The 57473-nt window shown below is 70.6% G+C and carries 54 protein-coding genes (2 of these 54 only partly in view); 47 read left to right on the top strand and 7 right to left on the bottom strand.

Annotation, left to right across the window (positions count from 1 at the left end):
- Positions 1-460, top strand: the end of a protein-coding gene (locus OG984_RS11620) for an FUSC family protein (protein WP_328531734.1). 581 nt of this gene lie to the left of the window's left edge; only the last 460 of its 1041 coding nucleotides appear in the window; its start codon lies off the left edge, out of view; the stop codon is at positions 458-460.
- An 85-nt stretch (positions 461-545) separates the two neighbouring features.
- On the opposite strand, the gene OG984_RS11615 is transcribed toward OG984_RS11620, so the two are convergent.
- Both OG984_RS11615 and OG984_RS11610 read right to left on the bottom strand, forming a co-directional pair.
- Positions 546-1592 carry a methyltransferase domain-containing protein gene (locus OG984_RS11615; protein WP_328531733.1) on the bottom strand — a complete coding sequence of 349 codons (1047 nt, stop codon included), beginning with the start codon at positions 1590-1592 and terminating at the stop codon, positions 546-548.
- A 22-nt stretch (positions 1593-1614) separates the two neighbouring features.
- Positions 1615-2607 (bottom strand): glycosyltransferase family 2 protein, encoded by a 993-nt coding sequence (locus tag OG984_RS11610; protein WP_328531732.1) that lies wholly within the window; start codon positions 2605-2607, stop codon positions 1615-1617.
- A gap of 172 nt (positions 2608-2779) precedes the next feature.
- Between OG984_RS11610 and OG984_RS11605 the strand changes: the two genes are divergently transcribed.
- From OG984_RS11605 to OG984_RS11515, 19 genes are all read left to right on the top strand, one after another.
- Positions 2780-3034, top strand: a complete 255-nt coding sequence (locus OG984_RS11605; RefSeq protein WP_328531731.1) for a hypothetical protein — start codon at positions 2780-2782, stop codon at positions 3032-3034.
- Positions 3035-3051: 17 nt separating this feature from the next.
- Positions 3052-4197 (top strand): signal recognition particle-docking protein FtsY, encoded by a 1146-nt coding sequence (gene ftsY / locus OG984_RS11600; protein ID WP_442940980.1) that lies wholly within the window; start codon positions 3052-3054, stop codon positions 4195-4197.
- A gap of 30 nt (positions 4198-4227) precedes the next feature.
- Positions 4228-5433 carry an ROK family transcriptional regulator gene (locus tag OG984_RS11595; RefSeq protein ID WP_328531730.1) on the top strand — a complete coding sequence of 402 codons (1206 nt, stop codon included), beginning with the start codon at positions 4228-4230 and terminating at the stop codon, positions 5431-5433.
- Between the two features lie 157 nt (positions 5434-5590).
- Positions 5591-7720, top strand: coding sequence for a PQQ-dependent sugar dehydrogenase (locus OG984_RS11590; protein ID WP_328531729.1), 2130 nt, complete (start codon positions 5591-5593; stop codon positions 7718-7720).
- Between the two features lie 230 nt (positions 7721-7950).
- Entirely contained in the window at positions 7951-9231 is a 1281-nt protein-coding gene (locus OG984_RS11585; protein ID WP_328531728.1) for an ROK family transcriptional regulator, read from the top strand.
- Entirely contained in the window at positions 9228-10787 is a 1560-nt protein-coding gene (locus tag OG984_RS11580; protein WP_328531727.1) for a sugar ABC transporter ATP-binding protein, read from the top strand. Before OG984_RS11585 ends, OG984_RS11580 begins: the two co-directional genes overlap by 4 nt.
- Positions 10784-11839 carry an ABC transporter permease gene (locus tag OG984_RS11575; protein ID WP_328531726.1) on the top strand — a complete coding sequence of 352 codons (1056 nt, stop codon included), beginning with the start codon at positions 10784-10786 and terminating at the stop codon, positions 11837-11839. The genes OG984_RS11580 and OG984_RS11575 overlap by 4 nt, the downstream gene beginning before the upstream one ends.
- Positions 11840-11921: 82 nt before the next feature.
- Positions 11922-13001 carry a substrate-binding domain-containing protein gene (locus OG984_RS11570; protein ID WP_328531725.1) on the top strand — a complete coding sequence of 360 codons (1080 nt, stop codon included), beginning with the start codon at positions 11922-11924 and terminating at the stop codon, positions 12999-13001.
- Positions 13002-13080: 79 nt separating this feature from the next.
- The gene (locus tag OG984_RS11565; protein ID WP_328531724.1) at positions 13081-14256 is read left to right on the top strand and encodes a Gfo/Idh/MocA family protein; all 1176 of its coding nucleotides are present in this window, start codon (positions 13081-13083) and stop codon (positions 14254-14256) included.
- A gap of 63 nt (positions 14257-14319) precedes the next feature.
- Entirely contained in the window at positions 14320-15138 is an 819-nt protein-coding gene (locus OG984_RS11560; RefSeq protein WP_328531723.1) for a ThuA domain-containing protein, read from the top strand.
- Complete coding sequence (locus OG984_RS11555) at positions 15138-16292, top strand: inositol-3-phosphate synthase (RefSeq protein WP_328531722.1); 1155 nt, start codon at positions 15138-15140, stop codon at positions 16290-16292. Before OG984_RS11560 ends, OG984_RS11555 begins: the two co-directional genes overlap by 1 nt.
- Positions 16289-17137, top strand: a complete 849-nt coding sequence (locus OG984_RS11550) for an SCO3242 family prenyltransferase (protein WP_328531721.1) — start codon at positions 16289-16291, stop codon at positions 17135-17137. Before OG984_RS11555 ends, OG984_RS11550 begins: the two co-directional genes overlap by 4 nt.
- Positions 17134-18012, top strand: a complete 879-nt coding sequence (locus OG984_RS11545) for a sugar phosphate isomerase/epimerase family protein (RefSeq protein WP_328531720.1) — start codon at positions 17134-17136, stop codon at positions 18010-18012. Before OG984_RS11550 ends, OG984_RS11545 begins: the two co-directional genes overlap by 4 nt.
- Positions 18009-18608 carry an EboA domain-containing protein gene (locus OG984_RS11540; RefSeq protein WP_328531719.1) on the top strand — a complete coding sequence of 200 codons (600 nt, stop codon included), beginning with the start codon at positions 18009-18011 and terminating at the stop codon, positions 18606-18608. The genes OG984_RS11545 and OG984_RS11540 overlap by 4 nt, the downstream gene beginning before the upstream one ends.
- On the top strand, positions 18608-19465 hold the full coding sequence (locus OG984_RS11535) for a TatD family hydrolase (protein ID WP_328531718.1): 858 nt from the start codon (positions 18608-18610) through the stop codon (positions 19463-19465). The genes OG984_RS11540 and OG984_RS11535 overlap by 1 nt, the downstream gene beginning before the upstream one ends.
- Entirely contained in the window at positions 19462-20646 is a 1185-nt protein-coding gene (eboE, locus tag OG984_RS11530; RefSeq protein WP_328531717.1) for a metabolite traffic protein EboE, read from the top strand. Before OG984_RS11535 ends, eboE begins: the two co-directional genes overlap by 4 nt.
- On the top strand, positions 20643-22016 hold the full coding sequence (locus tag OG984_RS11525) for an alkaline phosphatase family protein (protein WP_328531716.1): 1374 nt from the start codon (positions 20643-20645) through the stop codon (positions 22014-22016). Before eboE ends, OG984_RS11525 begins: the two co-directional genes overlap by 4 nt.
- Before the next feature lie 26 nt (positions 22017-22042).
- Positions 22043-23050 carry a sugar phosphate isomerase/epimerase family protein gene (locus tag OG984_RS11520; RefSeq protein ID WP_328531715.1) on the top strand — a complete coding sequence of 336 codons (1008 nt, stop codon included), beginning with the start codon at positions 22043-22045 and terminating at the stop codon, positions 23048-23050.
- Positions 23051-23091: 41 nt separating this feature from the next.
- Positions 23092-24057: a sugar phosphate isomerase/epimerase family protein gene (locus OG984_RS11515; RefSeq protein ID WP_328531714.1), complete on the top strand. Its 966-nt coding sequence runs from the start codon at positions 23092-23094 to the stop codon at positions 24055-24057.
- A gap of 6 nt (positions 24058-24063) precedes the next feature.
- Here OG984_RS11515 and OG984_RS11510 read toward each other — a convergent pair whose 3' ends face one another.
- Positions 24064-25950 (bottom strand): rhamnan synthesis F family protein, encoded by a 1887-nt coding sequence (locus OG984_RS11510; protein WP_328531713.1) that lies wholly within the window; start codon positions 25948-25950, stop codon positions 24064-24066.
- 102 nt (positions 25951-26052) lie between these two features.
- Here OG984_RS11510 and OG984_RS11505 point away from each other — a divergent pair, with 102 nt between their 5' ends.
- Positions 26053-27621 (top strand): glycosyltransferase, encoded by a 1569-nt coding sequence (locus OG984_RS11505; protein ID WP_328531712.1) that lies wholly within the window; start codon positions 26053-26055, stop codon positions 27619-27621.
- Positions 27622-27655: 34 nt separating this feature from the next.
- Here OG984_RS11505 and OG984_RS11500 read toward each other — a convergent pair whose 3' ends face one another.
- On the bottom strand, positions 27656-28702 hold the full coding sequence (locus OG984_RS11500; RefSeq protein WP_328531711.1) for a class I SAM-dependent methyltransferase: 1047 nt from the start codon (positions 28700-28702) through the stop codon (positions 27656-27658).
- 196 nt (positions 28703-28898) lie between these two features.
- On the opposite strand from OG984_RS11500, the gene OG984_RS11495 reads away from it, so the two are divergent.
- The 8 genes from OG984_RS11495 to OG984_RS11460 all read left to right on the top strand — a co-directional run bounded on the left by OG984_RS11495 (position 28899) and on the right by OG984_RS11460 (position 38982).
- Entirely contained in the window at positions 28899-29237 is a 339-nt protein-coding gene (locus OG984_RS11495; RefSeq protein ID WP_328531710.1) for a P-II family nitrogen regulator, read from the top strand.
- A gap of 49 nt (positions 29238-29286) precedes the next feature.
- Positions 29287-29625, top strand: coding sequence for a P-II family nitrogen regulator (locus tag OG984_RS11490; RefSeq protein WP_008363338.1), 339 nt, complete (start codon positions 29287-29289; stop codon positions 29623-29625).
- A gap of 20 nt (positions 29626-29645) precedes the next feature.
- Positions 29646-31856 (top strand): [protein-PII] uridylyltransferase, encoded by a 2211-nt coding sequence (locus OG984_RS11485; RefSeq protein ID WP_328531709.1) that lies wholly within the window; start codon positions 29646-29648, stop codon positions 31854-31856.
- Positions 31857-32025: 169 nt separating this feature from the next.
- On the top strand, positions 32026-33588 hold the full coding sequence (gene ffh, locus OG984_RS11480; RefSeq protein WP_328531708.1) for a signal recognition particle protein: 1563 nt from the start codon (positions 32026-32028) through the stop codon (positions 33586-33588).
- Positions 33589-33951, top strand: a complete 363-nt coding sequence (locus OG984_RS11475) for a hypothetical protein (RefSeq protein WP_328531707.1) — start codon at positions 33589-33591, stop codon at positions 33949-33951. It abuts the gene before it with no gap.
- Positions 33952-34081: 130 nt separating this feature from the next.
- The gene (locus tag OG984_RS11470; RefSeq protein WP_328531706.1) at positions 34082-36085 is read left to right on the top strand and encodes a glycoside hydrolase family 3 protein; all 2004 of its coding nucleotides are present in this window, start codon (positions 34082-34084) and stop codon (positions 36083-36085) included.
- Positions 36086-36164: 79 nt separating this feature from the next.
- Positions 36165-37880: an FHA domain-containing protein gene (locus tag OG984_RS11465; RefSeq protein WP_328531705.1), complete on the top strand. Its 1716-nt coding sequence runs from the start codon at positions 36165-36167 to the stop codon at positions 37878-37880.
- Positions 37881-37911: 31 nt separating this feature from the next.
- Positions 37912-38982, top strand: a complete 1071-nt coding sequence (locus OG984_RS11460) for an amidohydrolase family protein (protein ID WP_328531704.1) — start codon at positions 37912-37914, stop codon at positions 38980-38982.
- Here OG984_RS11460 and OG984_RS11455 read toward each other — a convergent pair.
- The gene (locus OG984_RS11455) at positions 38979-39632 is read right to left on the bottom strand and encodes a hypothetical protein (protein WP_328531703.1); all 654 of its coding nucleotides are present in this window, start codon (positions 39630-39632) and stop codon (positions 38979-38981) included. The genes OG984_RS11460 and OG984_RS11455 overlap by 4 nt on opposite strands.
- Before the next feature lie 254 nt (positions 39633-39886).
- On the opposite strand from OG984_RS11455, the gene rpsP reads away from it, so the two are divergent.
- The 5 genes from rpsP (at position 39887) to OG984_RS11430 (ending at position 43946) form a co-directional block, all read left to right on the top strand.
- Positions 39887-40369, top strand: a complete 483-nt coding sequence (gene rpsP / locus OG984_RS11450) for a 30S ribosomal protein S16 (protein WP_328531702.1) — start codon at positions 39887-39889, stop codon at positions 40367-40369.
- A 5-nt stretch (positions 40370-40374) separates the two neighbouring features.
- The gene (locus OG984_RS11445; RefSeq protein ID WP_008363327.1) at positions 40375-40617 is read left to right on the top strand and encodes an RNA-binding protein; all 243 of its coding nucleotides are present in this window, start codon (positions 40375-40377) and stop codon (positions 40615-40617) included.
- A gap of 212 nt (positions 40618-40829) precedes the next feature.
- Entirely contained in the window at positions 40830-41399 is a 570-nt protein-coding gene (gene rimM, locus OG984_RS11440; RefSeq protein WP_328531701.1) for a ribosome maturation factor RimM, read from the top strand.
- Positions 41396-42553 (top strand): tRNA (guanosine(37)-N1)-methyltransferase TrmD, encoded by a 1158-nt coding sequence (gene trmD, locus OG984_RS11435; protein WP_328531700.1) that lies wholly within the window; start codon positions 41396-41398, stop codon positions 42551-42553. Before rimM ends, trmD begins: the two co-directional genes overlap by 4 nt.
- Before the next feature lie 133 nt (positions 42554-42686).
- Entirely contained in the window at positions 42687-43946 is a 1260-nt protein-coding gene (locus OG984_RS11430) for an ammonium transporter (RefSeq protein WP_328531699.1), read from the top strand.
- 157 nt (positions 43947-44103) lie between these two features.
- Here the strand turns inward: OG984_RS11430 and OG984_RS11425 are convergent, their stop codons facing one another.
- The gene (locus tag OG984_RS11425; RefSeq protein ID WP_328531698.1) at positions 44104-45315 is read right to left on the bottom strand and encodes a Fic family protein; all 1212 of its coding nucleotides are present in this window, start codon (positions 45313-45315) and stop codon (positions 44104-44106) included.
- Positions 45316-45603: 288 nt separating this feature from the next.
- Here OG984_RS11425 and rplS point away from each other — a divergent pair, with 288 nt between their 5' ends.
- The 8 genes from rplS (at position 45604) to OG984_RS11385 (ending at position 52209) form a co-directional block, all read left to right on the top strand.
- A complete protein-coding gene (rplS, locus tag OG984_RS11420) occupies positions 45604-45954 on the top strand; it encodes a 50S ribosomal protein L19 (protein WP_008363321.1) in 351 nt (116 codons plus the stop codon).
- A gap of 77 nt (positions 45955-46031) precedes the next feature.
- Complete coding sequence (gene lepB, locus OG984_RS11415) at positions 46032-46958, top strand: signal peptidase I (protein ID WP_328531697.1); 927 nt, start codon at positions 46032-46034, stop codon at positions 46956-46958.
- Positions 46955-47647, top strand: a complete 693-nt coding sequence (locus OG984_RS11410) for a ribonuclease HII (RefSeq protein ID WP_328531696.1) — start codon at positions 46955-46957, stop codon at positions 47645-47647. The genes lepB and OG984_RS11410 overlap by 4 nt, the downstream gene beginning before the upstream one ends.
- A gap of 3 nt (positions 47648-47650) precedes the next feature.
- On the top strand, positions 47651-47959 hold the full coding sequence (locus OG984_RS11405; protein WP_045550889.1) for a DUF2469 domain-containing protein: 309 nt from the start codon (positions 47651-47653) through the stop codon (positions 47957-47959).
- 140 nt (positions 47960-48099) lie between these two features.
- Complete coding sequence (locus OG984_RS11400) at positions 48100-48465, top strand: YraN family protein (RefSeq protein WP_328531695.1); 366 nt, start codon at positions 48100-48102, stop codon at positions 48463-48465.
- A complete protein-coding gene (locus tag OG984_RS11395) occupies positions 48465-50048 on the top strand; it encodes a YifB family Mg chelatase-like AAA ATPase (RefSeq protein ID WP_328531694.1) in 1584 nt (527 codons plus the stop codon). The genes OG984_RS11400 and OG984_RS11395 overlap by 1 nt, the downstream gene beginning before the upstream one ends.
- Positions 50045-51217: a DNA-processing protein DprA gene (gene dprA, locus OG984_RS11390; protein ID WP_328531693.1), complete on the top strand. Its 1173-nt coding sequence runs from the start codon at positions 50045-50047 to the stop codon at positions 51215-51217. Before OG984_RS11395 ends, dprA begins: the two co-directional genes overlap by 4 nt.
- A 29-nt stretch (positions 51218-51246) precedes the next feature.
- Entirely contained in the window at positions 51247-52209 is a 963-nt protein-coding gene (locus OG984_RS11385; RefSeq protein ID WP_328531692.1) for a tyrosine recombinase XerC, read from the top strand.
- A gap of 152 nt (positions 52210-52361) precedes the next feature.
- Here OG984_RS11385 and OG984_RS11380 read toward each other — a convergent pair whose 3' ends face one another.
- On the bottom strand, positions 52362-52985 hold the full coding sequence (locus OG984_RS11380) for a murein hydrolase activator EnvC family protein (protein WP_328531691.1): 624 nt from the start codon (positions 52983-52985) through the stop codon (positions 52362-52364).
- Between the two features lie 421 nt (positions 52986-53406).
- Here OG984_RS11380 and rpsB point away from each other — a divergent pair, with 421 nt between their 5' ends.
- The 5 genes from rpsB to OG984_RS11355 all read left to right on the top strand — a co-directional run.
- Positions 53407-54270, top strand: a complete 864-nt coding sequence (rpsB, locus tag OG984_RS11375; RefSeq protein ID WP_328531690.1) for a 30S ribosomal protein S2 — start codon at positions 53407-53409, stop codon at positions 54268-54270.
- Positions 54271-54319: 49 nt separating this feature from the next.
- Positions 54320-55129: a translation elongation factor Ts gene (gene tsf, locus OG984_RS11370; RefSeq protein ID WP_328531689.1), complete on the top strand. Its 810-nt coding sequence runs from the start codon at positions 54320-54322 to the stop codon at positions 55127-55129.
- Between the two features lie 167 nt (positions 55130-55296).
- Positions 55297-56010, top strand: a complete 714-nt coding sequence (gene pyrH / locus OG984_RS11365; protein ID WP_328531688.1) for a UMP kinase — start codon at positions 55297-55299, stop codon at positions 56008-56010.
- A gap of 62 nt (positions 56011-56072) precedes the next feature.
- Positions 56073-56627 (top strand): ribosome recycling factor, encoded by a 555-nt coding sequence (gene frr / locus OG984_RS11360; protein WP_196876463.1) that lies wholly within the window; start codon positions 56073-56075, stop codon positions 56625-56627.
- A gap of 156 nt (positions 56628-56783) precedes the next feature.
- On the top strand, positions 56784-57473 hold the 5' portion of the coding sequence (locus OG984_RS11355) for a phosphatidate cytidylyltransferase (protein ID WP_328531687.1). Its footprint extends 219 nt past the window's final position; the window shows 690 of its 909 coding nt (coding positions 1-690); it begins with the start codon at positions 56784-56786; its stop codon lies beyond the right edge, outside the window.

Genomic DNA, 57473 nt, shown 5'->3' with positions numbered 1-57473 from the left:
CGAGGTCCGGATGGACCACGCCACGGCGGTCGTCGTCGCGGTCGTGCTCGCCGGCACCGTCTCGACCGCGCTCGGGCTCAGCCACACCTACTGGGCCATGGTGGCCGCGGCGGTGCCGTTCGGCGTCACCGGACTGATGGCCCAGACGACCCGCGGACTGCAGCGGGTGGTCGGCACCGTGGTCGGGCTGGTCCTGGCGGCCGTGCTGCTCTCGGTCTCCCTGCCGGCCCTCGTCGTCGCGGCGGTCGTCGCCGCTCTGCAGGCGGTCACAGAGTTGCTCGTCGGGCGCCACTACGGCCTCGCCCTCGTCGTCATCACTCCGCTCTCGCTGCTGATGGTGCAGCTCGGCCACCCACAGCCCGTCGACGAGTTGCTGTGGTCACGTTTCGCCGAGACGCTTCTCGGTGTCGTCGTGGGTCTCGCGGCAGCGTTCGCTCTGCGCGAGGTTCGGCGTCGCTGATGTAGGGGATTTCGCGCCGAGTCGGCGCAACCGCGCGCCTCGCTCGCTTCGCTTCGCTCCAAGGCGCGCAGTTGCGCCGACTCGGCTACATCTTCTCGAAGACCGCCTGGTCGAGCACTCGCCGCTCGTCGTCGGCGAGGACGAGGAGGTCCTCGCGGGCGAGGCCGGTGCCTTCGCCGGAGGGGGAGAGGTTGATGAAGAACTCGTGCTTGACCGTGTCGTGGAACGAGGTCTCCCGCATCGAGATGAAGTCGAGGTCGGCGAGGTCCTGGAGCAGCAGGCGGAGGTGGTGGGGGGTGCAGACCCAGTTGTGGGTGTCGATGTAGCGCTCCCCGCGCCGGGCCTCCTCGCCGCTGGCCTTCACCACGTCCAGGCCGTTGGCGAAGGTGTAGTCGCCCTTGTGGCGCGGTCCCCAGGCGGTGATGCCGCCGTGCTTGGCCGCGTTGAGCCGCTCCTCGATGACCGCACCCATGGTGTGCACCGACGACGGGTAGAGCGAGGCGTCGATCACCCGCGACAGCGAGGCGCGCTCGCGGAACCGGTCGAAGCAGTAGCGGTGGTCGGGGATCACCAGCGCCAGCACGCCGTCAGGACGCAGCAGCTTCTCGCACTCGTTGATGAAGTCGATCATCGACGTCGTGTGCTCGATGACATGGGAGGCGACGACGAGGTCGAAGCGCTCCGGAATCACCTCTGACCAGGGAGTTCCCGGCCGGAAGACGTAGTCGACCTCCTCGATGTCATCGGGGTTGTACTGCGAGAAACCCGAGTACCGCTTCACCAGGCCCTCGCGGTCGAGATAGTCGACGATGCGTACGTCGTAGCCGTCCCGCTTGGGCAGGATCGCGTTGTGCGCGGGGCCGATCTCCAGGATCAGGGCGTCGGGCTTGACCCCGGCGAGCACCTGCTCGCGGCGCAGCTCCAGCCGGTCCATGCCCGGGATCGCCGGCACCGCGGTGGTGCGGTTGCGGTCCCCCTGCAACCCCTCCACCTTCGTACGCAGCCTCTGGTTGCGCTGCTTGAGCTCGTCGATCCGGTCGTGCAGGCGCGCGGCCTCGGCGTCGGCGGCACGGACGGTCTGCAGACCCGCGGCAGCGAGGCCGCGGCGTACGGCGCCCCTGAAGGTGGGCAAGACAGGTCCTCCTGGAAAGAGTTCAGCTATTGCGGGGTGGGATGTAGGGCTCGGCGGCCAGGGCGGCGCGGCCGCGCTCGGCACCGAGCGCGTGCTCGTCGTCGGGCACGGGCTTGTCGTTCTCGGGGTCGAGCACGTCTCGGAGCAGATCGGGGATGAGGGAGCGGCTGAGGACGATGTGCAGGTGGTTGGTGAGCCAGTCGTCGAACGAGTAGTCGCCCGAGAAGGCGCCGGCGGCGAGCTCGGCGCGGGTGGGCGTGCGCGCGAGATAGGCGTCCTGCAGCGTCCCGGCGAGGTAGCGCTGATAGTCACGCATCCCGTGGTGGCGCGGGCTGGGCCGGAGGTCGGGGCTCGCCTCGTAGCCCTTGCCGGCGTTGATCACCTTGCGCTCCAGTTGGGACCAGGAGCGCCAGGGGAGGTGGAGCACCTCCATGGCGACCTCGTCGGCCGGCTGGCCGTTGCTCCTCAGCGAGACGAAGTGGTTGCCCTGGACGACCTTGATGTCGGACTCACCGCGGTGGATCGCGTTGGGCGTCGGGTGGGCGTGCAGCCCGACTGCCTCGAGACGCTCGTCGGCGCGGCGGTCGCGCCACTGGAGCCGGTTGATGCCGCCGCCTTTCAAGGCGGGCGGGCCGACGAGGTTCTCCACCTCGACGGTGAACGCGTTCAGCGACAGCGGAGTGGCCTCGAGCGCCTGGCGTACGGTCAGGCCCTTGTCCTTGGGCACCAGGAACTCGTCGGCGTCGAGGTTGAGCACCCAGTCGGCACGGAAGTGCGTGCGCGCCCGCCGGGCCATCGCGGTGACGACCTTGCCCTGCTGCTTCTCGTGGACGGGGTCGTGGTGGAGCTCGACCCGTCCCGTCGCGGCGTAGCGCTCGAGTACCTCGGTGGTGCCGTCGACCGATGCGTTGTCCGTGACGATCAACGTGTCGACACCCTGGTCCAGGTGGTGCTCGATCATCGCGGCGACGATGTCGACCTCGTCCCGGACCATCATTGTCCCGATGATCCTCATGCCGTGAAACACTACCGGCCCGGTGGACGTTGTCGAGATCCCGCGCCGTACGCCGGGACGCGGCCGGGCGCCCGCGCAGGCGCCCGCGCGCGTGGCGTTGTGGGCTCCGGCTGCCGGGTGTGCAAGGGTGGACGCCGTCCGTGCGCAATTCAGAAGGGGGCTGGCCGAGCCAGTGCTGACCATCCTTGTCATCTTCGTGGCGATGCTTCTCATCGTCGCGCTGGCCGGACTCGTGATCGTCTACACGGTCTTCCCCCACCGTGGACAGAAGATGCCGTACGCCACCAAGCTCGGTGAGGCGATGGAGCGGGCCGTCGACACGGCCCCCACGCTCAGCCCGGCCACGCGCCTGCAGACCCGCCGTGAGGACCATCTCGCCGAGCTGTTCGGTGAGCGTAAGCCAGGAACTACGGAAAACAACGCGTGATTTGATTGGATGAGGCCATGGAAATGGTCACCCTCATCGTCATCATCGCGGTCGCCGCTGTCGCGATCATCGGCGGCGGCATCCTCGGTCTGGTCGCCAGCACCCGGCGCCGCAAGGACCGTTCGCTGTCGCCCGAGGCGGGGACCGACGTCATCACCCGCCCGGCCGAGCCCACGGTCGAGCCCACGGTCGAGGAGCCGGAGGCAGAGCCCGCGACGGCGGGGCCCGCCGCGCCGGTCCTCGAGAAGCCGGAGAGCACCGCCTCGCGCCTGGTGCGGCTGCGCCAGCGTCTGGCCGGCTCCAACGCCTTGGGCCGAGGCCTGCTCAACCTGCTCTCCACCGACCAGCTCGACGAGGACACCTGGGAGTCCATCGAGGACCTGCTGCTCACCGCCGACATCGGCGTCGCACCGACCCAGGAGCTGGTCGAGGGCCTGCGCACCCGGCTGCGGGTCGAGGGCGGCAAGGCCGACCCGAAGGCGGCGCTGCGTGACGAGCTGATCAAGCTCGTCGACCCGAGCATGGACCGCCGGCTCCAGGTCAGCGGCGCCGACGGCGCTCCTGGTGTGGTCCTGATGGTCGGGGTCAACGGCACCGGCAAGACCACCACGACCGGCAAGCTCGCCCGCATCCTGGTCTCCGAGGACCGCAAGGTCGTCCTCGGTGCCGCCGACACCTTCCGTGCCGCGGCCGCCGAGCAGCTGACCACCTGGGGTGAGCGCGTCGGCGTCGAGGTCGTCCGCGGTCCGGAGGGCACCGACCCGGCCAGCGTCGCCTTCGACTCGGTCAAGGAGGGCCTCGACACCGGCGTCGACACCGTCATCGTCGACACCGCCGGCCGACTGCAGAACAAGGCCGGCCTGATGGACGAGCTCGGGAAGGTCAAGCGCGTCATCGAGAAGCAGACCCCGGTCACCGAGGTCCTGCTCGTCCTCGACGCCACCACCGGCCAGAACGGCCTCATCCAGGCCCGCGTCTTCAGCGAGGCGGTCGCCGTCACCGGCATCGTCCTGACCAAGCTCGACGGCTCCGCCAAGGGCGGCATCGTCGTCGCCGTCCAGCGTGAGCTCGGCGTACCGGTCAAGCTCGTCGGCCTCGGCGAGGGCCCCGATGACCTGACTCCGTTCACCCCCGAAGCCTTCGTCGACGCGCTTCTGGGCTGACACCGGGTCCGGCATGGCAGGATCGCCGGTATGCGTCATTCACTCGCCGGCAGGGCCGAGACCTCCATGCAGGCCCGGCTGCTCGCTCAGCTCCGTGACGAGGGCCCACTGTCGCGAGTGCAGCTCGCCGACCGGCTGAACGTCTCCCGCACCACGATCGCGGCCGAGGTCGGCCGGCTCACCGAGCTGGGCATGGCTCACGAGGTGGGGCCGGCGGCCTCACGCGGCGGTCGCCGCTCGACCCTGGTCGACCTCGCGCCGGACATCCGGTTCGTCGGCATCTCCATCGGCGCGACCAGCATGTCGGTCGGCCTCACCGACGGACGGCTCTCGGTGCTCGGCACCCGCACCCGGACGTGCGACATCCGCAGCGGCCCCGAGAAGGTCCTGGCGACCGCGCTCGACGAGGTCCGCGCGCTCCTGGACGAGCACGGCGTGACCGAGCCGATGGGTGCCGGTGTCGGCGTGCCCGGACCGGTCGACTTCCATCGTGGTGTCTCCGTGTCTCCGCCGATCATGCCCGGCTGGGACGGTTACCCCGTGCGGGACGCGGTCGCCCGGGAGCTGGGCTGTCCGGTCGTGCTCGACAACGACGTCAACGTGCTCGCGGCGGGGGAGCAGCACGCCGGTGTCGCCCGGACCGCCCGTGACTTCCTCTACGTCAAGATCGGCACCGGGATCGGCTGTGGGATCGTCGTCGACGGGGAGCTCTACCGCGGCGTCGACGGCTGTGCCGGCGACATCGGCCACATCCGGGTCGAGGACTTCGGCCCCACCTGCGCCTGCGGCAACACGGGCTGCCTGGAGGCGTTCTCCGGAGGCGCGGCGCTCGCGCGCGAGGCGCTCGCCGCGGCCCGTTCCGGACGCTCCCCGGTGCTGGCCGAGCTGCTCGCGGAGAAGGGTGAGCTGAGCGCCGAGGACATCGCCATCGCGGTGGCACGCGGCGACGCCCAGGCGGTTCAGCTCATCCGGGAGAGCGGTCACCGCATCGGTCAGGTGCTCGCCAGCCTGGTCTCGTTCTTCAACCCCGGCCTCATCGTCATCGGCGGCCGGGTCAGCAAGCTCGGCCACGGCCTGCTCGCCGAGATCCGCAGCGTGACCTACCGTCGCTCGCTGCCGCTGGCGACCGGCAACCTCCCGATCGTGCTCAGCGAGCTGGGAGACGAGGGCGGCGTCATCGGTGCCGCCCATCTGATCAGCGCCTCGGTGTACGCGCCCAGCAGCGGAGAGGCGTAAACCCGACCCCAGACCGCTCCACGGCCCCTTTTTCGTCCCATCTTTCGAAATCTTCTTGCGAAAGAACGCAACTCGCTTGACGTGACTGGCGTCACATCGCTACGTTCGCGGACGATCTCGCTTCCCCTCCCACGACAGCGAGAGAAGGAGATGGACCGTGCGCAGATTCACCCTCTGGAGCGTCGCCACGACCGTGGTCTCGGGGCTCCTGGTTCTCCCCCTCACGACGTCCGCGGACGCGGCCCCCACGGCCGCGCCGCCGCCGGACACCGACTTCGAGAAGGTGACCCTCAACGACCGTCCCGGTGAGCCGATGGACCTCGCGGTCCTGCCCAACGGGGACGTCCTCCACACCACCCGGGCCGGGAAGGTGTGGCTCAACGACGCCGACACCGGCGTCAACAGCGTCGCAGCCGAGTTCGACGTCTACCAGCACGACGAGGAGGGTCTGCAGAGCATCGCTCTGGACCCCGGATACAACGGCCGGACCAACAAGTGGGTCTACGTCTACTACTCGCCCCCGATGAACACCCCTGTCGACGACCCGGCCACGCCGGACGTCAACGAGGGTGACGCGCCGGAGTTCGGCACGCCCGCCGAGTTCGAGCCGTTCAAGGGCGCGATCCGCCTCTCCCGCTACCAGTACGCGGGCGGCAAGATCGACCTGTCCACCGAGCAGCAGATCATCGATGTACCCGTCGACCGCGGGCGCTGCTGCCACGTCGGTGGCGACATCGTCTTCGACTCGGCGGGCAACCTGATCCTCGCCACCGGTGACGACACCGACCCGTTCCAGTCCGACGGCTACGCCCCGCTCGACGACCGGGAGAACCGCAGCCCCGCCTTCGACGCGCGGCGTACGGCGGCCAACACCGACGACCTGCGCGGCAAGCTCCTGCGGATCAAGCCGAAGGCCGGCGGTGGCTACACCGTCCCTGCCGGGAACCTGTTCGCTCCGGGCACCGACAAGACCCGCCCGGAGATCTACGCGATGGGCCTGCGCAACCCGTTCCGGATCGAGATCGACCGGGAGACCGACCGCGTCTACGTGGCCGACTACTCGCCCGACGCCTCCTCCGCGAACCCGGACCGCGGCCCGGCCGGCCAGGGCAAGTGGACGGTCGTCACGAAGCCGGCCAACTACGGCTGGCCGCTGTGTGCGACCGCTGAGCTGCCCTACCGCGACTACGACTTCGGGACCGGGGTCTCGGGCCCGGCGTTCGACTGCGAGGCGCCTGTCAACGACTCGCGGCACAACACCGGCCTGACTCAGCTCCCGCCGGTGACGCAGCCGACGGTCTGGTACACCTACGGCCAGTCCGAGAAGTTCCCCGAGCTCGGCACCGGCGGCATCGCCCCGATGGCCGGCCCGGCGTACGACTTCCGGAAGTCGGCGACGAAGGACCCGCTCTCCGGCGCCTGGCCGGAGTACTACGACGGCGTTCCGCTGTTCGCGGAGTGGGGTCGTGACTACATCAAGGGCATGCGGCTCGACGCCGACGGCGAGCTCACCGGCATCGAGTCGGTGCTCTCCACCTTCGCCACGGACAACGTGATGGACCTGGAGTTCGGCAAGGACGGCTCGCTCTACATGCTCGAGTACGGCGACGGCTTCTTCAGCGAGAACGAGGAGGCCCAGGTCTCCCGGATCGACTACATCGCCCGCACCGGCAACCACTCGCCGAAGCCGGTGATCAGTGCCGACAAGACCGCCGGCCAGCCGCCGCTGACCGTCGCCTTCGACAGCGCAGGGACGACCGACCCCGACGGCGACAAGCTCGTCTACCAGTGGGACTTCGACGGTGACGGCACCTTCGACGCCACCGGGAAGACGGCGACCCACACCTACGCCGAGCCGGGGGCCTACCGCGCGACCCTGACCGTCACGGACAAGGGCAAGGCGGGTCGCGGCAAGCACGCCTCGGCCGACGTCGACGTGGTCGTCGGCAACGACGTGCCCGTGGTGACCCTGACCACCAGCCCGGCGCCGGGTGAGGCGTTCCACTTCGGTGACACCGTGCAGTTCCAGGTCGAGGTGACCGACGACCAGCCGGTCGACTGCGACCGGGTCTCGGTGACGTACGTCCTGGGCCACGACGAGCACGGCCACCCGCAGACCACCGCCAACGGCTGCAGCGGCTCGATCGTGACGACCGTCCCCGGCGGCCACGACCCCGGCCAGGACGATCTGAACGCCGTCTTCGTGGCGGAGTACACCGACCCGGGCGAGGGCGACATCCCGGCGCTCACCGGCAGCGACGAGGTGGTGATCGCACCCAGCGAGTGACGCCCGCGATCGACTGAACAGGGGCACCCGGCCAACTCTGGCCGGGTGCCCTTTTCGGCTACTTTGTCCAATTACTTTTCAAAGTCTGACAGAAACTTTGCAGAAACCGCCGCGAAAGGGTTGTACAACGTGAGCCGGGTCACTAGTTTGTCTCTCGGCCACGGAATTCTGTGACTGCCATCACAGGGCGTGGTTGTAGAGCGACCCATCACGATCCGCGAGGAGGCCCCATGCACGACGCAGACATCACCGTGCGGGTCTCCGCCACCGCCGACCCGGCCGCCGTGCGGACGGCCCGCCTGGGCCTGCTCCTCCGGTCGCTGCGCGACCGCGGCCCGCGCACGCGGGGGCGCCTGGCCGAGGAGACCGGGCTGACCCGGTCGGTCGCCAACGGGCTGGTCGACGAGCTCGCCGGGCTGGGGCTGGTCTCTCGCGAGGACGGCGACCGCCGTGGCGCGGGGCGCCCCGGTGTCCAGGTCCGTCTCGTCGGTCGCTCCGTGTGCGGGATCGGCGCGGAGATCAACGTCGACCACCTCGCCGTCGTGGCCGTCGACCTGGCCGGGACCGTGATCGCCGAGGCCCGCCGAGGCATCGACGGCCGGAACCTCCCGCCGGAGGGCGTCCTGTCCGAGCTCGCCGGCCTGGTCGCCGACGCCCTCGCCGAGGCCCGGACCGCCGGTGCCACCGTCGCCGGCATCACCGTCGGGGTCGCCGGCCTCGTCGACGCCACCACCGAGCGGGTCACGCTCGCTCCCAACCTCGGCTGGCGCGACATCGACGTCGCCGAGGACGTACGCCGCCGACTGGCCGCCACGGCCACCCCCGACGAGCCGGTGCCGCCGGTGCGGGTGGCCAACGAGGCCAACCTCGCGGCGACCGCCGAGCTCGACCCCACAGACGACGACCGCGCCGACATGGTGGTGCTCTACGGCGAGGTGGGCCTCGGCGGCGCGGTCGTCAGCGGCGGCCGGGTGGCACCGGGCCGGCACGGCTGGGCCGGGGAGATCGGTCACCTCCCGGTCGACCCGCGCGGTCGCCTCTGCGGCTGCGGCCGCACCGGCTGCTGGGAGACCGTGGTGGGCCTGCGCGCGCTGCTCGAGGCGGCCACCGACCCCGACGACCCCATCCGCGACCCGGCGCTGACCCTCGAGGAGCGGCTCGCCACCCTGGTCGAGCGGGCCCGGCTCGCCGACGGCCGCACCCTGGCCGCGCTGGACGAGGTCGGAACGTGGCTCGGCACCGGCGCCGCCGTCCTGGTCAACACGCTCAACCCCGGCACCGTCGTGCTCAGCGGCTACTACGCCGTGCTCGGCGAGTGGCTGCGGCCTGCCGTCGAAGCCAGGCTCGCCGCCGATGTTCTCGCGCCGCGCGCCGGCGGCACCGGGGTCGCCATCTCAGCTCTCGGCCCGACCGCCGCGGTCCGCGGCGGCGCACTGGTCTCTCTCGAGCCGGTGCTCTCCGACCCCACCGTCCTCGCCGACCTGCCCGAACTGCACGGAGGAACCCGATGACCCAGACCCCGACGCCGTCGCCCGACGGCCCCACCGCCGGCGCGGGCGGGGGTGACGTACTGCTGGAGATGACCGGGATCGTGAAGCGGTTCCCCGGCGTGCTCGCCCTCGGCGGCGTCGACCTCGACGTCCGGGCAGGCGAGGTGCACTGCCTGCTCGGGCAGAACGGCGCCGGCAAGTCGACCCTGATCAAGGTGCTCTCGGCGGCGTACCAGCCCGACGAGGGGGAGATCCTGTGGGAGGGCGAGCCGGTTCGGCTGTCCACCCCGGTCGCCGCCATGAAGCTCGGCATCTCGACGATCTACCAGGAGCTCGACCTGGTGCCCGGGCTCACCGTGACCGAGAACATCTTCCTCGGCCACGAGCTCGCCACGGCCGGGTTCAGCCGCCGCGCCGAGGCGACCCAGCGGGTGCGTGCGCTGCTGGCGCGGCTCGGCCACAGCGAGGTCGACCCGAACCGCCTGGTCGGCGACCTGTCCCCGGCGGGACAGCAGATCGTCAGCATGGCGAGGGCGCTGTCGCACGACACCCGCCTGCTCATCCTCGACGAGCCGTCGGCGGTCCTCGACCAGGAGGAGGTGGACAACCTCTTCCGGGTGGTCCGCGGCCTCACCGCGGAGGGCGTCGCGATCATCTACATCTCCCACCGCCTCGAGGAGATCCGCCAGATCGGCGACCGGATCACGGTCCTCAAGGACGGTCGCACCGTCGCCACCGGGCTCTCCGTCGCGGAGACCCCGACCCGGGAGCTGATCACGCTGATGACCGGCCGCGAGATCGAGTACGTCTTCCCCGACCGCCCCACGACGCGACCCGGTCGCGACACCACGCCGGTGCTCGAGGCCAGCGGCCTGTCCGGCGACCGGTTCCACGACATCGACCTGCGCGTCCACGCCGGCGAGATCGTCGGCCTGGCGGGCCTGGTCGGCTCCGGTCGCTCGGAGATCCTGGAGACCATCTACGGCGCCCGCCGCTCCAGCGCAGGCACGGTCACCATCAACGGGCGCCGGCTGCGCGGCGGCTCGGTCCGTGCCGCGGTCGCCGCAGGGGTCGGGCTGGCTCCCGAGGAGCGCAAGAGCCAGGGGCTGCTGCTCGACCAGGCGGTCTACCGCAACGTGACGATCTCGTCCCTGGGCCGGTTCTCCAAGGCCAGCTTCCTGGACAGCGGCGCCGAGCGCCGTGCCGCCGAGGAGCTCAGCCGCTCGCTCGACGTACGTCCTGCCGGGGTGGACCGGCCGGTCCGCAACCTGTCCGGCGGAAACCAGCAGAAGGTCGTGCTCGCCCGGTGGCTGTTGCGCGACTGCAAGGTGCTGCTCCTCGACGAGCCCACCCGGGGCGTCGACGTCGGGGCACGCAGCGAGATCTACAACCTCGTCCGCCGCCTGGCCGACGAAGGTGTCGCCGTGGTCGTGGTGTCCAGCGAGGTGGAGGAGGTGCTCGGTCTCGCCGACCGGGTCCTCGTCATCAGCGAGGGCTCCGTCGTCCACGAGGGACCCGCCACCGAGATCGACGAGTCGAAGGTCCTGGACCTCGTGATGGAAGGAGAGGTCGCATGAGCGACTCCACGCCAACGAACGCTGCTGTGGCCCAGGGGGACACGGCTCGCGTCGAGAAGGAAGCGGCCCGCCGGGCCGAGCCCGGTGGTCTGGGCCAGCTGCTCCGCAGCGGCGCCGGTCACAATCTGGGCTTGGTCCTGGCGCTGGCGCTGCTGGCCGTCATCGGCATCGCCACCGGCGGTGAGCGGTTCGCCTCGGTCGACAACGTGATGACGATCCTGCGCCTCGCCGCGGTGATCGGCGTGGTCAGCATCGGGATGACGTTCGTCATCACCGGCGGTGGCATCGACCTGTCGGTGGGTGCGCTGGTCGCGCTCTCCTCGATCTGGTGCACCACGGTGGCCACCCAGACGATGGCCAACGACATCCACTGGATCATCATCGTCACCACCGCGCTCCTGGTCGGCGCGGGCGCCGGTCTGATCAACGGCTTGCTGATCGCGTACGGCGGGGTGGTGCCGTTCATCGCGACGCTGGCGATGATGGCCAGCGCCCGCGGTCTGGCGGAGATCATCTCGGCGCGCAAGACCCAGATCGTCAGCGTGCCGGGCTTCACCGACGCGTTCTCCCGCGACATCTTCGGGATCTCGGTGCTGATCTGGATCTTCGCCATCGTGGCGGTGATCGGCTGGGTCCTGCTCAACCGCACCACCTTCGGCCGGCGGACGCTGGCCATCGGCGGCAACCCGGAGGCCTCGCGCCTGGCCGGCATCAACGTACGCCGCCACACCGTGCTTCTCTACGTGCTCGTCGGCCTCTGCTGCGGCATCGCCGCGGTGATGCTGATCAGCCGCACCACGACCGGCAGCGCCACCCATGGCCAGCTCTACGAGCTGGACGCCATCGCGGCGGTCGTCATCGGCGGCACCCTGCTCTCCGGCGGGCGCGGCAACATCATCGGCACCGTCTTCGGGGTGCTGATCTTCATGACCCTCACCAACGTGTTCGTGCTCAACAACCTCTCGATCTCCGCCCAGGCCTTCACCAAGGGCCTGATCATCATCGCCGCCGTGCTGCTGCAGAAGCGGTTCTCACGACAGCCAGGGTCATGACCGCCCCACGCCGTCCCACCAGCCGTCCTCGGGTCTCGGACACATCGCCCCTCCACCTCCGCACGATCTAGGAGCACCTCCCATGAAGTTCACCTCAGCAAAGATCACCGGCCCGGTCGCCCGGCGCCTCGGCACCGGCCTCGTCGCCGGCCTCGTCGCCGGCCTCTCGGTGCTCGCCCTCTCGGCCTGCATCAGCAACACCCCCGAGAAGACCGAGAACGTCGGCGGCACCTCCAACGCCAAGGCCGGCTCCAACGACGAGAAGGGCGACACGGTCGTCATCGGCTTCTCGGCCCCTGCCGCCGACCACGGCTGGATGGGCGCGATCAGCGAGCAGGCCAAGACCGCTGCCGAGGCCTACGAGGACGTCGACTTCCGCCTGGCTGAAGGCACCAACGAGGTCGGTCTGCAGATCAGCCAGGTCGAGACCTTCATCAACGACAAGGTCGACGCCATCGTGCTGCTGCCCTTCGACGGCGCCGCGTTGACCCCGGTCGCGCTCAAGGCGATGGAGGCCGGCATCCCGGTCATCAACGTCGACCGTGAGTTCAACGACCCCAACGCCGCCCGCGTCACCGTGCTCGGCGACAACTACGGCATGGGCGTCTCGGCCGGCGAGTACGTCTGCGAGCAGGCCGGCGGCAAGACGGACGCCGTCGTCGCCGAGATCGCCGGCATCGACTCCCTGCCGCTGACCCAGGACCGCAGCAAGGGCTTCAAGGACGCGCTGGCCAAGTGCGACCTCGACGTCGACAACCGGGTCGCCGCCGACTTCACCGTCGAGGGCGGCGAGAAGGCGGCCTCCAACCTGCTCCAGGCCGCGCCGAAGATCGACTTCCTGTGGAACCACGACGACGACCAGGGCGTCGGCGTCCTCGCCGCGATCAACAACGCCGGCCGCGACGAGTTCACCATGGTCGGCGGCGCCGGCTCGGCCAACGCGATGCGCGAGATCGAGTCGGACAAGGGCGTCCTCAAGGCGACGGTCATCTACCCCTCCACCCAGGCCGCCGACGGGATCAAGCTCGCCAGGCTCCTGGCCCAGGACAAGGCGATGTCCGACCTGGTCGAGGTGACCGTGCCGCGCACGATCCAGCTGGACGCGCCGGTCGTCACCAAGGAGAACGTGGCGGAGTTCCTCCCCACGGCCTTCGAGTCCTGACCGCCTGACCCAGCCAGACCGCAAGGTCGCTCCGCGCTCGGGCGCGGAGCGACACCACCGAACACAGGATCGAGTTCCGATGACCGAGCAGAACGCCACACTCGGGGTGGGGATGATCGGCTACGCCTTCATGGGTGCCGTCCACTCCCACGCCTGGCGCAGCGCCCACCGCTTCTTCGACCTCCCCCTCACCCCGCGGATGCAGGTCGTCTGCGGCCGTGACGCCGCCCGCGTGGCCGAGGCCGCGACCCGCTTCGGCTGGGAGGAGAGCGCCACCGACTGGCGCGAGGTGATCGCCCGCGACGACGTCGACCTGGTCGACGTGTGCACACCCGGTGACACCCATGCGGAGATAGCGATCGCCGCGCTGGAGGCCGGCAAGCACGTGCTGTGCGAGAAGCCGCTGGCCAACACCGTGGCCGAGGCCGAGCGGATGGCCGCGGCCGCCGCTGTGGCCGCCGAGCGGGGCGTACGGGCGATGGTGGGGTTCACCTACCGCCGGGTGCCCGCGATCGCGCTGGCCCGGAAGCTGGTCGCCGACGGTCGTCTCGGGGAGCTCCACCACGTGCGGGCTCAGTATCTCCAGGACTGGCTCGCCGACCCGGAGACCCCGCTGAGCTGGCGGCTCGACAAGAGCAAGGCCGGCTCGGGCGCGCTCGGCGACATCGGCGCCCACGTCATCGACCTGACCCAGCACATCACCGGAGACCGGATCCAGGAGGTCTCCGGGATGCTGGAGACCTTCGTCAAGGAGCGCCCGGTGGCCGAGGCCTCCTCCGGTCTCTCCGCCACCGCCGGGACCGGTCGTGGTCCGGTGACCGTCGACGACAGCGCGGTCTTCCTGGCCCGGTTCTCCGGGGGAGCGGTCGGCTCCTTCGAGGCCACCCGCTTCGCGACCGGCCGCAAGAACGCGATCCGGATCGAGATCAACGGGTCGAAGGGCAGCCTGGCCTTCGACTTCGAGGACATGAACGTCCTGCACTTCCACGACGCGACCCTGCCGGACGTCGAGGGCGGCTTCCGCCGGATCGTGGTCACCGAGCCCGAGCACCCGTGGCTGGAGGGCTGGTGGCCTCCGGGCCACGGCCTCGGCTACGAGCACGGTTTCACCCACCAGGTCGTCGATCTCGTCCGCGCGCTCGGTGAGGGGGCTGAGCTGGCACCGTCGTTCGCCGACGGCCTGCAGGTGCAGCGCGTGCTCGCCGCCGTCGAGACCAGCTCCGACACCAGGTCGTGGCAGGAGATCCCTGCCTGATCCACCCGGGGCCACGTCGGCCTCCAGCCTGTTCAGACCGTTGAGCACAGAAGGGACAGCACCATGAGGTATGCATCGAGAAGGTTCCGGACGCTGATCGCGAGCATCGGGCTGGTGGCGGTGGCCGCCATGGCCCCGGGCCTGTCGCCGTCGCCGGCCGCGAGCGCCGACAGCTCCGAGGGGAGCGAGGGGTCGGGGACGTACGACGTCCTGGTGTTCTCCAAGACCGCGGGGTTCCGGCACGGCTCCATCCCCAACGGCATCGCGGCTATCCAGCAGCTCGGCGCCGAGAACGGCTTCACGGTGACCGCCACCGAGGACGCGGCCGTGTTCAACGACACCAGCCTGGCTGAGTACGAGGCGGTGCTGTGGCTCTCCACGACCGGTGACGTGCTGGACGCAGGGCAGCAGGCGGCGTTCGAGCGCTACATCCAGGACGGCGGCGGCTACGTGGGTGTCCACGCGGCCTCCGACACCGAGTACAACTGGCCCTGGTACGGCGGGCTCGTCGGCGCCTACTTCGCCGGACATCCCGCACAGCAGACCGCGACCGTGAAGGTCCACGCGCGCAACACCGCGGCGACGGCCGAGCTGCCGAAGCGGTGGACGCGCTGGGACGAGTGGTACAGCTTCCGCGACCGTCCCGCCGACTCGATCCGGGTCCTCGCCGACCTCGACGAGACCAGCTACAACCCCGGCCGGTTCGCCATGGGTGACCCGCACCCGATCGCCTGGTGCCACGAGTACGACGGCGGGCGGGCCTTCTACACCGGGATGGGCCACACGAACGAGTCGTTCACCGAGCCGGCGTTCCTCTCCCACGTGCTCGGCGGCATCCAGATGGTTGCGGGGGTCGCCCCGTTCCGCTGCGAGGCGGGCTGATGGGCAGCAGAGTCGGTGTCTGGCTGGTCGGTGCCTGCGGCTCGGTCGGTGTCACCACCACGGTCGGCGCGCTGGCCGTGCGCGCCGGGCTCGCCGGACGGGTCGGGCTGGTGGCCGAGCAGCCGGAGATCGCCGCTGCCGGGTTGCCCTCGCTCGACGACCTGGTGATCGGCGGGCACGATCTGTGCACCGAGCCGCTCGTGAAGCGGGCCGAGCGGCTCGCCGCGGGCGGTGTCCTCCCGGCCGGGATCCTGCCGGCGATCGCGGGTGAGCTCGAGGAGGTCGAGGGGCGGCTGCGTACGGGCTATGACCCGGCGGGCGCCGAGCCGCAGGGTGCTGCGGTCGAGCGGTTGACCGCCGACCTCCTGGCCTTCCGGGAGGAGCACGGGCTCGAGCGGGTGGTCGTGGTGGACGTCGCCAGCACCGAGCCGCCGGCCGAGGTCACCGACGGTGGGCCGCTGGCCGACCCCGACGCCCTCGACGCTGCCCTGGCGGCGGGGGAGTCGCCGCTGCCGGCGAGCTCCGTCTACGTCCTGGCCGCCTACCGGGCCGGCTGCCCGGTGGTCTCGTTCACGCCGAGCCCCGGACCGCGGCTGCCGGTGCTCGTCACGCTCGCCGAGCGGGCCGGCCTCCCGTGGGCCGGGTCGGACGGCAAGACCGGTGAGACGCTGCTGAAGTCGGCCCTGGCGCCGATGTTCGCGACGCGGGCGCTGCAGGTCAACGCCTGGGCCTCCTACAACATGCTCGGCGGCGGTGACGGCGCCACGCTCGCCGACCCGGCCAACGCGCAGAGCAAGCTGGTCACCAAGGCTCAGGGTCTGGAGGCGATGCTCGGTCACCCGGTGGAGGGGCCGATGCACATCGACTACGTGCCCGACCACGGCGACTGGAAGACCGCCATCGACCACGTCTCCTTCGAGGGTTTCCTCGGGGTGCGGATGTCGCTGCAGTTCACCTGGAACGGCTGCGACTCGGCGCTGGCCGCGCCGCTGGTGCTCGACCTGGCCCGGCTGACCCTGCGGGCGGCCGAGGTGGGGGAGAGCGGACCGCTGCCGTTCGGGTTCTTCTTCAAGGACCCGGCCGGCTCGACCGAGCACCGGCTCGGTACGCAGTGGGAAGACCTGGTCGCATGGTGCCGTCGGGTGGGCGCATGACGCCTCGCGCCCGAGCCTTCGCCGAGCTGGTCCGGCTGCCGGCCGCCCTCACCGTGCCGGGCGACACCCTGGCCGGGGCGGCCGCGGCCAGTCCGCTGCGGGCCCGGTCGGCAGCCATGCCGGCCGCGTCGGTGGCGCTCTACTGGGCCGGGATGGCGCTCAACGACTGGGCCGACCGCGACCTGGACGCCGTGGAGCGACCGGAGCGGCCGATCCCGTCGGGCCGGGTCAGCCCCCGCCAGGCGCTGGGCGCGGCCGTCGGGCTGACCGCGGCGGGTGTCGGGCTGGCCGCGCTCGCCGGAGGACGTCCGGCGGCTGCCACGGCGGCGGCCCTCGCCGGGGCGGTGTGGGCCTACGACACCGTCCTCAAGGAGACCTCGGCCGGGCCGTTCGCGATGGCCGCGGCACGAGGTCTCGACGTGCTCCTCGGGGCGGCTGCGGCCGGGCGTACGCGGGCGGGGCTCGTCCCGGCCGGCCTGCTCGCCGCACACACCGCTGGTGTCACGTTGCTCAGCCGCGGCGAGGTCCACGGCACCCGGCCCCTCACCGCGGGGCTGGCAGGCGGGATCACGGTCGCGACCGCGGCCCTGGCCGCCGGCCACGGACGGGCGGCGCTCCCCGTCGCCCTCGCCGCGACGTACGCAGGCAGTGTCGGCTCCGCCCAGCTGGCCGCGGTCTCCTCGCCGGATGCCGGCACCGTCCGGCGGGCCACCGGCGCCGGGATCCGCGGGATGATCCCGCTCCAGGCCGCCCTCGTCGCCCGCCGCTCGCCGCTGGCCGCGGTCGGGCTGCTGGCCGCCGGCCCGATCGTCAGGGCCGCCTCGAAGGTGGTGTCCCCGACATGAGCGCGACCAGCACGCTGCGGTTCGGCTACGGCACCAACGGCATGCACAGCCACCGGCTCGAGGACGCCCTGACCCTCCTGGCCGACCTCGGTTACGACGGCGTCGCCCTGACCCTCGACCACCTCCACCTCGACCCCTACCGGCCGAATCTCGCGGGCCGGGTGGCGCGACTCGGCGACCGGCTCGACGAGCTCGGCCTGTCCGTCGTGGTCGAGACCGGCGCCCGCTACATCCTCGACCCGCGTCGCAAGCACTACCCGACGCTGCTCCACCCGGGTCCGGAGGCGAGCCGCCGGGTCGACTACCTGCACCGCGCGGTCGAGGTCGCCGCCGACCTCGGCGCCGAGGCGGTCTCGTTCTGGTCCGGCAGCCTTCCCGCCGGCGTCGACGAGGACCGCGCCTGGGGCCGGCTGTGCGACGGTGTCTGGCAGGTCCTCGACCTCGCCAGCCGGCGCGGGGTGGTGTGTGCCGTCGAGCCCGAGCCGGGGCACTTCGTCGACACCCTCGACGCGGTGCTCGAGCTGCGCCGGCGGCTCGACGACCCCGAGCTGCTCCGGGTCACCCTCGACCTCGGCCACGTCGTCTGCAACGAGCCGCGCGGGATGGCCGAGACCATCCGCAGGGCAGGTCCGCTGCTCGCCAACGTGCAGGTCGACGACATGGTCGAGGGCGTCCACGAGCACCTCGAGCTGGGCACCGGCGAGGTCGACTTCGTCGCCGCGCTCGGCACCCTCGCCGAGATCGGCTACACCGGGCTCGCCTCGCTCGAGCTGCCCCGTCAGTCCCACGCGGCCCCGGCCGTCGCCGAACGCTCCATGGCGTTCCTGCGCGACACCTACGCGGCCCTTCCCGACCCCACGGAGGTGCGGGCATGAACGAGACGCTTCTCGCCGAGTGGTGCGCCGAGATCGAGGCTGACCCCACCCGCATCCGGACCCGCTTCCCGGCCGCGGCCAGGGAGGTCGGGCGCACTCCGGGAACCTCGCCCGAGCCGGGGGCCGACCGGGTCGAGGACGACGTGCGGGTGCGGTTGCTGGACGCGCTCGGCCGCGGCCTCGCGGACGACGCCGACGGGCTGAGCGCTGAGATCCACGACCTCTACCGCTTCGGCGACGCCGACGAGCGGCGGGCGGTCCTGCTCGGCCTCGGGCACCTCTCGGAGGTGCTGGGCGACCGAGCCGTCGACCTGCTCCATGACGCGCTGCGCACCAACGATCCGCGGCTGGTGGCCGCCGCAGTGGGGACGTACGCCGCCCGTCTCGACGACGCCGCGTGGCGTCAGGCCGTCCTCAAGTGCCTCTTCGTCGGCGTACCTCTTCGTCTGGTCGCCGGCCTCGAGACCCGTGCCGACGACGAGCTGCGCCGGATGGTCGCCGACTACGCCGCCGAGCGGCGGGCCGCCGGCCGCGAGGTGCCCGCCGACGCCCTGCCGTTCCTTCCCGCCCCCACCACCACGACTCGGGAGTCCTGATGCGCATCTTCGACCCGCACATCCACATGAGCTCGCGCACGACCGACGACTACGAGGCGATGTACGCCGCCGGCGTCCGCGCCCTCGTGGAGCCGGCCTTCTGGCTCGGCCAGCCGCGGACCAGCGTCGACTCGTTCGTCGACTACTTCGACGCACTGGTCGGCTGGGAGCGGTTCCGGGCCTCGCAGTTCGGCATCGCCCACCACTGCACGATCGCGCTCAACCCGAAGGAGGCCAACGACCCGCGCTGCACGCCGGTGCTCGACCTGCTCCCGCGCTACCTCGCCAAGGACGGGGTCGTCGCGGTCGGTGAGGTGGGCTTCGACTCGATGACCGAGGAGGAGGAGAAGGCGTTCAGCAGGCAGCTCGAGCTGGCCCGGGAGTTCGCGCTGCCGGCCATGGTGCACACGCCCCACCGCGACAAGCTGGCCGGCACCCGCCGCACCCTCGACCTGGTCGAGGCAGCCGGGATGGAGCCCGGCATGGTCGTCGTCGACCACCTCAACGAGGTCACCGTCGACGTCGTGGACGACGCGGGCGCGTGGATGGGCTTCTCGATCTACCCCGACACCAAGATGGACCCCGACAGGATGGTCGCGATCCTCCAGCGACGGGGTCTCGACCGGGTGCTCGTCAACTCCGCCGCCGACTGGGGCAGGTCGGATCCGCTCCGAACGAGGGCGACCGGCGAGGCGATGCTCGCGGCCGGTTTCACCGAGGACGACGTCGACAAGGTGTTGTGGCGCAACCCCGTGGAGTTCTTCGGTCAGAGCGGACGGCTGCTGCTCGACGTACCCGAGGCCGACCGGGGTGCGACCTTCGCCGGCAACTCGCTGCTCCGAGGTGAGCAGGCATGAGGTTCCGGCACCGCGACGGCACCGTCGTCCACCTCGGCTACTGCAGCAACGTGCACCCGGCCGAGGACGTCGACGGCATCCTCGACCAGCTCCGCCGCTACGCCGGCGAGGTCCGGGCGCGGCTCGGCGAGCCCCGCCTCGGCCTCGGGCTCTGGCTCCCGGCGGCGACGGCTCACGAGCTGGCCGGCGACCCCGCCACCCTCGACCGGCTCCGCACCGGCCTGGAGCGCCACGGCCTGGAGGTGGTCACCCTCAACGCCTTCCCGTACGCCGGGTTCCATGCCCCGGTCGTGAAGCGCGACGTCTACTCCCCGGACTGGTCGACCCGGCGCCGCCTCGACTACACCCTCGACTGCGCCCGGGTGCTGGCGGCGCTGCTGCCCGACGATGCCTCCCGCGGCAGCATCTCGACGCTTCCGCTGGGCTGGCGCACCCCGTGGTTCACCGACCGCGACCGGGCCGCCCGGGAGCTGATCGGCGAGCTCGCCGACGGCCTGGCCGGCATCGAGGCCGAGCACGGCCGGACGATCCGGGTCGGGTTCGAGCCGGAGCCGGGCTGTGTCGTGGAGACGACCCGTGACGCGGTGACACGGCTCGCCGGGCTGGCCCCCGAGCACCTCGGGATCTGCGTCGACACCTGCCACCTCGCCACCCAGTTCGAGGACGCCACCGAGGCGCTCGACCGGCTGCAGGTGGCCGGGCTCCCGGTCGTCAAGGTCCAGGTCTCCGCGGCCCTGCACGCCGACGACCCGAGCGACCCGGCGACCCGGGACGCCCTCGCCTCCTACTCCGAGGACCGCTTCCTCCACCAGACCCGCGAGCCCCGAGGCGCGCGGGTGGACAGCCGCGACGACCTGCCGGAGGCGCTCGCCGGCCATCGTCCGCTGCCGGCCGAGCATCCGTGGCGGGTGCACTTCCACGTACCTCTCCACGCCGACCCGGCTCCGCCCTTGCGCAGCACCCGCGACCACCTCGCCGGCACGCTCGACGCGCTGCTCGGCGGCCCGGTGGCGCACACCGACCACCTCGAGGTGGAGACCTACACCTGGGGCGTGCTGCCCGATCAGCTCCGCCCTGACGGGGACGCCGGCCTGGTCGCGGGCATCGCGGCCGAGCTCGACTGGACACGCGACCGGCTCCTCGAGTCCGGACTCGAACAGCTGCAGGAGGCATCGGCATGAGCGAGAACCTGGGTGAGAAGCTGCTGGTCATCGACGTGGTCGGGATGACGCCCGACCTCCTCCAGCACATGCCGCGGGTGCGGCAGGTCGGGGAGTCGGGGTTCACCGCCGAGCTCGGCACCGTGCTCCCCGCGGTCACCTGCTCGGTCCAGTCGACCTTCCTGACCGGTGCGCTGCCACGCGACCACGGCATCGTCGGCAACGGCTGGTTCTTCCGTGACCTCGGCGAGGTGCTGCTGTGGCGCCAGCACAACGCGCTGGTGCGGGGCGAGAAGCTGTGGGACGTCGTACGCCGCCGGCGCCCGGGCGCGAAGGTCGCCAACATCTGCTGGTGGTATGCCATGGGCGCCGACGTCGACACCACCGTCACCCCGCGCCCGGCCTACCACGCCGACGGCAAGAAGTCGCCGGACTGCTGGACGTGGCCGCCGTCGCTCCACGACGAGCTCACCGAGGCGCTCGGGCCGTTCCCGCTGTTCACCTACTGGGGCCCGACCGCCTCGATCAAGAGCTCGGCCTGGATCGTCGAGGCCGCCCGCAAGGTGATGCCCGACCACGACCTCACCCTCGTCTACGTCCCGCATCTCGACTACGACCTGCAGCGGTTCGGCCCCGACAGCCCGCAGGCCGTCCAGGCCGCCCGCGACGTCGACGCCACCCTGGCGCCGCTGCTCGACGACGCCGAGGCGGCGGGGGTCCGCGTCGTACTGCTGAGCGAGTACGGCATCACCGCCGCCTCCCGTCCGGTCGACATCAACCGGCTGCTGCGCCGCGAAGGCCTGCTTCACGTCCACCACAACGCCACCGGCGAGCTGCTCGACCCGTGGACCTCACGGGCCTTCGCGGTCGCCGACCACCAGATCGCCCACGTCTACATCAAGGACCCCGCCGACCTGGAACGGGTCCGGGACCTGCTCGCCGGCCTCGACGGCGTCGCCGAGGTCCTCGACCGCACCGGCCAGGCGGCGTACGGACTCGACCACGAGCGCGCCGGCGAGCTCGTCGTGGTGGCCGAGCCGGACGCCTGGTTCACCTACTACTACTGGCTCGACGACGCGAACGCGCCGGACTTCGCCCGCGGCGTCGAGATCCACAAGAAGCCCGGCTACGACCCCGCCGAGCTGTTCCTCGACCCCGAGGACCGCTGGGTCAAGCTCCGTGCCGCCGCCACCCTGGCGCGCAAGACCGCCGGGTTGCGCTACGCGATGAGCGTCGTGCCGCTCGACCCCGCGCCGGTCTCGGGCAGCCACGGCCGGCTGCCGGACGACCCACGGCACGGCCCGGTGCTCGTCTGCTCCGACGCCTCCGCCAAGCGCGACCGGTTCGAGGCCACCGAGGTCCGTGACCTGCTCGCATCTCTGCTCGCCTGAACAGCTCCCCCTGAGGAAGGACAACCATGACCCGACCGATCACCCTCTTCACCGGCCAGTGGGCCGACCTGCCGTTCGAGGAGGTCTGCCGCCTGGCCTCCGAGTGGGGCTACGACGGCCTGGAGATCGCCTGCTGGGGCGACCACCTCGACGTCTGGCAGGCGGCCGAGGACGAGACGTACGTCCAGGCGAAGCTGGACCTGCTGGCCAAGCACAACCTCAAGGTCTTCACGATCTCCAACCACCTCAAGGGCCAGGCGGTCTGCGACGACCCGATCGACCAGCGGCACAAGGACATCCTGCCCGCGAAGATCTGGGGCGACGGTGATCCCGAGGGCGTACGTCAGCGGGCCGCCGAGGAGATGAAGATGACCGCCCGGGCGGCGAAGAACCTCGGCGTCAAGACCGTCGTCGGCTTCACCGGCTCCGCGATCTGGAAGTACGTCGCGATGTTCCCGCCCGTCTCCCAGGAGATGATCGAGGCGGGCTACCAGGACTTCGCCGACCGGTGGAACCCGATCCTCGACGTCTTCGACGAGTGCGGGGTGCGGTTCGCCCACGAGGTGCACCCCTCCGAGATCGCCTACGACTACTGGTCCACCGTCGCGACGCTGGAGGCGATCGGGCACCGGGAGGCGTTCGGCCTCAACTGGGATCCCAGCCACATGGTGTGGCAGCAGGTCGACCCGGTCGGGTTCCTGTGGGACTTCCGCGACCGGATCTACCACGTGGACTGCAAGGACACGAAGCTGCAGACGGGCAACGGCCGCAACGCCCGGCTCGGCTCCCACCTCGCCTGGGCGGACCCGCGGCGCGGCTGGGACTTCGTCTCCACGGGCCACGGCGACGTCCCCTGGGAGCAGTGCTTCCGGATGCTGAACGCCATCGGCTACGAGGGGCCCATCTCGGTCGAGTGGGAGGACGCCGGCATGGACCGTCTCGTCGGCGCGCCCGAGGCGCTGGAGTTCGTCCGCCGGCTCGCCTTCGACGCCCCGGAGGCGGCCTTCGACGCCGCCTTCAGCACCAACGACTGACTCGACCCCGAGAGTTCGAAACCCCCCGAGAGGAAACAGCCATGTGTTACGGATTCGATGGTGAGGGCGCGCTGCGCCGCTCGCTGGAGGAGCGCGGCCTGAGCCGTCGCTCGATGGTCAAGGGCGCGCTCGGCGCCGTCGCCGGCGGTGCCATGCTGGCCGCAGTGCCGGGCCTGCTCTCGCCGGCCGGCGCGGCCGTGGCGGCCAAGCGCGGCGCCTGCCGGGTGCCCCCGGGCCGGATCAGCATCCAGCTGTGGACGCTGCGCGACGACCTCAACGGCGCGGCGGGCTTCGACGCGACGATGACGAAGATCGCCGAGATGGGCTACCCGCGGGTGGAGCAGGCGCTGGGCTACTTCGGCAAGAGCGCGGCCGAGCTGCGCGCCTTCTACGACGATCTCGGCATCCGCGCCTCCTCCTCCCACGACGGCATCAGCGCCACGCCCGCCGACCTGCAGACCAAGCTGCAGAACGCCGCGACCCTCGGCCAGCGCTACATGGTGGTGCCCTACCTCGCCTCGAGCTCGCTCTCCGACTGGCAGACCTGGGCGGAGCAGATGAACGTCGAGGCGGCGGCCGCGAAGCGCTACGGGATCGCCTACGGCTACCACAACCACGCCCACGAGTTCACGACCGATCTCGGCGGCGGAGTGACTCCCTGGGACGTCCTCACCACCGAGCTCGACCCCGGGCTGGTGCACCTCGAGATCGACATCTACTGGGCCGTGACCGGCGGGGTCAACCGGGGTCTGTCCAACGACGAGGCCGTCGACTTCGCCATCGACACCATCAAGTCGGGCCCGCAGCGGGTGCGGCAGTACCACGTCAAGGACCGCAACGCCGCCACCGGCGACCACGTCGACCTCGGCACCGGTTTCATCGACTTCGCGAAGGTCTTCGAGGCCCACGAGGTCGAGGAGTACATCGTCGAGAACGACACCCCGGAGATCAGCCCGCTCCGCACCGCGGAGGTCGGCTACTCCTACCTGCGCCGCCTGCGCTACTGACCGACCTCAGAGCACGCGCCGCTTGAGCTGGCCCGCCGCCCGTCGTAACGGGTGGCGGGCCAGCTCCGCCTCCAGCTGCTGGACCTGCTCCTCGAGCTCCGCGACCCGCTCGGGGAGCCGGCGGCCGGCGCGCCGCTCGGCCCTGACCCGCTCGGCCCGCTCGGTGTGGGCGTCGGTGAGGCGTACGGTCTCGGGGGCCACGGCGGGGACGAGCTCCGGGGCTTCGACTCGTTCGCCGGGAACTGCCGGCCGCGCCGAGACCTGGAAGGTCTCGACCATGGCGTCGGGCTGGTCGCGGACCCACTCGGCGATGCCGTACGGCAGCGTCTTCTGCGGGACGCCGTAGTCGGAGACCAGCGGGTCGGCGACGGTGCCGCGCAGGTCGGTGGCCACCAGACCGGCGTCGGACATGAGCCGCAGCAGGCCCGCCCGGTTGAACGATCGCCGCGGGGTGCGGTCCACCGGCAGCGCGGTCGTCGACCAGTGCCCCTGCAGGGCGGCCAGCCGCCGTGAGCCGTGGGAGGCGTTGCGCGCAGAGACCACGATCCGCCCGCCGGGAGCCAGGAGCGCGTGGGCGTCCTCGAGGACCGCGGCCGGGTCCGGGGCGTACTCGACCTGGTCGGCGAGCACGACGACGTCGAAGCTGCCGGGGTCGAACAGGTCGCTCAGGGCGGTGGCGGCGGGGTCGGCGACGACGACCTCGGCCAGCGCCTCACCAGCGTAGGCAGCGGCCTCCGGATCCGCCTCGACACCCGCCACCCGGCACCCCTGGGCGCCGAGCCGGCGGCCGAGCTGGCCGGTCCAGCAGCCGACCTCGAGCACGTTCGGCGCCGAGCCGACCAGCGCAGCGATCTGGGCCGGGGGAGTGTTCTCACCCGCCAGCGACCCCGGCGAGAACCGGCTCGAGGGTCGGAGACCTTCGTCCGGCCCCGCCACGGGCGCGCAGTAGGCCAGCGTCCGCCGGTCGAGACGGCGCTCGGGGCTCAGCGGTGCGACCTTGGTGAGCCGGCGGCCGCGGGCCTCGCGGGTGTGGTCGAGGTAGTCGCGCACCCCCTCGAACACGCTCGGGTAGGCCTGCTCGCAGTGCCGCAGCAGCGCCTCGGCGTCGAGGGCGTAAGGATCGTCGCGCAGCGTCTCGATCTTGACGATCGGCAGCCGGCCGGCGTCGAGCACGCTGTCGGCCATGGTGTTGCAAGGGTTGGGCGGCTGGTCGCCGATGGTGCGGACGAGGTTCCACTCGGCGGTCTTGTTCGGGATCAGGTGGGGGTCGGTGTCGGGGTCGAAGGTGATGTTGACCCCCATCCAGGACCTTCGTGCCCGGGCACGGCGGTGCTCGTGCGCCCGCGGCACGAAGTAGGCGTCGTAGGTGAGCCCGGCCTCGGCGAGCCGGCGGGTCAGCCCGACCTCGTAGCGGGTGATCACCTCGGCTCGGTCGTCGAGCGGCTCGAAGTCGCGCCAGAACTCGGCGAACGCCGCCGAGGCGATCGCGGTCGGCGTGAAGCCCACGAAGTAGCTCTGCACGTGGTCGCCCAGCTCCTCGTTGCGGGTCAGCCCCCAGAAGTCGACGCCGCGCGCGGCCATCTCCACGAAGATCCGTTCCGGCGGCACGACCGGCCCGATGAAGCTGTCGTTGACGAGCGCGACCAGGTCGAAGCGCGTCAGCTCCCCGGCGGCGTCCAGCCCGGCCTTGTAGGAGGCGAAGTCGTAGCCGACGTTGTCGCGCTCGACCACCTGCGCCCTGGCCCGCGCCCAGGCCCCGTCCTCCTCGCGCAGGCCACCGGCGGAGACGACGACGACCTCGGCCGCTGCTGCGTACGCCTCGATCTGGCGGCGCACGTGCGGCCACAGCCGGCCCTCGGTGTCGTACGTCGCCAACACTGCCAACCGGGACACGGGCAAACCTCCGAGACGATGTGATGTCGGCCATCACCCTAACGGTCGCGCGGCCCGTGTCGGGTGCTGCGTACCGCGGGTGAGCGGCATAGGCTGAAGACCATGCCATCGCCCCGGCTGTCCCTGATCACCGCTGTCTACAACCCGCCCGCAGAGGCCTTCGAGGACACGATCGCCTCGGTCCTCGGCCAGTCCTTCGAGGACTGGGAATGGATCCTCAGCGACGACAGATCACCGCAGCCCTGGGTGCTGCCGCGGCTGCGCGAGCTGGCCGCGAAGGAGCCGCGGGTGCGGATCGTGGAGCGCGCCGAGAACGGCGGCATCGTGGCCGCGTCGAACTCCTCCCTGGCCGAGGCGAGCGGCGAGCTGGTCGCCCTGCTCGACCACGACGACGTGCTCGAGCCGAACGCGATGGCGAAGATGGTCGCGGCCTACGACCGGTTCGACGACCTCGACTACGCCTACAGCGACCAGGACCTGATGAGCGACGCGGGAGAGCTCCGCGACGCCTACTACAAGCCCGACTGGTCCCCGGAGCGGCTGCGCCACCACAACTACTGCACCCACTTCTCGGTGTTCCGCCGCTCCGTCGTCGACGAGGTCGGCGGTTTCCAGGAGGGTTTCGACGGCTCCCAGGACCACGACCTCGTGCTGCGGGTCAGCGAGCGCGCCCGGCGCATCGTCCACGTCCCCGGCGCGCTCTACCACTGGCGCCAGGTGCCCGGATCGGCCGCCGCGGACAACCAGGCCAAGCCGTACGCCTGGGACGCCGGCGTACGCGCGGTCCAGGCCCACCTGGACCGGCTCGGGATCCCGGCGAGGGCCACCCGCGGCGTCTCGCCCGGGCTCTACCGGGTCGAGCGGGAGCCCGACCTCGACACCCCGGTCAGCGTGATCATCCCGACGATCGGCACCAGCGCGATCGTGTGGGGCGAGAAGCGCGCGATGGTCGTCGAGACCGTCCGCTCCGTCGTCGCCGCCACCAAGCACCGGGACGTCGAGTTCGTGATCGTCTACGACACCCCGACCCCCGCGCCGGTGCTCGAGGCGCTGCGGGCGATCGAGGGCGCGGACATCAAGCTCGTCGAGTTCACCGAGAAGTTCAGCTTCAGCGCCAAGTGCAACGTCGGCGCCGCGCACGCCCGCGGCGACGTGCTGATCTTCCTCAACGACGACATGGAGGCCTACTCCGAGGGCGTCATCGAGCAGCTGATCGCGCCGCTGCGCGAGCCCGACGTCGGGATGACCGGCCCCAAGCTGCTCTTCGAGGACCTCCGCATCCAGCACGCCGGCCTGATCTACGGCAGCGGCACCATCACCCACGCCTACTACCGGGCCCGCCCCGAGGAGCGCGGCAACCACGGCGAGCTCCACATCAACCGGGAGACCTCCGCGCTCACCGGCGCCTGCGTCGCGATGCGGCGCGAGGTCTTCTTCGACGCCGGTGGGTTCAGCGAGCGGCTGCCGGTCAACTACAACGACGTCGACCTGTGCCTCAAGGTCCGTCGCTCACTCGGCCTGCGGCTGGTCTGGCTCCACGACGTCGTGCTCTTCCACTTCGAGTCGGTCAGCCGCGACAACGCGGTCCACGACTGGGAGAAGGACTTCGTCAACAACCGGTGGGGCAACTACATGGACGTACGCGAGCGCTACTCCAACGGCGTGCGCTGAATCGAATGCGATTGCTTCGCCATTCGCGCAGCGGCTACGACTGGGCGGCGCGGCGGAGGCGGCGGACCACCCGGCGGCCGAAGTTGCGCACGGGGTGACGGTTGGCGTAGGTCAGGTCGGCCTCGAGACCGGCGACCTTGCCACGCAGTCGCTCGATCCGCTCGCGGCGGCGCCGGTTGACCTCGCGGGCCTCGCGCAGCTGCTTGGACAGGGAACCGACCCGCGCCTGGGCGGAGTTGGCCGAGGCCTGGATGCCGAGGATGTGGTCACGAGTGGCCAGCCGTGAGCGGGTGACCTCCTCGAACTGCCGGGTGTGGGCGTCGCGGAGCCGGACCTCGTCGGCGGGGGCGGCCTGGACGAGCTCGGGCGGCGCCGGCGCCACCTCGCCGTCGGCGAGCGGCCGGGCGGCGAGCTGGAACTGGTAGACCAGCGCGTCACGCTGCTGACGCACCCACTCCACGGCGACGTCGGGCAGCAGGTCTGGATCGACCGCGACCTCGACGTTGAGCGGGTCGGCCGTGGTGCCGCGCAGCTCCTCGACCGCGTAGCCCGCCTCCGCGAAGAGCTGCAGCAGCCCCTCGCGCGAGTAGAACTTGATGTGGGTGCGGTCCAGGAGACCGGTGTCGGTGGTCTGCCAGCGGCCCTGCAGCAGGGCGAGACGGAGCGAGCCGTGGGTGACGTTGGGGATCGAGATGACCACCCTGCCGCCGGGGGCGAGCAGGTCACGGGCCTGCTCCAGCGCTGCCCGCGGGTCGACGAGATGCTCGAGGACGTCGGCGAAGATCACCACGTCGAAGGAGCCGGGCTCGACGATCTCGGTCAGCGGCGTCGCGTCGAGGTCGGCGACGACCACCTTGTCGAGCACCTTCTCGGCGAGGCTCGCAGCCTCGGGGTCGATCTCGATGCCGGTCACCGTGCAGCCGCGCTCGGTGAGGATCCGGCCGATCTCGCCGGTCCAGCAGCCGACGTCGAGGACCCGTTTCCCGTCGCCCGCCGAGGCGGTCGCCCCAGCCAGGTCGAGGACCTGCACGTGGCTGGTGTTGGGGTGATCGAGGTCGATCTCGACGGCGTAAAGCGACATGCGACGAGGGTAGCGACCTTTGGTGGCCCCGCGCGGGTGCGGCGCGGTTGATTTACGGGGTGTTTCGATGCTTCGGCGACGTACGGTGAAATGGTCTGTTACACAGTGGAAACACATGCCTCGGGGTGTCGAAACCTCGCCAGGTGAAGGTGGCGGTGAAGATGGCAGGATCAAGGACCTCTGGAGGCGCCCTCTCGTGAAGCTCGTGACCGCAGTGATCAAACCCCACAAGTGGGAGGACGTGCGCGAGGCCCTGGAGGCCTTCGGCGTGACCGGGATGACCGTCTCGGAGGTCTCCGGCTACGGCCGGCAGAAGGGCCACACCGAGGTCTACCGCGGCGCCGAGTACGACATCGCCCTGGTGCCGAAGATCCGCATCGAGATCGTGGTGGAGGACGAGGACGCGACGGACGTCGTGGGGATCGTCGTGAAGACCGCTCAGACCGGACGGATCGGCGACGGGAAGGTCTGGCTCAGCCCGATCGAGTCCGTCGTCCGCGTACGGACCGGAGCGCGCGACGTCGAGGCCCTCTGACTAGGCTTCGTCGCAGTGCCGGTCCATCGAATCCCACCGGAGGAGAGAAATGAAGCTCGTCACCGCAGTGATCAAACCCCACAAGTGGGAGGACGTTCGCGTCGCCCTGGAAGCTGTCGGTGTCACCGGCATGACCGTCTCCGAGGTCTCGGGATACGGCCGGCAGAAGGGCCACACCGAGGTCTACCGCGGTGCTGAGTACGACGTCGCCCTGGTGCCGAAGATCCGTATCGAGATCGCCGTGCCCGACGAGGAGGTCGAGTCGGTGGTCAGCGCCATCGAGACCTCGGCGAAGACCGAGCGCATCGGCGACGGCAAGGTCTGGGTCTCCCCGCTGGAGACCATCGTGCGGGTACGCACCGGCGACCGCGACGACGCCGCTATCTGACCTATGGACAGGGCCGGCGCGTGACCGCCGAGGGACGGGCGGAGCGCACGGCCCAGGCCGACGAGCAGTGCGTGAAGGCGTACGCCGCGGCCGGCGGCCCCGAGGTCGGGGTCGCCCTGGTCGCGGTCGGGGGATACGGGCGCGGGGAGCTCGCGCCCTTCTCCGACTGGGACCTCGTCCTGGTGCACGACGACGCCGTCTCGCCCGGGCCGGTGGCCGAGCAGGTCTGGTATCCGCTCTGGGACGCCGCGCCCAAGCTCGACCACGCGGTGCGCTCGTTCTCCGAGATGCTCTCCGCCTCGACCGGTGACCTCCGGGTCGCCCTGGGACTGCTCGACATCCGGCATCTGGCCGGCGACCGCGGCCTGGTGCTGCGGCTGCGTACGACGATGCTGGCGCACTGGCGCAAGCACGCCCGGTCCCTGTTGCCGGAGCTGAGGACGATGAGCGTGGAGCGACACCGCCGCGCCGGCGAGCTCGCACACGCCTCGGTGCCCGACCTGAAGGAGATGTACGGCGGGCTGCGGGACGCGGTGGTGATCAAGGCGATCGTGGCGACCTGGCTGGTCGACGTGCCCGCGGTCGATCTGGAGAAGTCGCGGCGGGCGCTGCTCGACGTGCGCGACCTCGTCCAGGAGATCGCCGGCCGCGCCACCGACCGGGTCGTGCCGGAGATGTGGGACCAGCTCGCCGAGCGTCTCGAGCTGGCCGACGCGCGCACCGCGCAGGCCCACGTACGCACCATCGGCCGCCGCCTCACCCACCTCTCCCGCCTGGCCTGGCGGCGGGTGGACGGGGTGCTCGAGCGGTCGCGTCCCGGAGCGCCGCGCCGTCCCAAGCTGGCGCCGCTGGGAGGTGGCCTGGCGCTCGCCTCCGGCGAGGTGGTCCTGGTGCCGGGTGCCCGCCCGTCGCGGGACCCGCTGATGCTGCTGCGCGCCTCGGCCCTCGCCGCCGAGCACGGCGTCGCATTGGCGCCGCCGACCGCTGCGCGACTGGCTCGGGACACGCCGGCGCTGGCCGAGCCGTGGCCGGAGGAGGCGCGCCGTCTCTTCCTGCGACTGGTGGGGGCCGGGCGCGGGCTGCTCGCGGTCTGGGAGACGCTCGAGGAGACCGGCGCGGTCTCCCGGATCCTGCCCGAGTGGGAGCGGATCCGGCTGCTTCCGCACGCCTCGATCATCCACCGCTTCACCGTCGACCGGCACACCATCGAGACCTGCATCGAGGCGGTCGCGCTGCTGCCGCGCGTCGCCCGCCCGGACGTGCTGCTGATCGCGGCGCTGCTCCACGACATCGGCAAGGGGTCGCTGACCGAGCACAGCGTCGCGGGGGAGCCGATCGCCCGCCGGATCGCCTCCCGGATGGGGTTCCCGGAGGAGGAGGTCGAGCTGATCTCGCTGCTGGTGCGCTGGCACCTGCTGCTCTCCACGACCGCGACCACCCGTGACCCTGATGACCCGGCGACCGTCGATCTCGTGGTCGACACGATGGGCGACGCCGAGGCGCTCGCGCTGCTCACCGCGCTCACCGAGGCCGACGCGCGGGCGACCAGCGCCCAGGCCTGGACCACCTGGCGGGCAAGGCTCATCCGTGACCTCGCCGCGCGGGCCGCGAGGGTGCTCGACACCGGCATCGCCGCGGGTGAGCGGCCGCAGGCCGCCGTGGAGATCCCCGAGAGCGTACGTTCCGGGTCGGCCTCCTTCCGCGCCGAGCCGCTCGCCGACGGCGCCCGCGTCTGGGTGATCGCGCCCGACCGGCTCGGGCTGCTCGCCGACCTGGCCGCCACCTTCGCCGTCGCCCGGCTCCCGGTCAGGGCGTGTCGTGCCTGGCAGCAGGGAGGTTTCGGGGTCAGCGTGTGGGACCTCGACGACTCCTACGTCGACGCGGCGGTGCTGCGTACCCGCTTCTCGGCGATCACCGAGGGCCGGCTCGACCCGGCGACCCGGCTGGCGCCGAGCGCGGCCGCGCGGGGGAGCGAGCCCTCGGTCGTCGTACGCCCCGAGGCATCCAGCAAGGCCACCGTCCTCGAGGTGCGTACCACCGACCGCCCCGGCGTCGTCTACACCGTCGCCGCCGCGCTCGCGCGGATGGAGATCGCCGTCCGCTCCGCCCACATCTCCACCCTCGGCCCGCAGGCCGTCGACGTGTTCTACCTGCAGGAGGCGCACGCCGGGGCCCTCGCCGAGCAGCGGGCGGCGGAGGCGGCTCACGCGGTCCGCGCGGCGCTCGCGTGAGGGGGCCGGGATACCCGGTCGACCGGGTATCCCTGGACTTGACGGGCACTGAAACACCCGTCAAGTCCATGAAGTGCCCGTCCAGTTGCCCCGAGCGCCCTGCAGATGACGTACGAGATGGGCCCGTTCGTTAGTCTTTGCAGGACAACCACTCTGCTGAAGGACCGCTTTGTTCGCCACGCTCTCCGACCGGCTCGCCACGACGTTCAAGAACATCCGGGGCAAGGGCCGCCTCACCGATGCCGACATCGACGCCACCGCTCGCGAGATCCGGATCGCGCTGCTCGAGGCCGACGTCGCGCTGCCGGTGGTGCGCGAGTTCGTCGCCCGCGTCAAGGAGCGGGCGCGCGGCGAGGAGGTCAGCCAGGCGCTGAACCCCGCCCAGCAGATCGTCAAGATCGTCAACGACGAGCTGGTCACGATCCTCGGCGGCGAGACCCGCCGTCTCCGTTACGCCAAGACCGGCCCGACCGTGATCATGCTCGCGGGTCTGCAGGGTGCCGGTAAGACCACTCTGGCCGCGAAGCTCGCGCTGTGGCTGAAGGAGCAGGGCAAGGCGCCGCTGCTGGTGGCCGCCGACCTGCAGCGGCCCAACGCGGTCAACCAGCTCCAGGTCAACGGCGAGCGCGTCGGCGTCCCGGTCTACGCGCCGCAGCCCGGCAACGGTGTCGGCAACCCGGTCGACGTCGCTCGTGACGCGGTCGAGGAGGCCAAGCGCAAGCTCCACGACGTGGTCATCGTCGACACCGCCGGCCGCCTCGGTATCGACGAGGAGCTGATGAAGCAGGCCGCCGACATCAAGGCGGCGGTCAACCCCGACGAGGTCCTCTTCGTCGTCGACGCGATGATCGGTCAGGACGCGGTCAACACCGCCCAGGCCTTCCTCGACGGCGTCGGCTACGACGGTGTGGTCCTCACCAAGCTCGACGGTGACGCCCGCGGTGGTGCCGCGCTCTCCATCGTCCAGATCACCGGCAAGCCGGTCATGTTCGCCTCCAACGGCGAGAAGATGACCGACTTCGACCTGTTCCACCCCGACCGGATGGCCGGCCGCATCCTCGACATGGGCGACATGCTCACCCTGATCGAGCAGGCCGAGAAGACCTTCGACCAGGCCCAGGCCCAGCAGGACGCGGCCAAGATCGCGACCGGCGAGTTCACGCTCGAGGACTTCCTCAAGCAGATGCAGCAGCTCCAGAAGCTCGGCTCGATGTCGAAGCTGATGGGCATGCTGCCGGGGATGGGCCAGTTCCGCGAGCAGCTCGACAACTTCGACGACCGTGAGATCGACCGGATCAAGGCGATCATCCAGTCGATGACCCCGGCCGAGCGCGCCAACCCGAAGATCCTCGACGGCTCCCGTCGCGCCCGCATCGCGAAGGGCTCGGGCCGCCAGGTCTCCGACGTCAACCAGCTCATCCAGCGCTTCACCGAGGCGTCGAAGATGATGAAGCAGCTCGCCTCCGGCGGCGGCATGCCGGGGATGCCCGGGGCGCCCGGTGCCGGCTTCGGCAAGCGCGCCGGCGCCAAGCAGGTCGCGCAGAAGAAGAAGGGCAAGGGCGCGCGCAAGTCCGGCAACCCGGCCAAGGCGGCCCAGCAGGCCAAGGCCGAGGCCGAGAAGAAGCCGGCCGCCGCCAACCCGTTCGGAGTGCCCGGCGGCGAGGAGATCGACTACGAGAAGGCCGCCGCCGACCTCAACCTGCCTGCGGACTTCTCCAAGTTCCTCAAGTAAGTGGCGACGGTCCTGGTCGTCGACGGCGCCAACGTCGTCGGGGCCCGCCCCGACGGCTGGTGGAAGGACCGTGGCGGTGCTGCGCGCCGGCTGCACGAGGCGCTGCTGGTCGCCGACCTCCCGCACGACCGGATCGTCCTGGTCCTGGAGGGACAGGCCAAGGGCGGCGTACGTCCGGGGCGGGACGCCCACGTGCAGACCGTCCACGCGCCCAAGGACGGTGACGCGGCGATCGTCGGGGTCGTCCGCGAGGCGCTGGAGAAGGGCGACCGGGTGACGCTGGTGAGCGCCGACCGGATGCTGCAGGCGCGCTGTGGCGGCGCCACGGCTCTGGGGCCGTCCTGGTTGCTTGACCAGATCTGAGGAATTCACGGGGTTACGCACGCGTAGCCATTGACCCCTGATGTGATCACCGTCACGCTGGGAGCGCTCTCACGAGCCCTGGCGCCTCACCGCCGAGGCGCCGGCAGATCACTCTCAGGAGGCCTGTCCCGTGCGATCACACAGACAGCGCGGCGCGATCGGTGGAGCCTCGGCTCTCGCCGGCCTGCTCTGCGCCACGCTCCTCGTCACTCCCGCGTCCACCGCGGCTTCTGCCACTCCCACCGCGAGCAGCGCGGCCAGCCGTGCGGACCACGCGCTGCCCTACAAGAACCCACGACTCTCGACCAGGACCCGCGTCGCCGACCTGCTCGCCCGGATGACGCTGGCCGAGAAGGTCGGCCAGATGGCCCAGGCCGAGCGTGCGGACGTCGCCGCCGACCCGGCTCAGATCGCCGAGCTCGGGCTCGGCAGCGTACTCTCCGGCGGCGGTTCGACCCCGGCCGAGAACACCCCCGAGGCCTGGGCCGACACGGTCGACGCCTTCCAGGAGGAGGCGCTCTCGACCCGGCTGGGGATCCCGCTGCTCTACGGCGTGGACTCGGTCCACGGCCACGGCAACCTCAACGGCGCGACCGTCTTCCCGCACAACATCGGCCTCGGGGCGACCCGCGACCCGAAGCTCGCCGAGCGGATCGGACACATCACCGCGGAGGAGACCCGCGCCTCCGGGCCGCAGTGGACCTTCGCCCCGTGCATCTGCGTCGCGCGCGACGACCGGTGGGGGAGGACGTACGAATCCTTCGGTGAGGACCCCAAGCTCGCCGCCAAGATGGCGCAGATGATCGAGGGGTTCCAGGGCGACCGCGGCGAGCTCGACGACCCCGACCGGGTGCTCGCCACCGCCAAGCACTTCGCCGGCGACGGGTTCACGACCTTCGGCACCGGCGAGGGCGACTACACCATCGACCAGGGCATCACCCAGGCCTCGCGCGCCGAGTTCGCGAAGCTCGCGCTCTCGCCGTACGTCACCGCGATCAAGAAGCACGACGTCGGCTCGGTGATGCCGTCCTTCTCCAGCGTCGACTGGACCGAGGACGGCCTCGGCAACCCGCTCAAGATGCACGCCCACGAGGAGCTCGTCACCGGCTGGCTGAAGGAGAAGCAGGGCTTCGACGGCCTGGTGATCTCCGACTGGCGGGCGATCCACCAGATCCCGGGGACGTACGCCGAGCAGGTCGCCATCTCGGTCAACGCCGGCGTCGACATGTTCATGGAGCCGTTCTCCGGTGACACGGTCGGCTACCCGCAGTTCATCGAGACGCTGACCGCGGCGGTCGAGGACGGCGCCGTCCCGATGGCTCGCATCGACGATGCCGTCTCCCGGATCCTGACCGCGAAGTTCGATCTCGGCCTCTTCGAGAAGCCGTTCACCGACCGGCGCAACATCGACGAGATCGGCAGCGCCGCCCACCGTCGGGTCGCGCGTGAGGCGGTGGCGAAGTCGCAGGTCCTGCTGAAGAACGGGCGACACACGCTTCCGCTCACCGGCGGCGACGACGTCTACGTCGCGGGCAGCAAGGCCGACAGCATCGGCGACCAGGCCGGTGGCTGGACGATCACCTGGCAGGGCAACTCGACCCACCAGATCCCCGGCGACACCATCCTCGACGGCATCGAGTCGGCGGCCCGTGGCGAGGTGACCCACTCGCCCGACGCCTCCGCGCCGGTCCCGGCCGGGGCGCACGGGGTCGTGGTCGTCGGCGAGCACCCGTACGCCGAGGGCTTCGGTGACGTCGGCGGCCCGCGCTGGGGCTACGACCCGGGCGAGGGCGGCGTGCAACGGCCCGCGCTGACGATGCACCTCAGCGACGCCGACACCGCGGCGATCGAGGCGGTCTGCGCGGCTGCGGCGACCTGCACCGTGCTGGTCGTCTCCGGGCGCCCGATGATCATCCCGCCCGAGCTGCTCGGGCAGATCGACGCCCTGGTCGCTTCCTGGCTGCCGGGCAGCGAGGGCAAGGGCGTCGCCGACGTGCTCTTCGGCAAGCGTCCCTTCACCGGGAAGCTCCCGGTGACCTGGCCGCGCTCGGTCGACCAGGAGCCGATCAACATCGGCGATGCGGACTACGACCCGCTGTTCGCGTACGGACATGGGCTGAGGACCCACCGATAGCAGAATCGGCCCGGTCCGAGTTGTCCGAATCTTCGATTCGCGACGCTTGGATCGGGCCTTTTCGGTGCATGATTCGTGCATGCAGACGCTTCGCGTAGACGTATCGGGACGTGCGCTCAGCTTCCCGCCCGACAAGATCGTCCGAATAGGACGCTCGATCGATGCCGACGTGGTGCTCTCGTCCTCCTCGGTCTCGCGTGCTCATGCCGAGCTCCGCCCGGACCCCACCGGGTGGAAGCTGGTCGACGTGGGCTCCGCCGGCGGGACGTACGTCTCCGGCAGCCGCGTCACCGAGGTGCCGTTGACCGGGGCGACCGAGGTCCAGCTGGGCCCGGCGGGGCCGGGATCGACGATCACCGTCACCCTCGACGATGCGCCGGTGGCGGCCGGGGCTCCGCGCGCCCAGGCGCCGGCTCCTCCGCCTCCGCCGGCGGGCTTCGCCGGGCCCGGCGCGACCGTGGCCCCGCCCACGGGGGTGCCTGCAGCGGCCCCGGCCGCCCCCGGTCACCAGCCGCCCGCGCCCCAGGCTCCGTCGGCGGACGACGGGATCTCCGAGATGACGATCGCCCCCGGGATGGCGCGGCCCACCGCCCCCGGGCAGCCGCCGACCCCGCCGACCGGACCAGACCTGCTGCTGGTGGCCGAGGGCAAGGAGCACCGCTTCCGCCACCCGGTCACCGTCACCATCGGCCGCGCGGCCGACAACTCGGTCGTGCTGGAGGACCAGGGCGTCTCGCGCCAGCACGCCCGACTGGTCGCCAAGCCCGGCGGCTGGACCTTCGAGAACGCCTCCCAGACCGGCTCTTTCCTCAAGGGCAAGCCGCTGGCGCGGGAAGAGATCGACGAGGAGACCGAGATCCGCCTGGGGCACCCGGTGGCCGGTGAGATCCTCAAGGTCATCCCGATCTACGCGGCCGAGGTCGAGGTCGCCCGGGCAGCCGCCAAGCGCCGCAACAAGCTCCTGCTGTGGGGCGGGATCGGGGCCGCGGCCGCGATCGTGGTCATCGGGCTCGTCGTGGCGATGTTCGTGGTGCCCGGCGGCGACCCGTCCGCCCAGGACAACGGCCTGACCAAGGACGAGCTCAACAGCGCGCAGCGGGCCGCCGTCTGGATCACCTACGCGCCGACCGAGGACACCATCGCGATGGGCTCCGGCTCGATCGTCACCGCGGACGGCAAGATCCTCACCAACGCCCACGTCGCCGACCCGGCGAAGATCCCGGAGTACGCCGCGAAGGGCGAGGTCTCGCCCGAGTTCGTCAACATCCACCTGACCGACCCGGCCGAGGGCTACAAGGTCGGCGAGCCCGACTACGTCGCCAAGGTCATCGAGTCCGACGGCGAGGTCGACAGCGCGGTCGTGCAGATCGTCGCCGACGGCGAGGGCAACCAGGTGAACCCGTCCTCGCTGGACCTGCCGACGATCTCGCTCGGCAACTCCGACGCGGTCGACCGCGGCGACTTCATCGCCACGATCGGCTTCCCGATGCTGCCGAAGGAGAGCTTCGCGGACAAGGCCGGCGTGCTCTTCCAGCCGCCGACCGTTGCCGAGGGCAACGTGGCGACCATCCTCTCCTTCGAGGGGGAGGAGCGGGCCGTCTTCGACGTCACCGCCCGGATCTCCAGCGGCAACTCCGGCGGCGCCGCGGTCAACGACGACGGTGAGCTCGTCGGCGTACCGACCTCCATCGGCTGGGACGAGAGCAACGTCGTCACCGGCCAGGTCATCCCGCTCGCCCAGCACATCCCGATCCTCGAGGCGGCCGGCGTGGACGTGTCCGCGGCGAGGAAGTGACCCCGGCAGCAAGGCTAGTAGCCTGCGTCACATGACTGCTCTGCGCTTCTCCGGCCCGGTCCTTCCCGATGGAGAGGTGCGGGACCTCTACGTTCTCGACGGCCGCATCACCTACGAGCGGCCGTCGGGGGCGGAGACCGGCGCGTCCGGTTGGATCGTCCCCGGCCTCGTCGACGCCCACTGCCACATCGGGCTGGGGCCGGACGGCGCAGTCGACCAGGAGACCGCCGAGGCCCAGGCGATCGCCGATCGCGACGCCGGCGCCCTGCTCCTCCGCGACGCCGGAAGCGCCGCCGACACCCGCTGGGTCCAGTCCCGCGACGACCTGCCGCGGCTGATCCGCGCCGGCCGCCACATCGGACGTACGAAGCGCTACATGCGCAACTACGCCGACGAGGTCGAGCCCGACGGTCTGGCCGAGGCCGTCGAGCGCCAGGCCCGCTCCGGCGACGGCTGGGTCAAGCTGGTCGGTGACTGGATCGACCGCGCCGAGGGAGACCTGAAGCCGTCCTTCCCGGCCGAGTCGTTCGCCGAGGCGATCAAGGTCGCCCACGACAACGACGCGCGGGTCACCGCCCACTGCTTCGGCCACGAGGTCCTGCCCGGCCTGATCGAGGCCGGGATCGACTGCATCGAGCACGGGACCGGCCTGACCCCGGATCTCGTCGAGACGATGGCCGAGCAGGGCACCGCACTGGTCCCCACCGTGGCCCAGCTGGAGATCTTCCCGGGTCTGGCCGCCGCCGCGGCGCCCAAGTTCCCGACGTACGCCGCCACCATGGAGGACCTCTACGCCCGCCGCCGCGAGACGATCATGAGCGCCTACGAGGCGGGGGTCGCGCTCTACGCGGGCTCCGACGGCGCGGGCGACCAGCTGCACGGCGTACTCCCGACCGAGGTCCTCGCGATGCACCGCCTCGGCCTTCCTGCCGACGTCGTCCTCGGCGCCGCCTCGTGGCGCGCGCGGGAGTGGCTCGGCCACAACCCCGGCCTCGCCGAGGGCGACCCGGCCGACTTCGTCGTCTACGACACCAACCCCCTCGACGACCTCACCGTCCTCGGCCGGCCGGCGGCCGTGGTCCTCAGGGGAGTCGTCTACTAGGCAGCGCGGGTGGGATCGAACAGCCGGCGATCGCGTCGGGCGCTGATCCAGCCGATGAGCATGGCGGTGGAGAGAACGAATCCGGCGAAGCTCAGCGCCATGCCGCAGAGCATCCCGAACCCGTTGTCCAGCGCGAGCTGCGGGCCGTGGCCACCCTGCGCCGGCATGATCCGAGCCGGGCGGTCCTCGCTCACCGGCGAAGTGCAGGTGACCCGAAGGTGCCCGGAGCCGGCGTCGAAACCGAAGGCGATGTAGGCGCCCGTCTCCTCGGACCATCCCGCTTGGCTCGGCTCCGGCGACAGTCGGATCGAGCCTCGGGAGGAATCGACGATCGTGCAGGAGGCGTCCCAGGACCGGAACCACGGTTTGTTTCCGGGGTCGTCTCTGCTGGGGAGGGTGAGGAGCGCGTCCAGGCCCGGCTCGATCAGGACGTCGTGCGGGGCGCCGTCGGTCGGGATGCTCGCCCGGATGGGCTCCGCCGTGACGAACGGTAGGAACAAGCTCAGGAACAGGGCGAGCCCACCGGCCATGACCGCGAGGCCGATGACACCGGCCACCGCCTTACCCGGGGAGAACACCTCGGGCGTCCCCTGAGGTGAGGAGGGCCGTGGGTAAGGAGTGAGGGGGTTGGGGGTATCCCGCTGGGGCATGCGACAGAGTATGCAGACCTGGTGGTGTCGTGGACGTGGTTTCGGTCAGCGAGGCGCTCCCTGCGTGGCCTGGTCTGCGCGCTGCGTACGGGAATTTCTTCCCGACCTGCAGGTCTGGCAAACTGGAGCGCGTGTCCTGTGCGCAGGGACCCTCTCACCCGGCGCTCAGTGCCCGCCGAAGTTGCCTGACGGGTGTCCCCACACCGACACGGGCCTCTTCACCCATATTCGATTCCGAAGGAATACCACCAACAGTGGCTGTCAAGATCCGCTTGAAGCGCCTGGGCAAGATCCGGGTTCCGCAGTACCGCATCGTCATCGTCGACTCCCGCAAGAAGCGTGACGGCGCTGTCATCGAGGAGATCGGTCTCTACCGTCCCAAGGAGGAGCCGAGCTTTATCCAGGTCGACTCCGAGCGCGCCCAGTACTGGCTCGGCGTCGGCGCCCAGCCGACCCCGGCTCTCGAGGCGATCCTCAAGGTGACCGGCGACTGGCAGAAGTTCAAGGGCCTCCCGGGCGCCGAGGGCACCCTCAAGGTCGCCCCGCCGAAGCCCGACAAGCTGGAGCTCTTCAACAAGGCTCTCGCCGAGGCGCACGCCTCCGCCGGTTCCGAGGCCGTCACCAAGAAGGCCGCCAAGAAGGCCGAGGAGCCCAAGGCCGAGGAGGCTCCGGCTGAGGAGCCCAAGGCCGAGGCTGCGTCGACTGACGAGGCCCAGGCCGCCGAGGCCGAGGCCTGAGCAGCATGCTCGCCGAAGCTCTCGAGCACCTCGTCCGAGGAGTCGTCGACAACCCGGACGAGGTGAGCGTGCGCGACAAGCAGCTTCGTCGCGGCTCCGTCCTCGAGGTCCGGGTCCACCCCGACGACCTCGGCAAGGTGATCGGCCGCGGCGGCCGCACCGCCACCGCGTTCCGCACGGTCATCTCCGCGCTGGCCGGCAAGGGCGGCGCGCGGATCGACTTCGTCGACGTCGACGGCGGTCGCTGAGCACCGGCTGCACCAACTCACAACGGGCGTCACTCCTTCGGGGGTGGCGCCCGTTGCGTGTTCTCGGGCGGATCCCCTGTAACACGTCGTTCGTAGGACTACTCGCCCTATGTGAACGACCGGATAGTGCTACGAACGACGTGTTACAGCCACCCCGGCGGCGCCGCACCGAGGAGTTCGGCCCGACGTACGCGACCCTCTAGGCTCACCTCGTGGAGTTGATCGAGGTGCTGGTCGGACGGATCGGCAAGCCGCACGGGATCCGAGGGTTCGTGACCGTCGAGGTGCGCACCGACGAGCCCGACAGGCGGTTCGCCGAGGGGACGGTGCTGCGCACGCAGCCCCCCAAGGGATCGGCGTACGCCGCGAAGCGGCTGACCGTGGAGGGCGCCCGTTGGCACGGGCAGGTGCTCCAGGTCGCCTTCGAGGAGATCACCGACCGCAACGAGGCCGAGGCTGCCCGCGGGACCCTGCTCTTCGCCGACGTCCCGGCCGAGGAGTCGCCCGAGGACCCCGACGAGTACTACGACCATCAGCTCATCGGCCTGACCGCCTTCGACGAGGAGGGCCGCGAGCTGGGCACCGTCAAGGCGCTGGTCCATGGCGGTGCGCAGGACCTGCTGACGATCCGTACCCCTGACCGGCGCGACGCGCTGGTGCCGTTCGTGAAGGCGCTGGTGCCGGTCGTCGACCTCGCCGAGAAGAAGGTCGTCATCGCCGACCGGCCCGGCCTGGTCACGCCCTTCCCCGAGAACACCGAGGACGAGGACGACACCAAGTGAGGCTCGACTACCTCACCATCTTCCCCGACTACCTCGCGCCGCTGCGGCTGAGCCTGCCGGGCAAGGCGATCGAGTCCGGGCTGTTGGAGATGCACGTCCACGACGTACGTGACTGGACCCATGACAAGCACCGCGCTGTCGACGACACTCCCTATGGCGGTGGCGCCGGGATGGTGATGAAGCCGGAGCCGTTCGGCGAGGCCTTCGACGAGCTGGGCATCGACGGCGCGACCGTGATCGTGACGACGCCGAGCGGCGAGCCGTTCACGCAGAGCCTCGCGCGCGAGCTCTCGACCCGGGCCCGGCTGGTCTTCCTGCTCGGCCGCTACGAGGGCATCGACCAGCGCGTCCTCGACCATGCCGCCACCCGTGCCGAGGTCCGCGAGATCTCCCTGGGCGACTACGTGCTCAACGGGGGAGAGGTCGCCGCGATGGCGATCACGGAGGCCGTCGTACGCCTGCTTCCCGGGTTCATGGGCAACGCCGAGTCGCTCGTGGAGGAGTCCCACGAGGACGGCCTGCTGGAGTACCCGGTCTACACGAAGCCTGCCTCTTGGCGCGACCTCGAGGTGCCGAAGGTGCTGCTCAGCGGTGACCACAAGCGCATCGCCGAGTGGCGTCACCAGCAGGCCGTGGAAAGAACCTCCGTACGCCGCCCCGACCTGCTCCACGCGTCCCAGGCAGCCACGGAGTGGGAGATCGTGCGCGCCGTCCGTGCCGACGCCCCGGAGCTGCACACGCTGCAGCTCGCCTGCTGGGTGCAGGAGATGCACGACAACCCCGGTGTCCCGATCCCGCCGCTGCACGAGTCGCTCGAGGACACGGTGAGCGCGCTGGAGACCCACGACGTCTATGTCGTCCGCTCCGCCGGACGGCTGGTCGGCTCGGTCCGCGCCCGGCTCGAGGGCGACGTCTGGGAGATCGGCCGGCTGATGACCGCCCCGGACATGCACGGCCGCGGCCTCGGTCGCCAGCTGCTGGACCACATCCAGGCGGTGGCCCCGGCGGGCGCCAGGACCCTCTCGCTCTTCACCGGTGCGAAGAGCGAGCGGAACCAGAAGATCTACAAGAAGGCCGGTTTCAGGCTGCGTCGTGACCTCGACGCGCCGCCCGGTGCTGTGATCCTCACCAAACCCAGGCGAGCAGTTGGATAACAAGTCACCCACATCGGAAGTCTGTTACGCGTCTGTAACATAAAGAGTTTGTTACCGAAACGGGGGCTCGACAAGATCCGGCGAAACGTGTGCTCGGCTCACGCGATCCGAACCCCGACCCTATGAGGTACGAATGACTACCGATCTTGCATGGCAGCTGCTGTGCACGGCGCTCGTGCTCTTCATGACTCCTGGCCTCGCCTTCTTCTACGGCGGCCTCGTGAAGTCTAAGAGCGTCGTGTCGATGATGATGTTGAGCTTCGGCTCCCTCGGCCTGATCACCCTGCTGTGGGTGCTCTACGGCTTCAGCGGCATCGGAACCATCTCCGAGTCCGGCATCACGAACTTCTTCGGCAACCCGTTCCAGGACTTCGGTCTGACCGGCGCCTTCGGCGACCTGGTCAAGGAGTTCGACGACGGCACGGCGGTCGAGGACTCGACCAACTTCTTCGGCGGCCTCGCCTTCGGTGGCTCCTTCGCCATCATCACGGTGGCGCTGATCTCGGGTTCGATCGCCGACCGCGCGAAGTTCTGGCCGTGGCTGCTCTTCGCCGGCATCTGGGCGACCGTCGTCTACTTCCCGGGCCAGGCCTGGGTGTGGGCCCTCAACGCCGACGGCGACTACATCGGCTGGATCGGCAAGTGGGGCGCCCTGGACTGGGCCGGCGGCACGATCGTCCACCAGGCCGCCGGTGCGGCCGCGCTCGCCCTGGCGCTCGTCCTCGGTCAGCGCAAGGTCGGCTTCTCCAAGGAGGAGACGGCTGCTCACAACGTACCGCTGGTCCTGATCGGCACCGCGATCCTCTGGTTCGGCTGGTTCGGCTTCAACACCGGCGTCCCGGGCACCACCCAGGGCCAGACCACGCTGATCTTCCTCAACACCCTGATCGCCCCGGCCGCGGGTCTGATCGGCTGGATCATCGTGGAGAAGTTCAAGGACGGTAAGTCCACCGCTGTCGGCGCCGCCTCCGGTGTCGTCGCCGGTCTGGTCGCGATCACCCCGGCCTGTGCCCACATCGCCCCGATCTGGGCGATCTTCCTCGGCCTCCTCGTCGGCGTCGTGTGCTGCCTCGCCGTCGAGCTGAAGTGGAAGCTCGGCTTCGACGACACCCTCGACGTGGTCGGCATCCACCTGGTCGCCGGTTTCATCGGCTGTGTCTACCTCGGCTTCTTCGCCCAGGTCGGCGGCACCGGCCTCTTCTTCGGTGGCGGCTTCGACCAGCTCATCAAGCAGGTCGGCTCCTCGCTGGCCGTGATCGCCTTCGCCTTCATCGTCGCGTACGTCGTCGGCCTGGCGATCGAGAAGACCATCGGTTTCCGTGCCAAGGAGGAGGACGAGGTCGCCGGTATCGACCTCGCCATCCACGAGCCCGGTTACCAAGAGGTCGGCTGACCACTCAGGTTCGACGAGGCCCGTCCCGGTTCGCCGGGGCGGGCCTCGCCGCGTACGGAGATCTTCGTCAAGGTATGCAGGCGAAGTCACACATCCCTGGCGGAGCTCCGCGCGGGATGTGTTGCTTCGGCTGCATACCTTGCTGGACGAACAGGCCTCAACGGGGCCCGTACGGAAGCTGCCTGGCTTGGTGCTGGATGCGGGCGCTGAGGTCCTCGACCTCGGCCAGCACCGCCGGCGCGAGCCACACAGGGGAGCGGCGGGTGCGCTTGGCGCGGGTGAGGACCCCGGCCCGTTCGAGCCCCTCGATCGTCTCGTCGACATCCTCGATCCCCAGCTGCTCGGTCACGAGCTCGGCGTTGAGGATGGGCTCCTCGGTGAGAAGGTCGAGAAGACGGTACGCAGCCGACCCAGGTCGCGGACCGCCGGCCGCCTCGCCCCAGGATCCCCGGATGCTCTCCAGCGTCTCGGCCGTCTTCCAGGACTCCGTCGTCGCGATGGTCGTCGAGGCCGCGAGCATGGCGATGATCGTGGCCGCCGTTCCGGCCCGGTAGTCGTTGAGCGCGGCGAAGTAGCGGTCGCGGTGGGCGACGAGCGCGGAGGCGATCGGCACGGCCAGGTGACGGGAGGCACGGCGTCGCCGGAGCACGGCGTGGATGAGCGCCCGGCCGATACGGCCGTTGCCGTCGATGAAGGGATGGATCGACTCGAACTGGGCGTGCACGATGGCGGCCTGGGCGATGGGGGAGAGGTCGTCGCGGTTCGCGAAGGCGACCAGGTCCTCGATGTAGTCGACCACCGTCTCCGGCGGTGGCGGCACGTGGAGGGTGTCGCGGGGCGCGTAGTCGGAGCCGCCGACCCAGTTCTGCACGACGCGGAACCTGCCGGCGTTGGCCGCCTCGTCGGGGTGTCGTGCGAACAGGTCGCGGTGGGCGCGCAGGATCGCGTCGGAGGTGATCTTGCGGGTGGTGTCGGCCTCGCTGATCAGCCGCTGCATGGCCTGGGTCGCCGACGCCATCGAGGTCGCCGAGGAGTTGGCGCCGATGCCGAGCAGGGCTCGCCCGTAGTCGGCCAGGCTGGCCTCGACGTGCTCGATCTTGGAGGAGTCGATCGCCTCGGTGCGCAGCTGCAGGTGGTTGAGCCCGTCCATCGTCCGGCCGTGGACCAGATCGAGATGCCGCAGCGCACCGGCGCTGGCGGTCGTCATCGCCGCCACCGGGCGCTCCAGCACGAGGTCGAGGTCGGCGATGTGGGGCGGTAACGCCACGGTGACCTCGCGGAGCAGCCTGTCCGCGCGCGGCCCGCGGGGGATCCGCTGCCGATAGGGGCGCGTCACGTAGGTGTGCGGCGGCCAGTCGGTGTCGGTCACGGGGGAATCCTTGCACGGGCGCCCAGCTGCTGCGTACGTCTCCACGCTCCGCGCGGTTGCTCGCCGGTCGTCTCGATTCCCGGCGGTCCATGGCGCTGTGGCAGACTTGTGGGCCGGTCCAGTCGGCCGAGGCACGCTCCGAAGAAGACACCCGGAGGTGTCGCGACGGGCTCCTGCCACAGGGGGAACCGTACGCCGCCGGCCAGCATGTCTGGGCCACCGCCAAAGATCGCCCTGACCAGGGCATTGATGACCGCGATCGGCCTGTGGCGAGCGTGAGGAGAGATGATGAGCAACGTACTCGCTGAGGTCGGCAACGCCTCCAAGCGCGACGACCTGCCGGAGTTCCGCGCCGGTGACACCGTCAAGGTGCACGTGAAGGTCGTCGAGGGCAACCGGTCCCGCGTCCAGGTCTTCCAGGGCGTCGTGATCCGCATCCACGGTTCGGGCATCGGCCGCACCTTCACCGTCCGCAAGGTCTCCTTCGGCGTGGGTGTCGAGCGCACCTTCCCGCTGCACTCCCCGATCTTCGAGCAGATCGAGGTCGTCACCCGTGGTGACGTCCGTCGCGCGAAGCTCTACTACCTGCGCAACCTGCGCGGCAAGAAGGCGAAGATCAAGGAGCGCCGCGAGGCGTGAGCCTCGGAGGTCTGAGGGTTTCCTGAGCATTGCGAGTCGATGAGGCTCGTTGTGGAGGAACTCTCTAGACTCACCGCGTGACTTCGAACGACCGCGATCCTTCCGTCGGCGTCGGGCCCCAGGCCCGCTGGGACGGGCCCGACATGGGGGGATCGCGGTCGTTCTCGTCTTCCCCCCAGGCCCCGCGCTGGTCCGCCGAGCAGGCGGGCCCGGGCAATCGTCCGGGTCACCCGCCGCGCCAGGCTCCGGCCCGCGAGGAGGAGCACAAGCCGCGCCTGTCGGCCTGGCAGGAGGGCATCGTCCTGGTCGTGCTCGCCGTGCTGGTCGCGGTCGTCGTGAAGGCTCTGTTCGTGCAGGCCTTCTACATCCCCTCCGAGTCCATGGAGCCCGGCCTGCAGGGCGGTCCCTCGGTGGCCACCGACGACCGGGTGCTCGTCGAGAAGCCGTCCTACTGGCTCTCCGGCACGCCTCAGCGCGGCGACGTCGTGGTCTTCTCCGACCCCGGCTCCTGGCTCGGGGCCGACGACTCGGCCGGTCCCGACAACATCATCGGCAAGAGCCTCGCCGTCATCGGTCTCTACCCCGAGGGCGGCCACCTGGTGAAGCGTGTCATCGGCGTCCCCGGCGACGTGATCGAGTGCTGCGACAAGCAGGGCCGGCTGATCGTCAACGGCGTCCCGATCGACGAGCCGTACGCGCGGCCCTCCGAGACCAAGTGCGGCCGCCCCAACAAGGAGGGTGAGTGCTTCGGGCCGATGCCCGGCACCCGGCACTGGGAGGTCGGTCCGGTTCCGGAGGGGTCGTTGTTCGTGATGGGCGACAACCGGGCCAACTCGGCCGACTCGACCGTACACATGTGCACGGCCAACGAGACCGACTGCGCCCTGGTGCCGTGGGTGCCGGAGGACAACGTGGTCGGCAAGGTCGTCGCCCTGGGCTGGCCGATCGACCGGGCGAAGTGGATCCACCGGCCCGACAGCTTCGAGGGCGTGCCGTCACAGTGAGCACTGCGCCTACCCTGCGTGTCGAGCGGTCCATGCTGCGCGATGGCATCACCCATCTCGGTGCCGTCGACGAGGTGGGCCGCGGCGCGCTCTGCGGGCCGGTCTCGATCGGGATCGTGGTGATCTCGGAGGCGACGCGCACAGCACCGCAGGGCGTACGCGACTCCAAGCTGCTCACGCCCGAGGCCCGGGAGATGCTCGCGCCGAAGGTGCGCCGCTGGGCCGTCGACTCGGCCGTCGGCCACGCGCTGGCCTCCGAGATCGACGAGATCGGGATCATGGCCGCGATGCGGCTGGCCGGGCAGCGAGCCTTGGGAGCCCTGGACGTACGTCCCGACGCGCTGCTGCTCGACGGCAACCACAACTATCTGACCCCGCCCGTGCAGGAGGGTCTCTTCGGTGAGGTCTCCGCGATGGTGGACGAGGTCGAGGTCCCGCCGGTGACGACGATGATCAAGGCCGACATGAAGTGCGCGGCCGTCGCCGCCGCCTCGATCCTGGCGAAGACCTCGCGCGACGCGCTGATGGTCGCGCTGCACGAGGAGTATCCCGACTACGCCTGGGCGGACAACAAGGGCTACTCCGCGCCCGCCCACATCGCCGCGTTGGAGCGCCTCGGACCGTCGGCATATCACCGCCGCTCGTGGAGTCTTCCCGGCACTTCGCCGGTCTTGGCTCTAGAGTCATAAAACATGAGCGCGGAGGATCTCGAGAAGTACGAGACCGAGATGGAGCTGACCCTCTACCGCGAGTACCGCGACGTGGTCGGCATCTTCAAGTACGTCGTCGAGACCGATCGTAGGTTCTACCTGTGCAACCAGGTCGACGTGCGGGCGCGTACGGACTCGGGGGACGTCTACTTCGAGGTGTCGATGAACGACGTCTGGGTGTGGGACATGTACCGGCCGGCGCGGTTCGCGAAGGCGGTCAAGGTGCTCACCTTCAAGGACGTCAACGTCGAGACGCTCAACCCGACCGACATCGACCAGCCGCTGGACTGACGGCGCACGGCTCTGCGGGCCAGTTGCCGTCCACAGGGCGATCTCGATCCGGGGTTATCCCCAGCCGCTCCGGAACCAGCCCGGATTGTCGGTGCTCGCGATGAGTCTGGACCTCGAAGCCGAAGGGCAGGAGGTCCACGATGAGTTCAACGGCACCGGCGCGGATCGCGCTGGGAAACTACGGCGAAGCGGTCGCCGAGAGGCATCTGGTCGAGGCGGGCATGACGCTGCTCGACCGCAACTGGAGGTGTGACGACGGAGAGATCGACCTGGTCCTCCGCGAGGGCGACACCCTGGTCGTCTGCGAGGTGAAGACCCGCAGTCACGACGGCTGCGGCACCCCGCACGAGGCGGTCGACAGGACCAAGCTCGACCGGTTGAAACGGCTCGCGATCACCTGGCTGCAGCAGCACGACGTGCGAGCTCCGGGGATCCGGATCGATCTCGTCGCGGTGATGCATGCGCCCCGCGGATCGGCGCTGGTCGAGCATGTCAGGGGCCTGTGATGGGATACGCGCGAGCTCATGGCGTCGCACTTCGCGGCGCGGTCGGTCACCTGGTCGACGTGCAGGCCGACGTCTCGCCGGGTCTGGTGGGGGTGACGCTGGTCGGCCGCGCCGACAGTGTGCTGGCCGAGGGGCGCGACCGGGTGCGGATGGCGATCATCAACTCCGACCTCGAATGGCCCGCGACCAAGCGGATCACCGTGCTGCTCTCCCCGGCCGACCTGCGCAAGGGCGGCTCGCACTACGACCTGGCGATGGCATTGGCGATCCTCGCGGCCGGCGGTGAGATCGAGACGACCGGGCTGGAGCGCACGGTCTTCATCGGCGAGCTCGCCCTGGACGGCGGGCTGCGGCCGACCTCAGGGGTGCTTCCGATGGTGCTCGCCGCCTCCCACGCCGGGATCGCGCGCGTCGTGGTCCCGGAGCCGCAGGTGGCCGAGGCGCGGATGGTGCCGGGGATGGAGATCCTCGGGTTCCGCTCGCTCGGCCAGGTGGTGGCAGAGCTGCGCGGCGAGCCGGTGCCCGACGCGCCGCCGGTGGCGACCGGCACCGGCGGCAGCCTGCTCGGCTGGCGCGGCGACCGGAGGCTGGACGACATGGACATGTCCGACCTCCGTGGCATGCCGGAGACGCGCTTCGCCGTCGAGGTCGCCGCCGCCGGTGGGCATCACCTGCTGCTCAAGGGGCCCAAGGGCTGCGGGAAGACCTCGATCGCCGAGCGGATCCCGACGATCCTGCCCGACCTGTCACGCGAGGAGTCCCTCGAGGTGATGGCGGTCCAGTCGCTGGCCGGGGTGCTCGACGTCGACCGGGGTCTGCTGGTCCGGCCGCCGTTCTCGGCGCCCCACCACGACGCGTCGAAGCCCGGCATCGTCGGTGGCGGCAGCGGCCGGGTCCGTCCGGGACAGGTCTCGCTCTCCCATGCCGGCGTCCTCTTCCTCGACGAGTTCCCGCTGTTCAAGAGCGACGTCATCGAGTGCCTGCGCGAGCCGCTGGAGAGCGGCGACATCACCGTCTCCCGCGGGGAGGAGTCGGTGACGCTTCCGGCGCGTGCGCTCGTCGTGCTCGCCGCCAACCCGTGCCCGTGCGGCAACTACGACGCCTCGGTTACCAAGGACGGCTGCATCTGCCGCTCCAACGAGCGCCAGGCCTACGACCGCAAGGTCTCCGGACCGATCACCGACCGCATCGACATCATCCGCACGCTACGGCCGATGTCCGAGCAGAACCACGACCCCTGGGGCTCGGAGACCAGCGCCGACATCCGCGAACGGGTCACGGCGGCCAGACGACGCCAGCGCGAGCGCTACGCCGACTTCGGGTGGCGGCTCAACGGCCAGGCCAGCGGGATCGCGCTGCGCGACAACTGGCCGCTACCGCCGGCGGCAGAGGCGCTCATCGACTCACGGATCTTCTCCGGTGCCCTGACCAGACGTGGCGCGGTGCGTGTGCATCGCCTGGCGTGGACGGTGGCCGACCTCGCCGGCGTCGACTGGCCGGGCGTCACCGAGACCGAGACCGCGCTCGCGCTGCGCGGCGGTGGCTCGCTCACCGTCTCTGCGATCGAGGGGAGGTCGGCATGACCGCGGCACCTGTCGCACCGACCATCACCGACCTCGAGCGCGAGCGCCTGGCCAGGATCGCGCTGACCCAGCTGGTCGAGCCCGGCAGCCCGCTGCTCGACACCTGCATGGTCGGATCCACTGCGACCGAGGTCTACCGTCGCTTCGCCGAGGAGGATCCCGAGCTCGGCGACGACGGGCTCGAGGCGAGGATGCGGCTGTCCCAGATCCACCCCGACCGCGATCTGGAGCGGGCGACCAACGCCGGCTTCCGCTATGTCATCCCCGGCGACGAGGAGTGGCCCAGCCAGGTCGAGCGGCTCGCCGGGCAGGAGCCGCTCCAGCACCGCACCGGCACGCCACTGGGCCTATGGGTGCGAGGACCGCTCCTGCTCAGCGATCTCGACCGCTCGGTCGCCGTCGTCGGGTCTCGGGATGCGACCGCCTACGGTGCCGACGCCGCGGCACGGATCGCCGCAGACCTCGCGGTCAACGACTTCGTGACCGTCTCGGGGGCAGCGGTCGGCATCGACGCCGCCGCGCACCGAGGCGCGCTCACCGGTCCGCCGGGGAGCACCGTCGCGGTGCTCGCGGGCGGTGTCGACGTTCCCTACCCGCTGCGCAACCGGCGCCTGCTGGATGCGATCGCCGAGACCGGAGCGGTGATCTCCGAGATCGCGCCCGGGTTCCCCGTCACTCGCTATCGATTCCTCTCCCGCAACCGCATCATCGCCGCCCTCGCCCGGGGCACCGTGGTCGTCGAGGCGGCCGCGCGCAGCGGCTCCCTCAACACCTCCCACTGGGCCTACAGCATCAACACCCCCGTGATGGCGGTGCCGGGACAGGTCGGGGCGATGACGTCGGTCGGCACCCACGAGCTCGTACGCAGCGGCAGAGGTGTCCTCGTGACCGACGGTCTCGACGTACGCGAGCTGGTCGGCGACATGGGCGAAGCCCTCCCGGCGGAACCCCGAGGCCCCGTCCGCCGCCGCGACTCCCTCACCTCGGTCGAGAAGCAGGTCCTCGATGCCGTCCCGGTGAGCAGCCCCTCCTCACAGCTCGACATCGCGAGGTCGGCCTGCCTGCACCCGAAGACGGCCGGCACGGCGCTGTCACGACTCGAGGCGCTCGGCCTGGCCGAGCGGTTCCCCGAGGGCTGGCAGCTGGCTCCTGGCGCGGCTCGCACCTGAGCCGACCGTCAAGAACTATCCTGGCTCGGGTGAGCGCTGATCCGGAGGCAGACGCGGAGGGCGGGTCCGCGCACGCGGAGCTCTCCGAGGCCTACGCGGCGCTCCTGGGTGACTACGAACGACACCTGAGCGCCGAGCGCGGCCTCTCCGACCACACGGTCCGGGCCTATCTGGGTGACGTCCGCAGCCTGCTCGACCACGCCGGCCGTATGGGCCGCACGGATCCGGAGGCGATCGACCTGCGCACGCTGCGCAGCTGGCTGGCCAAGCAGCAGACCACCGGCCACTCGCGTACGACCCTGGCCCGGAGGGCCACCGCGGCCCGCGCCTTCTGCGGTTGGCTCGTCCGGACCGGGCGCGCCCAGGTCGACGCCGGCGCGGCCCTCGGTTCGCCCAAGGCGCACCGGACCCTGCCGCCCGTACTTCGCCCCGACGAGGTCGAGTCCCTCATCGCCGCAGCGGTCGCGGCCGCCGAGGACGGCACCGCGACCGGGATGCGCGACATCGCGATTCTGGAGATGCTCTACGCGACCGGCTCCCGGGTAGGTGAGCTCGTCGGTCTCGACCTGGACGACGTCGACTACGAGCGCCGGGTCGTCCGGGTGCTCGGCAAGGGGCGCAAGGAGCGGATGGTGCCCTTCGGTGGCCCCGCGGCCCGGGCGCTGGACCGCTGGGTCGTCCGAGGCCGCCCTCAGCTGGTCACCGAGTCCTCCGGCCCGGCTCTGTTCCTCGGTGCACGTGGCGGCCGCCTCGATCAGCGTGCCGTGCGCACCCTCGTCCACCGCCGCCTCGCCGATGTCCCCGGCGCCCCCGACCTCGGTCCCCATGGGCTGCGCCACAGCACCGCCACTCACCTCCTCGAGGGCGGCGCCGACCTCCGTTCGGTCCAAGAGCTCCTCGGCCACGCCAGCCTCGCCACCACCCAGATCTACACCCACGTCAGCAGCGACCGGCTCCGCAAGGCGTACCGCCAGGCCCACCCCCGCGCCTGACCCGCCGAGACGTCAGCCGCGTCGGCCGAGACGTCAGAAACGGCGGCCGAGAAGTGAGTTGTGGGCGGCGAGACTCGACTTTCGTCGTCCACAACTCACCACTCGGCCGCCACAACTACCGATTCGGCGGGCGCACTGTTCGGTGGTCGCGGCTACAGGACCGGGTCGCCGCGCCAGAGGGGGAGGAGCCTGACAGGCTGCGGTGCGTCGACGAGCAGCAGCGGGTCGAGGTAGACGTCGTCCGTGTTGCGGATCCATCCCCAGTGCAGACAAGCGGCGGGGAAGCAGTGGGACCCGGCGATGCCGAGCCGCCCGAGAGGAGCACCGGCCGCGACCGGGTCGCCCTCGGCCACGGTGGCGGCCACGGGCTCGTAGGTGGTCCGGGTGGCGCCGTGGTCGACGCTCACGACCGGCTTGCCCGCGATCACCCCGACGAACGCGACGGTCCCGGCCATCGCGGAGCGAACGACCGCGCCGGGCGAGCCGGCCAGGTCCACACCGCGATGCCCGGCACCCCACGGAGCGTCCGGCGGGTCGAAGCGACGGACCACCTCTGGCCGGGGAGCCAGCGGCCATTCGCCCTGAGGCACCTCCTCAGGCCCTCCGACCGGACTCGGACCCTCGCCGTGACCCACAGCCCCACCCAGCGAGGCGCCAGAGGGCGCCACCTCGGCACGTGGCATTCCGAGGGCTGGGCCTGCTGGGGCGATGAGGACGACGAGGAACAGGGCCGCGACGAGGGCGCGGGCCCGGTCGGAGAGGCGGAACGAGGTCATGACGAGCAGACAACCCCGGAACCAGGACCCGCACAACGAGCTTCGTACGTCCTGTGGACAACCCCGTCCCGAGATACCCCTGTGGACACCGATCGGCCCGCGGAGGAGCCAGCGGCGCGGGATTGGCCCGGGACACCCGTCGGCGGCTAGTCTTGGACCGGCAGCCCCCTGTGGGCTGACTTCGCACGCCAGCAGACCGCGACGGTGTCTCGCTCCGAGACGCCGGTCGCCCGCGGGCGCGGCCCTCAGTCCCGAGCATCACGCTCAGGTCGGACCGCGTGCAGGCGTCAGGGCCCATCACCACCGATGGGCGCGAAACTGAAAACCGACCGGCTCGCGACAACACCCGCCCGACCTCGAGAAACGCAAGGTCGAGCCACCAGCGGTGCACACGCGGGCCACCACCTAGGAGAAAAACATCATGGCAGTCGTGACCATGCGCCAGCTCCTCGAGAGCGGCGTCCACTTCGGACACCAGACCCGTCGCTGGAACCCGAAGATGAAGCGGTTCATCCTCACCGACCGCAACGGCATCTACATCATCGACCTGCAGCAGTCGCTGGCCTACATCGACCGCAGCTACGCCTTCATCAAGGAGACCGTGGCCAAGGGCGGCACGATCATGTTCGTGGGCACCAAGAAGCAGGCCCAGGAGGCCATCGCCGAGCAGGCGACGCGCGTCGGGATGCCCTACGTCAACCAGCGCTGGCTGGGCGGCATGCTCACCAACTTCCAGACCGTGCACCAGCGGATCAACCGCCTCAAGGAGCTCGACGAGGTCAACTTCGACGACGTCGCCGGCTCGGGCCGCACGAAGAAGGAGCTCCTGCAGATGAAGCGGGAGCGCGACAAGCTCGAGAAGACCCTGGGCGGCATCCGCGAGATGGGTCGCACCCCGTCCGCCGTGTGGATCGTCGACACCAAGAAGGAGCACCTCGCCGTCGAGGAGGCTCGCAAGCTCCGGATCCCGATCGTCGGCATCCTGGACACCAACTGCGACCCCGACGAGGTCGACTTCCCGATCCCGGGCAACGACGACGCCATCCGTGCGGTCGGCCTGCTGACCCGCGTGGTCGCCGACGCCGTCGCCGAGGGCCTCATCGCCCGCTCCGGTGGCAAGACCGAGGGCACCGAGGGCGCCACCGCCGAGGAGCCCCTGGCGGAGTGGGAGCGCGAGCTTCTCGCGACCCCGGCCGCCGAGGAGACCAAGGCCGAGGAGACCCCGGCTGCTGAGGCCGCCGAGGAGACCCCCGCCGAGACCCCCGAGGCCCCGGCCGAGGCCTGAGCCTCATCGTCCACCCAAGAGCCACTTAACAAGTCAGAGGAAGACACACATGGCTTACACCGCTGCCGACGTCAAGAAGCTCCGTGAGCTGACCCAGGCCGGCATGATGGACTGCAAGAAGGCGCTCGACGAGGCTGACGGCAACTTCGACAAGGCTGTCGAGATCCTTCGCGTCAAGGGCACGGCCAAGGCCGCCGCCCGCGCCGCGGAGCGCACCACCTCGGCCGGCCTCGTCGCCGCCTCCGGCAACGCGCTGGTCAGCCTCCTCTCGGAGACCGACTTCGTCGCCAAGAACGAGGGCTTCGTCGCCGCTGCCCAGCAGATCGCCGACGCCGCCGACGCCAACAAGATCAACGACCTCGAGGCCCTCAAGGCCGTCTCGCTCGGCGACAAGACCGTCGGCGAGACCGTCGAGGAGCTCGCCCGCACCATCGGCGAGAAGATCGAGCTCGGCCAGGTCGCCTACTTCGAGGGTGAGACCACGGTCTACCTGCACAAGAAGGCCTCCGACCTGCCGCCGAGCCTCGGCGTCCTGGTCGCCTACGAGGGTGACGAGGCGGCCGCGAAGCAGGCCGCCCAGCAGGCTGCCGCGCTCAAGGCGCAGTACCTCACCTCCGACGAGGTCCCGGTCGACGTGGTCGACGCCGAGAAGGACGTCCTCACCAAGAAGACGCTCGAGGAGGGCAAGCCCGAGGCTGCCGTCGCCAAGATCGTCGAGGGTCGGATCAAGGCGTTCTTCAAGGAGATCGTCCTGCTCGACCAGGAGTCGGTCTTCGAGTCGAAGAAGTCCGTCAAGCAGGTCCTCGACGCCGCCAACACGCAGGTGAAGCAGTTCGCCCGCTTCGACGTCGGCGCCTGAACCGAGCCTGATCCCCGCGCCGTGAGGCGTGATCAGTTAGGTTAAGCAGCAACGTACGACGAAAGGGCCGGTCCGATGAACCGAATGGTGATCATCGGACCGGCCCTTTCGCACGCCACCCCCACCGGCACCACCCCGCAAGACGTCGCCCGAGGAAAGGCCACGGCATGACCCGCTACCAGCGCATCCTGATCAAGCTGTCCGGAGAGAACTTCGGCGGTGGCGAGGTCGGTGTCGACCCCATCGTGGTCGCCTCGATCGCCAAGGAGATCGCGGCCGTCGCCGCCTCCGGCGTGCAGGTCGCGATCGTCGTCGGTGGCGGCAACTTCTTCCGCGGCGCCGAGCTGCAGCAGGCCGGCATGGACCGGTCGCGCGCCGACTACATGGGCATGCTCGGCACGGTCATGAACTGCCTCGCCCTGCAGGACTTCCTCGAGAAGGAAGGCGTCGACACCCGGGTGCAGACCGCCATCACGATGGGCCAGGTCGCCGAGCCCTACATCCCGCGCAAGGCCATGCGCCACCTCGAGAAGGGCCGAGTCGTGATCTTCGGCGCCGGCTCCGGGATGCCTTTCTTCTCCACCGACACCGTCGCCGCCCAGCGGGCCCTGGAGGTCCACGCCGAGGTCGTCCTGATGGCCAAGAACGGCGTCGACGGCATCTACACCGCCGACCCGAAGAAGGACCCGACGGCGACGAAGTACGATGAGCTCACCTTCGGCGAGGCGCTGCAGAAGCAGCTCAAGATCGCCGACGCCACCGCGTTCGCCCTCTGCATGGAGAACAAGATGCCGATCGTGGTCTACGGCGCGGAGGACGAGGGTGCGATCTACCGCATCGTCCAGGGTGAGAAGATCGGTACGCTCGTCACCGCCGGCTGAGCGGCGCGAGCCCTACGCCACCCACACCCACAACACTTACGAGCGCACAGGAGCATCTGGTGATCAACGACATCCTCAACGAGGCCGACAGCAAGATGGCGAAGTCGGTGGACTCAACGCGTGAGGACTTCGCCACCATCCGCGCCGGCCGGGCCACCCCGCAGATGTTCAACAAGATCCTGGTCGACTACTACGGCACCCCGACGCCGATCCAGCAGCTCGCCTCGTTCACCAGCCCCGAGCCGCGGATCATCAACATCGCCCCGTTCGACATCGGCGCGATGGCCAACGTCGAGAAGGCGATCCGCGACTCCGACCTCGGCGTCAACCCGTCCAACGACGGCAAGATCCTGCGCGCGGTCTTCCCAGAGCTGACCGAGGAGCGCCGCAAGGAATACATCAAGCTCGCCAAGGAGAAGGCCGAGCAGGGTCGCGTCTCGGTGCGCCAGGTGCGCCAGAAGGCCAAGCAGGGTCTGGAGAAGCTCGAGAAGGACGGCGAGGCGAGCAAGGACGACGTCACCGGCGCCGAGAAGCGCCTCGACAGCCTCACCAAGAAGCACACCGACGCGATCGACGACCTGCTCAAGTCCAAGGAAGCCGAGCTGCTCGAGGTCTGAGCCTGTGACCCTGCGACGAAGTCGCAGGGTCACAACGCGAAGAGATCGAGCGAGCGCAGCGGCTGAGCTTGCGAAGCCGCGAAGCGGGTCGAGATCTACCCGTACGCAGTCGAGATCCACGGGCGATTCGGACCGCGACCAGATAAGGACCTGAGCATGAAGGAATCCCTTGTGAGCCAGACGCCGCCGTCTCCTTCTTCGTCAGCTTCCGAGCCACCGAAGAAGGACTACGGCCGCGCCGGCCGCAACCTGCCCGCGGCGATCGGTTCCGCCGTCGTCCTGCTGGTTGCCATCGCGCTCAGCCTGATGTTCGTGAAGACGGCGTTCATGCTGATCGTCGTCGCCGCGGTCGTGGCCGCCACCTGGGAGCTCCACCGAGGCCTGATGGCCAAGGACATGGACGTTCCCGAGCAGCCGCTGATGATCGGCGGCACGGTGATGGTCCTGGTCGCCTACTTCCTGGGCGCCGACGCGCTGGTCACGGCCACGGCGGTCACCGCCCTGGTGATCATGCTGTGGGTGCTGCGCCGTGGCGTCGACGGCTACGTGCGTACGTCGGCGGCAGCCGTCCTCACCCTGTTCTACCTGCCGTTCCTGGGATCCTTCGTCGCCCTCATGCTCGGCGAGGGCGGCGGCTGGACCTCGGGCGGCCTCTCGGACGACGGCGTACGCGGCATCATCGTCTGGGTCCTGCTCACGATCATGTCCGACATCGGTGGCTACGTCGCCGGGGTCCTCTTCGGCAGGCACCCGATGGCGCCGGTGATCTCCCCGAAGAAGTCCTGGGAGGGTTTCGCCGGCTCAGTGGTCTTCACGGTCGCGACCGGCGTCGGCCTGGTCGTGTGG

The sequence above is a fragment of the Nocardioides sp. NBC_00368 genome (genome assembly GCF_036090055.1).
In the GTDB taxonomy this organism is placed as follows: Bacteria; Actinomycetota; Actinomycetes; order Propionibacteriales; family Nocardioidaceae; genus Nocardioides.
Note: the sequence above shows the minus strand (reverse complement) of the source record. Positions and strands in the feature narration are given on the sequence as shown.

Excerpts from the sequence above, each read along its gene's own strand:
- OG984_RS11580 (WP_328531727.1), top strand. The coding sequence starts at position 9,228 with ATGACCCAGACCCCGACGCCGTCGCCCGACGGCCCCACCGCCGGCGCG.
- OG984_RS11525 (WP_328531716.1), top strand. The coding sequence starts at position 20,643 with ATGAGCGAGAACCTGGGTGAGAAGCTGCTGGTCATCGACGTGGTCGGG.
- OG984_RS11515 (WP_328531714.1), top strand. The coding sequence starts at position 23,092 with ATGTGTTACGGATTCGATGGTGAGGGCGCGCTGCGCCGCTCGCTGGAG.
- OG984_RS11400 (WP_328531695.1), top strand. The coding sequence starts at position 48,100 with ATGAGTTCAACGGCACCGGCGCGGATCGCGCTGGGAAACTACGGCGAA.
- OG984_RS11465 (WP_328531705.1), top strand. The coding sequence starts at position 36,165 with ATGCAGACGCTTCGCGTAGACGTATCGGGACGTGCGCTCAGCTTCCCG.
- ftsY (WP_442940980.1), top strand. The coding sequence starts at position 3,052 with ATGGAAATGGTCACCCTCATCGTCATCATCGCGGTCGCCGCTGTCGCG.
- OG984_RS11570 (WP_328531725.1), top strand. The coding sequence starts at position 11,922 with ATGAAGTTCACCTCAGCAAAGATCACCGGCCCGGTCGCCCGGCGCCTC.
- pyrH (WP_328531688.1), top strand. The coding sequence starts at position 55,297 with ATGACCCGCTACCAGCGCATCCTGATCAAGCTGTCCGGAGAGAACTTC.
- OG984_RS11455 (WP_328531703.1), bottom strand. The coding sequence starts at position 39,632 with ATGCCCCAGCGGGATACCCCCAACCCCCTCACTCCTTACCCACGGCCC.
- OG984_RS11445 (WP_008363327.1), top strand. The coding sequence starts at position 40,375 with ATGCTCGCCGAAGCTCTCGAGCACCTCGTCCGAGGAGTCGTCGACAAC.
- OG984_RS11535 (WP_328531718.1), top strand. The coding sequence starts at position 18,608 with ATGCGCATCTTCGACCCGCACATCCACATGAGCTCGCGCACGACCGAC.
- rpsB (WP_328531690.1), top strand. The coding sequence starts at position 53,407 with ATGGCAGTCGTGACCATGCGCCAGCTCCTCGAGAGCGGCGTCCACTTC.
- OG984_RS11610 (WP_328531732.1), bottom strand. The coding sequence starts at position 2,607 with ATGAGGATCATCGGGACAATGATGGTCCGGGACGAGGTCGACATCGTC.
- OG984_RS11545 (WP_328531720.1), top strand. The coding sequence starts at position 17,134 with ATGAGCGCGACCAGCACGCTGCGGTTCGGCTACGGCACCAACGGCATG.
- OG984_RS11550 (WP_328531721.1), top strand. The coding sequence starts at position 16,289 with ATGACGCCTCGCGCCCGAGCCTTCGCCGAGCTGGTCCGGCTGCCGGCC.
- OG984_RS11460 (WP_328531704.1), top strand. The coding sequence starts at position 37,912 with ATGACTGCTCTGCGCTTCTCCGGCCCGGTCCTTCCCGATGGAGAGGTG.
- OG984_RS11565 (WP_328531724.1), top strand. The coding sequence starts at position 13,081 with ATGACCGAGCAGAACGCCACACTCGGGGTGGGGATGATCGGCTACGCC.
- tsf (WP_328531689.1), top strand. The coding sequence starts at position 54,320 with ATGGCTTACACCGCTGCCGACGTCAAGAAGCTCCGTGAGCTGACCCAG.
- OG984_RS11575 (WP_328531726.1), top strand. The coding sequence starts at position 10,784 with ATGAGCGACTCCACGCCAACGAACGCTGCTGTGGCCCAGGGGGACACG.
- OG984_RS11520 (WP_328531715.1), top strand. The coding sequence starts at position 22,043 with ATGACCCGACCGATCACCCTCTTCACCGGCCAGTGGGCCGACCTGCCG.
- OG984_RS11490 (WP_008363338.1), top strand. The coding sequence starts at position 29,287 with ATGAAGCTCGTCACCGCAGTGATCAAACCCCACAAGTGGGAGGACGTT.
- OG984_RS11540 (WP_328531719.1), top strand. The coding sequence starts at position 18,009 with ATGAACGAGACGCTTCTCGCCGAGTGGTGCGCCGAGATCGAGGCTGAC.
- dprA (WP_328531693.1), top strand. The coding sequence starts at position 50,045 with ATGACCGCGGCACCTGTCGCACCGACCATCACCGACCTCGAGCGCGAG.
- OG984_RS11380 (WP_328531691.1), bottom strand. The coding sequence starts at position 52,985 with ATGACCTCGTTCCGCCTCTCCGACCGGGCCCGCGCCCTCGTCGCGGCC.
- OG984_RS11505 (WP_328531712.1), top strand. The coding sequence starts at position 26,053 with ATGCCATCGCCCCGGCTGTCCCTGATCACCGCTGTCTACAACCCGCCC.
- OG984_RS11405 (WP_045550889.1), top strand. The coding sequence starts at position 47,651 with ATGAGCGCGGAGGATCTCGAGAAGTACGAGACCGAGATGGAGCTGACC.
- rplS (WP_008363321.1), top strand. The coding sequence starts at position 45,604 with ATGAGCAACGTACTCGCTGAGGTCGGCAACGCCTCCAAGCGCGACGAC.
- OG984_RS11500 (WP_328531711.1), bottom strand. The coding sequence starts at position 28,702 with ATGTCGCTTTACGCCGTCGAGATCGACCTCGATCACCCCAACACCAGC.
- OG984_RS11555 (WP_328531722.1), top strand. The coding sequence starts at position 15,138 with ATGGGCAGCAGAGTCGGTGTCTGGCTGGTCGGTGCCTGCGGCTCGGTC.
- OG984_RS11395 (WP_328531694.1), top strand. The coding sequence starts at position 48,465 with ATGGGATACGCGCGAGCTCATGGCGTCGCACTTCGCGGCGCGGTCGGT.
- OG984_RS11430 (WP_328531699.1), top strand. The coding sequence starts at position 42,687 with ATGACTACCGATCTTGCATGGCAGCTGCTGTGCACGGCGCTCGTGCTC.
- OG984_RS11560 (WP_328531723.1), top strand. The coding sequence starts at position 14,320 with ATGAGGTATGCATCGAGAAGGTTCCGGACGCTGATCGCGAGCATCGGG.
- eboE (WP_328531717.1), top strand. The coding sequence starts at position 19,462 with ATGAGGTTCCGGCACCGCGACGGCACCGTCGTCCACCTCGGCTACTGC.
- OG984_RS11585 (WP_328531728.1), top strand. The coding sequence starts at position 7,951 with ATGCACGACGCAGACATCACCGTGCGGGTCTCCGCCACCGCCGACCCG.
- OG984_RS11595 (WP_328531730.1), top strand. The coding sequence starts at position 4,228 with ATGCGTCATTCACTCGCCGGCAGGGCCGAGACCTCCATGCAGGCCCGG.